49 protein-coding genes (2 of these 49 cut by a window edge) are annotated in these 56,453 nt (G+C 70.4%); 16 read left to right on the forward strand and 33 right to left on the reverse strand.

Going from position 1 to position 56,453, the window contains the following annotated elements:
- Together ACGFNU_RS29345 and ACGFNU_RS29350 are read left to right on the forward strand one after the other, a co-directional pair.
- Positions 1–186 carry the 3' portion of a long-chain fatty acid--CoA ligase gene (locus tag ACGFNU_RS29345; protein WP_392598706.1) on the forward strand. Its footprint begins 1,284 nt before the window's first position, so only the last 186 of its 1,470 coding nucleotides appear in the window; its start codon lies beyond the left edge, outside the window; its stop codon occupies positions 184–186.
- Positions 187–196: 10 nt separating this feature from the next.
- Positions 197–646 carry a MaoC family dehydratase gene (locus ACGFNU_RS29350; protein WP_392598708.1) on the forward strand — a complete coding sequence of 150 codons (450 nt, stop codon included), beginning with the start codon at positions 197–199 and terminating at the stop codon, positions 644–646.
- Here the strand turns inward: ACGFNU_RS29350 and ACGFNU_RS29355 are convergent, their stop codons facing one another.
- Complete coding sequence (locus tag ACGFNU_RS29355) at positions 647–1,051, reverse strand: nuclear transport factor 2 family protein (RefSeq protein ID WP_392598710.1); 405 nt, start codon at positions 1,049–1,051, stop codon at positions 647–649. It abuts the gene before it with no gap.
- An 82-nt stretch (positions 1,052–1,133) separates the two neighbouring features.
- Here ACGFNU_RS29355 and ACGFNU_RS29360 point away from each other — a divergent pair, with 82 nt between their 5' ends.
- Complete coding sequence (locus ACGFNU_RS29360) at positions 1,134–1,658, forward strand: TetR/AcrR family transcriptional regulator (protein WP_392598712.1); 525 nt, start codon at positions 1,134–1,136, stop codon at positions 1,656–1,658.
- 351 nt (positions 1,659–2,009) lie between these two features.
- On the opposite strand, the gene ACGFNU_RS29365 is transcribed toward ACGFNU_RS29360, so the two are convergent.
- The 22 genes from ACGFNU_RS29365 to ACGFNU_RS29470 all read right to left on the reverse strand — a co-directional run bounded on the left by ACGFNU_RS29365 (position 2,010) and on the right by ACGFNU_RS29470 (position 26,191).
- Positions 2,010–3,020 (reverse strand): DUF4192 domain-containing protein, encoded by a 1,011-nt coding sequence (locus ACGFNU_RS29365; protein WP_392598714.1) that lies wholly within the window; start codon positions 3,018–3,020, stop codon positions 2,010–2,012.
- Between the two features lie 60 nt (positions 3,021–3,080).
- Positions 3,081–4,289, reverse strand: coding sequence for a helix-turn-helix domain-containing protein (locus ACGFNU_RS29370; RefSeq protein WP_392598716.1), 1,209 nt, complete (start codon positions 4,287–4,289; stop codon positions 3,081–3,083).
- Positions 4,290–4,558: 269 nt separating this feature from the next.
- The gene (locus ACGFNU_RS29375; protein ID WP_392598718.1) at positions 4,559–5,575 is read right to left on the reverse strand and encodes an alpha/beta hydrolase family esterase; all 1,017 of its coding nucleotides are present in this window, start codon (positions 5,573–5,575) and stop codon (positions 4,559–4,561) included.
- Between the two features lie 80 nt (positions 5,576–5,655).
- Positions 5,656–6,183: a hypothetical protein gene (locus ACGFNU_RS29380; RefSeq protein ID WP_392598720.1), complete on the reverse strand. Its 528-nt coding sequence runs from the start codon at positions 6,181–6,183 to the stop codon at positions 5,656–5,658.
- Between the two features lie 15 nt (positions 6,184–6,198).
- Positions 6,199–6,786: a hypothetical protein gene (locus ACGFNU_RS29385; protein ID WP_392598722.1), complete on the reverse strand. Its 588-nt coding sequence runs from the start codon at positions 6,784–6,786 to the stop codon at positions 6,199–6,201.
- Positions 6,787–6,807: 21 nt separating this feature from the next.
- Positions 6,808–7,293: a hypothetical protein gene (locus tag ACGFNU_RS29390; RefSeq protein WP_392598724.1), complete on the reverse strand. Its 486-nt coding sequence runs from the start codon at positions 7,291–7,293 to the stop codon at positions 6,808–6,810.
- A gap of 8 nt (positions 7,294–7,301) precedes the next feature.
- Positions 7,302–7,796 carry a hypothetical protein gene (locus ACGFNU_RS29395; protein WP_392598726.1) on the reverse strand — a complete coding sequence of 165 codons (495 nt, stop codon included), beginning with the start codon at positions 7,794–7,796 and terminating at the stop codon, positions 7,302–7,304.
- Positions 7,793–9,040, reverse strand: a complete 1,248-nt coding sequence (locus ACGFNU_RS29400) for an MlaD family protein (protein ID WP_392598728.1) — start codon at positions 9,038–9,040, stop codon at positions 7,793–7,795. Before ACGFNU_RS29400 ends, ACGFNU_RS29395 begins: the two co-directional genes overlap by 4 nt.
- Positions 9,040–10,146, reverse strand: a complete 1,107-nt coding sequence (locus tag ACGFNU_RS29405; protein WP_392598730.1) for an MCE family protein — start codon at positions 10,144–10,146, stop codon at positions 9,040–9,042. The genes ACGFNU_RS29400 and ACGFNU_RS29405 overlap by 1 nt, the downstream gene beginning before the upstream one ends.
- Complete coding sequence (locus ACGFNU_RS29410; RefSeq protein WP_392598732.1) at positions 10,146–11,195, reverse strand: MCE family protein; 1,050 nt, start codon at positions 11,193–11,195, stop codon at positions 10,146–10,148. The genes ACGFNU_RS29405 and ACGFNU_RS29410 overlap by 1 nt, the downstream gene beginning before the upstream one ends.
- A complete protein-coding gene (locus ACGFNU_RS29415; protein ID WP_392598734.1) occupies positions 11,195–12,253 on the reverse strand; it encodes an MCE family protein in 1,059 nt (352 codons plus the stop codon). Before ACGFNU_RS29415 ends, ACGFNU_RS29410 begins: the two co-directional genes overlap by 1 nt.
- Positions 12,250–13,299, reverse strand: a complete 1,050-nt coding sequence (locus ACGFNU_RS29420; protein ID WP_392598736.1) for an MCE family protein — start codon at positions 13,297–13,299, stop codon at positions 12,250–12,252. Before ACGFNU_RS29420 ends, ACGFNU_RS29415 begins: the two co-directional genes overlap by 4 nt.
- Positions 13,296–14,561, reverse strand: a complete 1,266-nt coding sequence (locus ACGFNU_RS29425; RefSeq protein ID WP_392598738.1) for an MCE family protein — start codon at positions 14,559–14,561, stop codon at positions 13,296–13,298. Before ACGFNU_RS29425 ends, ACGFNU_RS29420 begins: the two co-directional genes overlap by 4 nt.
- On the reverse strand, positions 14,558–15,403 hold the full coding sequence (locus tag ACGFNU_RS29430) for an MlaE family ABC transporter permease (RefSeq protein ID WP_392598740.1): 846 nt from the start codon (positions 15,401–15,403) through the stop codon (positions 14,558–14,560). The genes ACGFNU_RS29425 and ACGFNU_RS29430 overlap by 4 nt, the downstream gene beginning before the upstream one ends.
- A gap of 3 nt (positions 15,404–15,406) precedes the next feature.
- On the reverse strand, positions 15,407–16,156 hold the full coding sequence (locus tag ACGFNU_RS29435) for an MlaE family ABC transporter permease (RefSeq protein WP_392598822.1): 750 nt from the start codon (positions 16,154–16,156) through the stop codon (positions 15,407–15,409).
- A gap of 52 nt (positions 16,157–16,208) precedes the next feature.
- Positions 16,209–16,733: a hypothetical protein gene (locus ACGFNU_RS29440; RefSeq protein ID WP_392598742.1), complete on the reverse strand. Its 525-nt coding sequence runs from the start codon at positions 16,731–16,733 to the stop codon at positions 16,209–16,211.
- Between the two features lie 117 nt (positions 16,734–16,850).
- Complete coding sequence (locus tag ACGFNU_RS29445; RefSeq protein ID WP_392598744.1) at positions 16,851–20,438, reverse strand: fibronectin type III domain-containing protein; 3,588 nt, start codon at positions 20,436–20,438, stop codon at positions 16,851–16,853.
- Positions 20,439–20,621: 183 nt separating this feature from the next.
- Positions 20,622–21,878 (reverse strand): DUF6801 domain-containing protein, encoded by a 1,257-nt coding sequence (locus ACGFNU_RS29450; RefSeq protein ID WP_392598746.1) that lies wholly within the window; start codon positions 21,876–21,878, stop codon positions 20,622–20,624.
- Positions 21,879–22,096: 218 nt separating this feature from the next.
- A complete protein-coding gene (locus tag ACGFNU_RS29455; protein WP_392598748.1) occupies positions 22,097–22,585 on the reverse strand; it encodes a hypothetical protein in 489 nt (162 codons plus the stop codon).
- A gap of 70 nt (positions 22,586–22,655) precedes the next feature.
- The gene (locus ACGFNU_RS29460; protein ID WP_392598750.1) at positions 22,656–24,515 is read right to left on the reverse strand and encodes a DUF6801 domain-containing protein; all 1,860 of its coding nucleotides are present in this window, start codon (positions 24,513–24,515) and stop codon (positions 22,656–22,658) included.
- 212 nt (positions 24,516–24,727) lie between these two features.
- Complete coding sequence (locus tag ACGFNU_RS29465; RefSeq protein ID WP_392598752.1) at positions 24,728–25,204, reverse strand: hypothetical protein; 477 nt, start codon at positions 25,202–25,204, stop codon at positions 24,728–24,730.
- Positions 25,205–25,213: 9 nt separating this feature from the next.
- Positions 25,214–26,191, reverse strand: a complete 978-nt coding sequence (locus ACGFNU_RS29470; protein WP_392598754.1) for a DJ-1/PfpI family protein — start codon at positions 26,189–26,191, stop codon at positions 25,214–25,216.
- Positions 26,192–26,286: 95 nt separating this feature from the next.
- Between ACGFNU_RS29470 and ACGFNU_RS29475 the strand changes: the two genes are divergently transcribed.
- Complete coding sequence (locus ACGFNU_RS29475; RefSeq protein WP_392598756.1) at positions 26,287–27,327, forward strand: saccharopine dehydrogenase family protein; 1,041 nt, start codon at positions 26,287–26,289, stop codon at positions 27,325–27,327.
- Between the two features lie 4 nt (positions 27,328–27,331).
- Here ACGFNU_RS29475 and ACGFNU_RS29480 read toward each other — a convergent pair whose 3' ends face one another.
- The 3 genes from ACGFNU_RS29480 to ACGFNU_RS29490 form a co-directional block, all read right to left on the reverse strand.
- Complete coding sequence (locus ACGFNU_RS29480) at positions 27,332–28,288, reverse strand: alpha/beta hydrolase (RefSeq protein ID WP_392598758.1); 957 nt, start codon at positions 28,286–28,288, stop codon at positions 27,332–27,334.
- Between the two features lie 87 nt (positions 28,289–28,375).
- Positions 28,376–28,765, reverse strand: coding sequence for a hypothetical protein (locus tag ACGFNU_RS29485; RefSeq protein WP_392598760.1), 390 nt, complete (start codon positions 28,763–28,765; stop codon positions 28,376–28,378).
- 128 nt (positions 28,766–28,893) lie between these two features.
- The gene (locus tag ACGFNU_RS29490) at positions 28,894–30,042 is read right to left on the reverse strand and encodes a hypothetical protein (protein WP_392598762.1); all 1,149 of its coding nucleotides are present in this window, start codon (positions 30,040–30,042) and stop codon (positions 28,894–28,896) included.
- 314 nt (positions 30,043–30,356) lie between these two features.
- On the opposite strand from ACGFNU_RS29490, the gene ACGFNU_RS29495 reads away from it, so the two are divergent.
- A complete protein-coding gene (locus ACGFNU_RS29495) occupies positions 30,357–31,601 on the forward strand; it encodes a helix-turn-helix domain-containing protein (RefSeq protein ID WP_392598764.1) in 1,245 nt (414 codons plus the stop codon).
- 160 nt (positions 31,602–31,761) lie between these two features.
- On the opposite strand, the gene ACGFNU_RS29500 is transcribed toward ACGFNU_RS29495, so the two are convergent.
- Complete coding sequence (locus ACGFNU_RS29500; protein WP_392598766.1) at positions 31,762–32,781, reverse strand: alpha/beta hydrolase; 1,020 nt, start codon at positions 32,779–32,781, stop codon at positions 31,762–31,764.
- 623 nt (positions 32,782–33,404) lie between these two features.
- Here ACGFNU_RS29500 and ACGFNU_RS29505 point away from each other — a divergent pair.
- Positions 33,405–34,613, forward strand: a complete 1,209-nt coding sequence (locus ACGFNU_RS29505; protein ID WP_392598768.1) for a helix-turn-helix domain-containing protein — start codon at positions 33,405–33,407, stop codon at positions 34,611–34,613.
- A gap of 175 nt (positions 34,614–34,788) precedes the next feature.
- Positions 34,789–35,787, forward strand: a complete 999-nt coding sequence (locus ACGFNU_RS29510) for a hypothetical protein (RefSeq protein ID WP_392598770.1) — start codon at positions 34,789–34,791, stop codon at positions 35,785–35,787.
- Here ACGFNU_RS29510 and ACGFNU_RS29515 read toward each other — a convergent pair.
- Positions 35,739–37,364 carry a sulfatase gene (locus tag ACGFNU_RS29515; protein ID WP_392598772.1) on the reverse strand — a complete coding sequence of 542 codons (1,626 nt, stop codon included), beginning with the start codon at positions 37,362–37,364 and terminating at the stop codon, positions 35,739–35,741. The two genes, ACGFNU_RS29510 and ACGFNU_RS29515, sit on opposite strands and share 49 nt — an antisense overlap.
- Before the next feature lie 260 nt (positions 37,365–37,624).
- Here ACGFNU_RS29515 and ACGFNU_RS29520 point away from each other — a divergent pair, with 260 nt between their 5' ends.
- From ACGFNU_RS29520 to ACGFNU_RS29530, 3 genes are all read left to right on the forward strand, one after another.
- Positions 37,625–39,742: an ATP-dependent DNA helicase gene (locus ACGFNU_RS29520; RefSeq protein WP_392598824.1), complete on the forward strand. Its 2,118-nt coding sequence runs from the start codon at positions 37,625–37,627 to the stop codon at positions 39,740–39,742.
- A 77-nt stretch (positions 39,743–39,819) separates the two neighbouring features.
- Entirely contained in the window at positions 39,820–41,475 is a 1,656-nt protein-coding gene (locus ACGFNU_RS29525) for an alkaline phosphatase D family protein (RefSeq protein ID WP_392598774.1), read from the forward strand.
- Between the two features lie 163 nt (positions 41,476–41,638).
- The gene (locus ACGFNU_RS29530; protein WP_392598776.1) at positions 41,639–42,598 is read left to right on the forward strand and encodes an SGNH/GDSL hydrolase family protein; all 960 of its coding nucleotides are present in this window, start codon (positions 41,639–41,641) and stop codon (positions 42,596–42,598) included.
- Positions 42,599–42,665: 67 nt separating this feature from the next.
- Here the strand turns inward: ACGFNU_RS29530 and ACGFNU_RS29535 are convergent, their stop codons facing one another.
- The 3 genes from ACGFNU_RS29535 to ACGFNU_RS29545 all read right to left on the reverse strand — a co-directional run bounded on the left by ACGFNU_RS29535 (position 42,666) and on the right by ACGFNU_RS29545 (position 47,321).
- Complete coding sequence (locus tag ACGFNU_RS29535) at positions 42,666–43,880, reverse strand: pyridoxal phosphate-dependent aminotransferase (RefSeq protein ID WP_392598778.1); 1,215 nt, start codon at positions 43,878–43,880, stop codon at positions 42,666–42,668.
- Between the two features lie 115 nt (positions 43,881–43,995).
- A complete protein-coding gene (locus tag ACGFNU_RS29540; protein WP_392598780.1) occupies positions 43,996–46,503 on the reverse strand; it encodes an ABC transporter permease in 2,508 nt (835 codons plus the stop codon).
- Complete coding sequence (locus ACGFNU_RS29545) at positions 46,500–47,321, reverse strand: ABC transporter ATP-binding protein (RefSeq protein WP_392598782.1); 822 nt, start codon at positions 47,319–47,321, stop codon at positions 46,500–46,502. Before ACGFNU_RS29545 ends, ACGFNU_RS29540 begins: the two co-directional genes overlap by 4 nt.
- A gap of 258 nt (positions 47,322–47,579) precedes the next feature.
- Between ACGFNU_RS29545 and ACGFNU_RS29550 the strand changes: the two genes are divergently transcribed.
- The 3 genes from ACGFNU_RS29550 (at position 47,580) to ACGFNU_RS29560 (ending at position 50,407) form a co-directional block, all read left to right on the forward strand.
- Positions 47,580–48,233 carry a TetR/AcrR family transcriptional regulator gene (locus ACGFNU_RS29550; RefSeq protein WP_392598784.1) on the forward strand — a complete coding sequence of 218 codons (654 nt, stop codon included), beginning with the start codon at positions 47,580–47,582 and terminating at the stop codon, positions 48,231–48,233.
- An 87-nt stretch (positions 48,234–48,320) separates the two neighbouring features.
- Positions 48,321–49,316 carry a diiron oxygenase gene (locus ACGFNU_RS29555; RefSeq protein WP_392598786.1) on the forward strand — a complete coding sequence of 332 codons (996 nt, stop codon included), beginning with the start codon at positions 48,321–48,323 and terminating at the stop codon, positions 49,314–49,316.
- Positions 49,317–49,588: 272 nt separating this feature from the next.
- Positions 49,589–50,407 (forward strand): SDR family NAD(P)-dependent oxidoreductase, encoded by an 819-nt coding sequence (locus ACGFNU_RS29560; protein ID WP_392598787.1) that lies wholly within the window; start codon positions 49,589–49,591, stop codon positions 50,405–50,407.
- Here the strand turns inward: ACGFNU_RS29560 and ACGFNU_RS29565 are convergent.
- Complete coding sequence (locus ACGFNU_RS29565) at positions 50,367–51,530, reverse strand: PP2C family protein-serine/threonine phosphatase (RefSeq protein WP_392598789.1); 1,164 nt, start codon at positions 51,528–51,530, stop codon at positions 50,367–50,369. The two genes, ACGFNU_RS29560 and ACGFNU_RS29565, sit on opposite strands and share 41 nt — an antisense overlap.
- A gap of 214 nt (positions 51,531–51,744) precedes the next feature.
- Positions 51,745–53,412 carry a cytochrome c oxidase subunit I gene (gene ctaD / locus ACGFNU_RS29570; protein WP_392598791.1) on the reverse strand — a complete coding sequence of 556 codons (1,668 nt, stop codon included), beginning with the start codon at positions 53,410–53,412 and terminating at the stop codon, positions 51,745–51,747.
- A 143-nt stretch (positions 53,413–53,555) separates the two neighbouring features.
- Here ctaD and ACGFNU_RS29575 point away from each other — a divergent pair, with 143 nt between their 5' ends.
- The 3 genes from ACGFNU_RS29575 to ACGFNU_RS29585 form a co-directional block, all read left to right on the forward strand.
- Positions 53,556–54,059: a DUF523 domain-containing protein gene (locus tag ACGFNU_RS29575; protein ID WP_392598793.1), complete on the forward strand. Its 504-nt coding sequence runs from the start codon at positions 53,556–53,558 to the stop codon at positions 54,057–54,059.
- Between the two features lie 100 nt (positions 54,060–54,159).
- Positions 54,160–55,062: a hypothetical protein gene (locus ACGFNU_RS29580; RefSeq protein ID WP_392598795.1), complete on the forward strand. Its 903-nt coding sequence runs from the start codon at positions 54,160–54,162 to the stop codon at positions 55,060–55,062.
- Positions 55,063–55,137: 75 nt separating this feature from the next.
- Positions 55,138–56,453 carry the 5' portion of a potassium channel family protein gene (locus ACGFNU_RS29585; RefSeq protein ID WP_392598797.1) on the forward strand. Its footprint extends 403 nt past the window's final position, so only the first 1,316 of its 1,719 coding nucleotides appear in the window; the start codon lies at positions 55,138–55,140; its stop codon lies off the right edge, out of view.

Genomic DNA, 56,453 nt, shown 5'->3' on the forward strand with positions numbered 1-56,453 from the left:
GGCGAGGTCGGCCGCGCCGTGATCGTGGCCGACGCGCCCCTGACCGAGAAGGACGTCCTGGCCGCCCTCGCCGGCCGCCTCGCCAAGTACAAGATCCCCAAATCAGTCGTCTTCACCGACACGCTCCCGCGCAACGCCGCGGGCAAGCTCCTCAAGGCCCGCCTGCGCGACGCCTTCGGCACCTGAAGGGACCCCCATGAACGTGCACATCGACGACCTGCCCGGCCTGGTCGGCAAGGAGTTCGGCCCCGGCGAGTGGCTGGAGGTGACCCAGGAGCAGATCAACACCTTCGCGGACGCCACCGACGACCACCAGTGGATCCATGTGGACGTCGAACGGGCCAAGGAAGGACCGTTCAAGGCGCCCATCGCCCACGGGATGCTGACGCTCTCGCTCTTCATTCCTTTGCACAGCGCGCTGCTGGACGTCGACGGGGTGACGACCAAGGTGAACTACGGGTTCAACAAGGTGCGCTTCCCTGCCCCGGTGCCCGCCGGTTCGCGCGTCCGTCTCACCACGCGGGTGGTCTCCGTCGACGAGGTGGCGGGAAACGGCGTGCAGATCACGGTCGACGGAACGATCGAGGTCGAAGGCGGCACCAAGCCCGTGTGCGTCCTGCAGAGCGTCTCCCGCTTCTACCGCTGATCAAGAGGCGTCCGCCTGGGGGATCTGAGCGAGCGCCTGGAAGTCGTGGTAGTCACGGGTCGAGACGATCTTGCCGTCGCGCACCCGGACCACCTGAACATTGGCCGACATGAAGGTGTGGCCAGTGGTGGTGATGCGGGTCTCGTAGTCCCACTCCGCGATGATCACTTCCGGATCGGCCGTCTCGTGGACGACGACGTTGTGCGCCGTCAGCTCGAACGGCCGCCGCGAAGCGACCTCGACCCGTGCCCGGACGCCCTCGCTTCCGATCATCTTCTTGGGGTGCGGCGGGTGGGCCATGGGCCACTCGACCACGACGTCGTCGGCGTAGAGGTCGGCCAGCTCGTGCCAGCGCCCCTCGGTGAAGCAGGCCAGCAACCGCCCGAAAACCTCGCGCGCGTCCATGAGAGCCCCTCACGGTAGAATCCGGAGTGATTACTCCGATTAACATACGGAGTGAACACTCCGCTTGTCAACGAGGGAGCCGATGCGCGCCGACGCCGCCCGTAACCGCACCAAGATCCTCGAGATGGCCGAGGCCGTCTTCGCCGAGCTCGGCACCTCGGCCTCCACCGAGGAGATCGCCCGCCGCGCCGGCGTCGGGATCGGCACGGTCTTCCGCCACTTCCCGACCAAGGAGTCCCTGTTCGAGGCGGTGCTCGCCGAGCTGATACGCGGCCTCGCCCAAGAGGCGGACGCCATGCTGGCCTCCGACGACCCGGGCGCCGCCTTCTTCACGTTCTTCACGGGCGTGGTCAAGCGTTCACCGGCCAAGAACGCCGTCCTCCAGGCCCTGGCCGACGCAGGGATCGCCACCACCACCGACCCGGCCACCTCCACCCGTCTCCGCACCGCCCTGGGAACCCTCCTCGACCGCGCCCAGCAGGCCGGCGCCGTCCGTCAGGACATCGGCGTGCCCGAGGTCATGGCCCTCCTCATCGCCGCCTCCCGAGCCGTCGAAGACGCCCCGAAGTCCCTGGAAGTAATCACCACCGGCCTACGCCCAACCTGACCCGCGGTCGCCCCGGGCGCTGGGGGGGCGGCCCGGGGCGGCTGGGCTGGACCGGGGCGTGGGCGACAAGGGGGATCTCGTGGAACACCTACGCCCGGGTTGGTCCAGCCCGTGGCTTCACACCTGGCGGCCTCCTTTCCGAGCAGTGGTCATGTCGTGGACGAGCGGGGTGGTCTGCTGTTTCTGTGGTCGGCCTCCTCTCTGCTGACTGTCGCCCCTGCTCCTGGCAAGCCTCCGGGTCGTATCTGTGTCGCGCACATGCGCTCGACCGGGGCCTGGCCTGATGCCCACGCGGGGCGACGAGATGGGCGGGGTCGTGGGGTCGGCGTGGTCGCCGGCGTGGGTGGGGTGTTAAGGCTTGCGGGAGTCGTAGGCGGCGGCCAGGGCTTCGGGGGTCATGGTCATGGCCTTGTTCAGGTCGGACGGCGGGATGCCCGCCTCTATGACGGCGCGGAGCAGTTGGGCCAGGGAGTAGGCCGGGTCGGCGTCCTGGGCTCGGTCCAGGGCGAGGTTGGCCAGGCCGCCGTCGCCGGCGGCGTAGGCGGCCAGGGCCAGGAGGCAGGCGGGGGCGGCTGCGTAGGGCTCTTCGACGCGGCGGAGGATGGCGCGCCAGAAGTCGATGTCGCGTTGGGGGTCGTGCGTGTCGATGCGGATCCAGGCCTCGTCGCGTACGCGCATGCTGGTGAGGGTCACGCCCAGCCACGCCACGTCGTCGTCGGCCGGGTGGGGTGTCAGGGCGCTCAGGATGGCCAGGCCGCTGGCGGACAGGCGGGACTGGATCTCGGCGGGAGTGAGGCCCTCGCGCGTCCAGGACAGGAAGCGTTGCTCGGCTCTGTCGGTGGCCGCGCGCATTGCGGTGCGGGGCTCTCCCTGGAGAGGGGCGAGCGTGCGGGCCAACGCGGCTCGATCTGGGAGGGCCACGTGGCCGGAGAAGGTGGCTTGGGCCGCGATGGCGGTGGTGGAGCTGTCGTAGGGCTGGCCCAGAATCGGGCAGCAGGTGTCGTCCACGCAGGTCAGGGACCACCAGCGGCCGGAATGTATGCGTAAGGCCTCGGCCACCCGCAGCCTGTGGGCGGTCAGGGTCTCCCAGGCCGTCGCCACGGCGGGGGTTACCTCGTCGGGGGTGCCGTAGCCGAGTAGGAGGGCCTGGCGGAAGGCGTTCTGGGAGAGGCGTGCGGCGACGTGTTCAGCGGCCGCCCTGGAGTCGCATCGGGGTAGGTCGATCCGCATCGCGCAGGTGTCGTGCGGGCCGTCGTACGCGATCACCACCAGGCTCTCGGTGGGGTGGTAGCCCAGCAGGTAGGGCACGGTGGCGATCGCGTCCTCGGGTGAACGGATCACCAGCGGTGTCGTCGTCTTCATGCGGATGACGATGGCAGCCGGTGACGTGGAGTGATACTGGAATCACGTTCTGTGGATAACTCATTCGGCGGCCGCTGCGGGCACCGTCTCTCGCGTGCGGACGCCCCCGAGTTTGGCGTGCAGGATCATCTCCAGTTCGAGGCCGCGGCGGGGGTCGAAGAGTTCGGCGCCGAAGAGCTGCTCCAGGCGCCGCAGCCGGTAGCGGACCGTCTGCGGGTGGACGTGCATCTGATTGCCCGCCTCGGTCGCGTTGAACTTGTTCTCCAGGAGGGACAGCAGCGTCTCCGAGAGGCGCTCGGCCTGGACGGGCGAGATCGAACGGAGGGGCGCCAAGCGGGAGGCCGCCGCGTGCTCGATGAGCTCCTCGGCGCGGAAGATCGTGAGGGTGGGGACGTGGTCCATGCATCGGACCACCTCGTCGCCGGGGATGATCCCGCGCCGGACCAGGGCCTGGGCTTCGCGCGCCCACCGCAGCGACTTAGCGGTCTCGGTGACCTGCACGGTGGGCCCCACGACGACGGTCCAGTCGCGCAGCAGCGGCTCCAGGAGACGGAGGCGGCCCGGCCCTTCGGGGTCCGGGAGGACGAGGAGGGGTGGGGAGGCCGGGTCGAAGAGGACGTCGGGCGGCAGGGACGGCGAGTGGCAGTCCGCCACGCCGCGCGGGTACAGCGTCACGGCGGCGACCGTGCGGGGCACGCGCCATTCGGCCGTACGCGCCGCGTCCTTGATCACGTCTTCGGGCACGGGCGGCTCGGCGAGCAGGAGGTTGAGCAGGCGGGTACGGCGGCGGTGCAGGGCCTCGGCGGTGCCCGCGAACTCCATCTCGTATCCCTGGGTGACGAGCGCGGCGACGGCGTCCATGTAGCTGAACTGCGCGTCGGCGATCAGCCCCAGCGTCACCCGGTCGATGTCGAGCGTGTCGGCGAGGGCGGTGATGGAACGCCAGGCGGAGCGGGCGGTCTGGCACAACAGGCGGTGCATCTCGTCGAGATCCTGGCCGTCGCCCGCCATCTCCCGGCCGAGCTCGATGTAGCTGGGGGCGATGCGTTCCCAGGCCGCGTGCGGGTCCTCGACCAGCGCGTAGAAATCCTCCAGCCCCTGGACGATCCGTTCCCGGACCTTGCCGGCCCGCCGCGCCGCGGCCGGCAGCAGGGTGAGCGACTCCTGGAGGAGCGGCTCGACCGTCCGTGCGGCGTGGGGACGCATGCGCCGCGCGAGATGTCGGGGAATGGCTTCGAACGGGCTGACGTCCAGCTGGACTTGCGTCATCGTCACGGCTCCCTGCAACGACCGAACACTGTGATACGCCGAGTCCCACAAGGATGGCCGACGCGTCACCTCGATGATTGTCAGGTTCGTGCGAGCTTTCCGGTGCCGATTGTGACCCGTGTTGACACCTGAGGACGTCCGCCCAGGTGAGGAGGTTGCTTGCAGATGAAGCTGGAGCTTCTGAGGCGCGTGGGGAGAGACCGGCAGATGGCCGTCCTCCCGCACGCGCTACAGGCGACGGTGCCTTGCAGGATTTCCAGTCCCAGAATTCATTGTTTGGCTGCGGCAGATGATCGAGGGTGTGCCGCGAAGAAGGACCACAACATCTCAGTGCCGTCGACGCCGGCGGTCTTGGTGGGCACCGGCCATTCGTGGCCGCCGCCGGTCACCGTGCACAACGCGACTTCAGTGCGGGATCGCCCAGTGGTCTTGCAACGCGTCGCCGCTTTGGCGAAGTAGTCGAAAGCCAGCGCGGGCAGACCGGCCAGGCGCCGCCATATGTCGACCACTGTCTGTACGGGGAGGAACGGCTCCTTGACGTCGAAATCCAGGTTGCCGCCGCCGTTGTACGGAACGGAGAAGTCTGACGTGCCGTGGAATGCGAGCAGCGACACCTTCGGGCGGGACGGACACGCCGTGGCGAGCGCGCCGGAGACCACGCCAATGGCGGCCACACGGTTGGGACGTTCACACACGTACTTGTAGGCCAGCCCGCCACCGTTGGAGAAACCCGTCAGGTAGATCCGCCTGGGATCGGCCAGCTTCTCCTTGACGAGGGTGGTGATGAGCTGGTCGATGAACGCGACGTCGTCCACCTGCGCGAGGCGGGCGAACCAGCAGCAGCCACCGGCGTTCCACGTGCGCAGGAACCCGTCGGGATACGCCACGACGAAGCCGTGCCGCTCGGACACGGCGTCCAGGCCGCTCTGGTTCTGGATGTACTTGCTGTCGTCCAGACCGCCGTGCAGGGCGATCACGAGCGGCGGCGGCTTCGCGGCCCTGCGGTGCTGCGGCACGTGCAGCAGGTACGTGCGCTCCCATTTCTCTTTCACCAGCCAGTTGAACGAGGGCATGGTGATCGTGCGCGCATGAGTGCCGGGCTTGACCGGTGTCGAGGACGCCGCGGGCGGGGCGGGCCTCACGGGCGACCGGGACGCCCCGGACGCGCCGGACGCGCCAGGCGCCTTGAGCGCTGCGGGCGCTGCGGCCGTTGCGGGCAGGGGGTGGGCGCTGGTGGCCAGGCACAGGGCCACCATCATCAGCGCCGCCCGCATGATGATTTTCATGGTGACGATCTTGCGATGGGCGCCGCCAACGCCGCTACGCACACCAGGAGTGGAAAAAGTCCGCCGTTTGTGTATTCGAGCTAAGGATTCGGTGTCGTCCCACCGGTGAACGTATCGATGTTGGAGATGCGCCATTTGCCGGACCGCCATACCGCGTCCACCGCCAGCATGGCGCCGGCATACGAGCTTTTGCCGTCCGACCCGCGCGTGCTGCGCTGGTCCGCGAATACCAGAAGCCTGGCACGGTCACCCTGCAACATCTTCACTGCACTGTCGGTGACAGTAGTCGTGAGGACGAGTTTCTGCTCCGGCGCTGATTTGCGTACGAGCCCGAACATCACCTCGTACTGTTGCACGGCTTTGCCTACGAGCAGTTCTTTGGCCGCACGCTCTGTTTTGGCGATGTCGGTGTGGTTGTACGAGAACACCGTGTTGACGACGTCGTTCACCGAGCCCTTGATCTCGCTGGTCCTGGCGTTATCGGTGAGAGCCACGTTCCTCGTCGCGGGGGTCTCGCGCAGATCGTTCGCCTGCTGGTGGGACCAGATGGCGAAGCCGCCGAGCAGGACCGTCGCCGTTCCAAGAACGGCCGGCAACCGGATGAGCATGCCGAGCGAGCCTTTCTAGGAGTTCCCGACGGGTGCCGGACCCAGCGCGCTGACCTTCCAGCCTGCCGAGGTCCTGGTCAGCTCCGCGATGTGACGGTCCTTCTTGGTGACGGGCGCCCCTGCCGGGGGCGTCACGACGATCTCGACCGCCACGATGATCCGGGCCTTGCCCGCGTGCGCGTCCAGCTCGGTGAGCGCGCCTTCGAGGATCCGCGCCTTGGTGACCGTCCTGGCCTTCTGGGTCTGCTGCTCGAACGTGGCGCGTCCCTGCACGATGTCCTGGTACATCTTGCCGGTCGTGGAGTCCTGCCACCTCTTCAGGCTCGCGTCGAGCGTCCGGTAGTCCAGCGTGTTGAGGTTCTGGACCGCCTGCTCTCCGCTCTGCAGGACCTCGTCCCGCAGCTTGGAGTACGCCAGCGAGTCATCGTTCCGGGCCGAATACCAACCCCAGCCCGTCCAGGCCGCCGCAAGGGTCGCGATCGCCACCAGCACGATCGCCGCCACCCGTACCGGGTCTCGCCCGCTTCCGGCGGTTTCCACATCCTTCTCGGTGCTGGCAGGGGGTTCTTCTTTCAGAACGCTCACCTCGGCTTTGTCGGCCATCGGTGTCACCTCCTCGCGGAGTTAGCGGGACCTGAGCTCGGTGATGCGCCATAGGCCGTCTCTGAGTTCGGCAGTGACGGAAAGCTGGGCGGCGGCAGTGGTACCGCTGGGTCTGCCGTTGCGTGTGGTCACCTGGTCCAGGAAGACAAGGAGTTGTGCCTTGTCGGTGGTGAGGCTGACCAGACCCGCTCGGACGACCCGGGTCTTGAGGGCGAGGCGGTCGACGGGGGCTTGCCGCTTCACCTGGACGAAGAGGCGGCGGTATTCGCCGGCGGCGCGACCGGAGAGGGACTCGGTCGCGGCTCGTTCCGCGGTGGCGGTGTCCTCAGAGCTGTAGGTGAAGATGCGCGTGAGGGCGTTGCTCACGTCGCCGATGGCCTTGGTCGTGGCGTCGGCGTCGGTGAGGGCGCGGTTGGGCGACTCTTCTCCGCCGGGGCCGCGCAGGCAGAGAAGGACGGCGGCGGCAAGGACCATGACCACCGCTGCAACAAGACGGATCCAGGGCATGGTCCTCCTCAGCTCGCACTGACCGGGATCGCGGTGAGCGACTTGAGCTTCCAGCCGGCGGGCGTGCGTGTCAGTCCCGCCTCGTATCTTTTGCGCTGGGTGGTGGGCTGACCGGCCTGGGGTGTGAGCCGGACCTGCACGGTCGCGATGAGCTGGGCGGTGCCTGACCGTACGTCCAGGGAGAGCACCGCGGCGTCGTCGACCGTGGCGACCGCGGTCGTCCGGGCCGCGACGATCTTCTGCCTGCTCGCCGCCGACTCCCGCTCGAGCTGGTCGTGCAGGGGGCCGGTCGACGAGCTGAGCCATTGGCGCAGGCCGGCGTCGCTCTGGTTCCAGTCCATGCTGTTGAGCGCCGCGACCTGCCGCTTGCCCGTGGCGAGAACGAGGTCGCGGTCCTTGCCCAGGTCGTGGGTCTCCGAGCCGCGGGACTCATAGAACGACCAGCCCGACCAGCCGAGGAGGACCAGGGCGGCGACGATCAGGAGGCTGCCGACGCGCGTCATTCCCGGTCTCCGTTCAGGCCGAGAAGCCCGCCGAGGTCCGTGGAGGTGGACGTCAGGGCGGGCAGGCCGAGCGCTCCGGGGAGTGCCGAGCCGGCCGTGCCCATGACGGAGTTCGGCCGGGCCGGGGCTGGTACGCCTCCTCGCGGGGCGTTCGCGGCGCCGCGCACGTTGACTCCGCTGGCGGCGGGCATCGTGCAGCGGGCGGCGGTGTTGAGAGCCGGCCCGGACGAGAGGTCGAGGCCGTTGCGGTACTTCGTCGCGCCGTAGCCCTGGGTGCACGGGAGAGGCTGGAAGAACGTGGTCACCATGCCGAAGTTGAGCGTGTCCTTCCGGATCATCGAGTTCCCCGCGGCGACCGCCTTGGGCACCTTGACCAGCAGCTCCTCCATCCCGTTCACCCGCGTGAGCAGAATGTCGGAGGTGGTGAGCAGGTTGGCGATGACAACGCTGAGGTTGGGGTCGAGGTCGCGGACGAGCCCGGCGAACTGCTGCGACGCGCCGGGGGCGGCGGCGACGAGCTTGCGGAAGTCGGTGTCGGAGTCGCGCAGCTGCCTGGCGAGCAGCCGGGCGCTGTGACCGAACGCCTTGAGCGAGGCGGCCTCCTCGTTCTGGGTGCGCATGACCACCTCGCCGTCGACGATCAGGCGCGTGGTCGGCTCGACGTGCGCGTTCGCCTCGCGGGTGAAGGCGCCCCCGTTATCAAGGAGCGTCTGCAGGTTCTGGCTCTGCCCGTTGAACGCCGCGCCCAGCTCGTCGACCAGCGTCCGGTAATCATCGAGCGGCACCGATCCGGCCAGGTCGCTGACGCTTCTCAGCAGGTCGGTGACCGGGGCGGGCGTGCGGGTGGAGGCACGCTCGATCCGGGCGCCCGCCGCCAGGTAGGGGCCGGTCGCGACCTCCGGTCGCAGGTCGATGTACTGCTCACCGACGGCCGACCGGTTGGCGACCAGGGCCGCGCTCCGCTGCGGGATCCTGGGCGCCGACTTCTTGATGCGCAGCTCGGCCACGACCCCGTCACCGGTGAGGCGGATCGGCCCGACCCGGCCCACCGAAACGCCGCGATACGTGACGTCCGCGTACTGCAGCAGCCCACCGGCCTCGGCGAGCTCGACGTTCACCACGTAGTAGTCGCGGTAACCGACATAGCTGCCGAGGTCGGCGTAACGAATGCCGACGAACGAGAGCGTGGCGACGGCCAGAAGGAGGAATGCCCAGACCTTGATGCGCGTGACAGGCGTGACCATCACCCCTCCCCTCCCCCAGTGACAGTCGGTGGCAGCGGTAGCGGAGGGGCATCCTGCCCGGCAGATGCGCCTGCCTGTGTGCCGGAGGGTGTGTCGGTTGGGTTGGTGGAGGGGTTTGGCTTGATTGGCGGGATGATGGGGGGTGTTCCTGGGGCGGCTGTGATCGTGAGGTAGACGTTCAGGTAGTCGCCCTTGATGGCGGGCATTACCGCGTCGGTGAACGGATAGGTCAGCAGCGCCTGGAGCGAGCGGGGCAGATCGGTGCCGGAGTCCGCCAGCTCGCGCAGGGTCGGCTCCAGCGCCTTGAGATCGGCGACCATGTCGTCCTTGCTCTTGTCGATGGTCGTGACCGCGACGCCCGACAGCCGGTCGAGCGCTTCGAGCATGCCGACCAGCGCGCCGCGTTGCCGCTCCAGGACCTTCAGGCCGGGGCCCAGGTCATCCAGGACGGTGGCGATCTGGCCGCGGCGGCCGTTGAGGGTGGCGGAGAGACGGTTGAGGCCGTCCAAGGCGTCGGTGATGCCCTTCCGGTTGCCGTCGAGTGTGGAGGTCAGCTTGGTGACCTGCTGCAACATCGATCTGATCTGCGGCTCGTTGCCGTTCATCGCGTTGTTGAGCTCGGACGTGATGGTCTTGATCTGGTTGAGCCCGCCGCCGTTCAGCAGCAGTGAGAGGGCGCCGAAGACCTCTTCGATCTCCGGATTCCGGTTGGTGCGGGAAGTGGGGATCGTGGTGCCGTCGGTGAGCCTGCCCACAGGCCCGGTTGAGGGTGGTGTCAGCGCCACGTATTTCTCGCCTAGCAGGCTCGACTGCCGGAGTTGCGCGTAGGCGTTGGCGGGCAGCCTGACGTCGCCGTTGATGAGCAGCGTGACCTCGGCCGTCCAGCCACCGCGCGGCAGCGAGACCTTGCTGACCCGGCCCACCGCCACGTCGTTCACCTTCACCGCCGACTGCGGCACGAGGTTCAGGACGTTCGTGAACTGCGCCTTCACCTTGTACGGGTGGCTTCCGACGTCGGCGCCGCCGGGGAGCGGGATGTCCTGCACCCTGCTGCATCCCGTCAAGGCCAGGGCGATCGTGATGGCCGTCGCCGTCCTCGTCCGCATCAGCCGTTGCCTCCGTTCACCGCCGGGAGCGGGAGCGGCGGGTCGCCCATGCTCAGCTCGTTGAGGTTGCCGCGCCCCATGAGGGTCTGGCGGGCCGGGTCGTAGGCGTTGAGGACGTTCATCACGTTGAGCGGCTGCACGTCGAGCGCCTCCGCCAGTGATCTGCGCTGGTCGACGAGCACCTGCGTGATCGACGCCAGTTTGTCCACGTTCGACTTGATCAAGGCTCGGTTGTCCTGGATGAACGTCTTGACCTTGCCGAGGGCGTCGGCCAGCTGGCGGAGTGCGGCGGCGAGGTTTTCCCGGTCGTCGGCTAGGAAACCTGTGACGTCGGCAAGTTGTCGTTCGGCGAGACGGACCTGGTTGTCGTTCGCCCGCAGCATGGACGTGAACTTCTGCAGGTTCCTGATCGTGGCGAAGAGGTCCTTGTCCGACCCGTTCAACGTCCTGGCGGCCTTGCCGAGCTGCTCGATCGTCTTGCCCGTGGCCTCGCCGTTGCCCTGGAAGTTGCGCGCGCCGGTGCGCAGGGCGTTGGAGAGGGCTCCGTTCTTGTTGAGCCCGTTGGGCCCGAGGTCGGCGGCGAGCTTCTTGACCGTCCCGTACAGCGTGTCGATCTCCACGGGCGTGCCGGTGCGTTCGACCGGGATGACGGCGTCAGCGGTGAGCCGCTCGCCGCCCGTGTACGCGGGGGTGAGCTGGACGTAGCGGTCGGCGACGACGCTCGGCGCGATCACGAGGGCGCCCGCGTTCGCCGGGATCGGGGCCGCCTCGTCCACTTTGAGGGTGACCTTGACCCGTGAGGGTTCCGGTTTGACCGACTCGATCGTGCCGACCTTCACGCCGAGGACGCGCACGTCCGAGCCGGCGTACACGCCGACGGCCTGGGTGAAGTACGCGGTGATCCTGGTCGCGGGGCGGCCCGTGAGCACGGCCAGCATGACGGCGCCCAGCACGACCGCCATGGTGGCGGCGATCAGCGCCAGGAGGACGAGCCGCAGCCGCCGATAGCGTGCGCGGCGCCGGTCGGGCAGGATGATGGTCTGCTGCATCAGCGGCCTCGCTTGGGGGGCTGGCACCCGGACTTCGGCGGCGTGCCGGGCGGCAGGTAGCTCTCGGGGACGACGCCGCACAGGTAGCCGTCCATCCATCGCCCGTTGCCGAGCGAGTTGCCGACCAGGCGGGTGTACGGACCGGCGATGGACAGCGCCCGGTCGAGGTCGGACTTGTTGCGTTCGAGCAGCGCCGCGACCTCTTCGAGGGAACGCAGCGCGGGCGCGAGTCGCCTCTGGTTGTCGTCGACAAGGCCGGAGAGTTCGGTGGACAACTTCTGCGTCCCGATCAGCAGCCCGTGAATGGCGTCGCGGCGGCGGCGCAGCTCGGCGAGGAGCAGGTTGCCGTCGCGAAGCAGCGACTCGACCTGCGTGTTCTGGCTCGCCAAAGTGCCGGAGAACTGGTTGGCCCCCGCGAGCAGCCGCTTGAGCTCGGTGTCCCGGGAGGAGATCACCTTGGAGAGCGCGGTGACGCCGTCCAGGGCCTTGCGCATGGCGGGCGGGGTGTTGGCGAACGTCGCCGACAACGTCTGGAGGCTCTCCCCCAGCTTCGCCGAGTCGAGGTTGACCAGCGAGGTGCTCAGGTCGTCGAACGCGGCCGTCACGTCGTAGGGCGACATCGTGCGGCTGATCGGGATGCGGACGTCGGGGTCCTGCGGACCGGTGCCAAGGGGATCCACGGCCAGGTATTTGTCGCCGAGCACGGTCTTGATCGAGATCGCGGCCGTGCTGGCATTGCCGACCCAGGTGTCCTTCACCCGGAACGTGACCTTGACCTTCCCTCGGTCCAGTCTGACTCCGGTGACCTTGCCGACCTTCACGCCGGCGACCCGCGCCTCGTTGCCCGGACGCAGCCCGGCCGCCTCGCTGAAGTCGGCCGAGTAGTCCGTGCCGCCCCCGATGACCGGAAGGTCGGCGGCACGGAAGGCGACGGTGCCCATCAGGATGAACATGACCATGCCGACGATGAAGACGGTGATCGGATTCCACTCGCGCACCGGCCTGAACAGCGGCCGCCGCCTGCGCTTCGAGGCGGCGCCGCCCTTGCCCGCGCTCATGGCTTGCACCTCGGCGTGCTCTCTCGGGTGATCGGGATGCCGGTCGGCGGCGGGCGCCGCGCGTCCGGGAACTGCTGGTAGGTGGCGCCGCTCAGCTTGGCCTCGCAGAGGTAGAGGTTCATCCAGGAGCCGTACGAGCCGAGGCGGCCGATGGCGTTCATCTTCACGGGCAGCGTGTTCAGGAACTTCTCGACGGTGTCCGACTCGTCCGCCAGGTTCTGCGACAGGCGGCCCAGCTGCGCGACGTCCTTCTTCAGCGGCGCGCGTCCGGCCTCCAGCAGGCCCGCGGTACTCCTGGCGAGGTCGTCGAGGGCACCGACGGCCTCACCGATCGGCTTGCGGTCGGCGGCCAGCCCGGAGACGAGGCGTTGCAGCGTGCCGACGAGGTCGACCACCCGGTCGGTGCGGCCGTTCAGGGTGTCGAGCAGGCCGTTGAGGTTGCCGACGACCTGGTCGATGACCTGGTCCTTGGCGGCGACCGTGCTGGTGAGCGAGCCGATGGTCGACAGGAGCGTCTCCATGGTCCCGCCCTCGCCCTGGAACACCTGGATGATCGACTCGGCCAGCTTGTTGACGTCGTTCGGCGACAGCGCCTGCATCAGCGGCCGGAAGCCGTTGAAGAGCTGCGTCAGGTCGAGCGCCGGCCTGGTGCGTTCGAGCGGGATCGTCCCGCCGGGCCGGAGGGCGCCGGTCGCCCCGGCGCCGCGCTCGATCTCGACGTACCGCTGGCCGACGAGGTTGACGTACTTGATGGTGGCGGTGGCCGAGGCGGGGATCTCGCGGTCGCGTTCGACCGAGAACCTCACCTTGGCGACGCGCCGGTCCGTCACGCCGACCTTGTCGACCCGCCCGATCTGCACTCCCGCGACGCGCACACTGTCGCCCTTGCGCAGCCCGGACGCGTCGGTGAAACGCGCCGTGTACGAACGGGTCGCGCCGACGTCGGTCTGCGCGATGCTCACCGCGAGGACGGCGGTGGCCAGGCCGGTGAACACCACGAACAGCAGCGACTTGATGAGCGGCCGTGCCATGCTCCGGCTCTTCATCGGAGGGTCACCTCCCTACCGCGATAGATCGGGCCGACCAGCACGCTGCTCCAGTCGGGCAGGGCACCTGGCACGTCGTTCAGCCCGGGGGCGAGCAGTTCGTTGATGAGGCGGTTCTCCGCCGGGGAGTTGGGCAGCCCGAGCCCGCCTCGGCTGATCTTGGCGGTGGCGGCGGTGGCGGCGGTGCCGGAGTACGGGACGGGGTAGCAGTCGGGCCCGCCCTTGTCCTTGTAGACCGGCTTGTCCCTGCCCGGCCGGTACGCGCCCTTGGAACGCATCGTCGTGACGTTCACGTGCAGGCCGGGTTGCCCGGTGCCCTTGCCGAGGACCCGGTCCATCATCGGGATGAAGTCGTTCACCATGCGCAGCGTGCAGGGCAGCTCGGGCGAGTACTTCGCGAGCAGCCGCAGGCTGGGCTTGCTGTGCGCGGAGAGCCGGATGATGTTCTGGGAGTTCTCGCGCAGGAAGTCGGTCAGGTCCTGCGATGCGGCGGTGACCGACGAGTAGACCGTGCTCAGGCCCGCCTGCCGGTCGACCAGCGTGCGGCTGGTGTACGTGGCGTCGTAGAGCGCCTGGATGATCTCCGGGTCGGCCTCGCTGTAGTGGCGGCTCAGCCTCGCCAGCTCGATGATGTCCCGGTTGAGGGCCGGCAGCTTCGGATTCATCTTCCGCAGGTAGGCGTCGAGCTCGACCATGGTCCGGCCGAGCTGCGTGCCCCGCCCGTCCAGGGCCTGCGCGATCGCGCTGAGCGTGGTCGACAGCTTGGCGGGCTCGACGGCGGTCAGCAGCGGCATCATGTCGTCCAGGACCTGCTGCAGTTCGATCGAGTTGGACGAGCGATCCTGGCTGATCACGCTGCCCGCGACCAGGCGCTGCGGGCTCGGCCGCGCGGGCGGGATCAACGCCACGTACCGCTGCCCGAAGAGCGTTGTCGGCAGCATCTGCGCCGACACGTTCGCGGGCAGCATCCTCACCTTGTCTGGATGAATCGCCAGCTTGAGCGTCGCGCCGGAGCCGCTCGCGCGGATCTCGCGCACCTCGCCGACCGTGACCCCGCGCAGCTTGACGTCGGCGTACCGGTGCAGCGAGTTGCCGGTGGCGGCGGTGTGCAGCGTCACCATCGAGACCGTGGTGAACCTCTTGTCGTACACCGCCATCGACAGCGCGACCAGAAGCGCCGGAACCAGGAGGAAGACGACCCCGGCCAGTCGCCGCCGGACCATGTCGCCGGCCTCGGTGCGCCGTCTGGTCCCCTTGCTCATCCGGCCACCTTCACCGTCGTCGTGGTCCCCCAGATCGCCAGGCTCATGAAGAAGTCGGTAACGCCGATCAGCAGGATCGACGTGCGGACGGCCTTGCCGACCGCCTGCCCCACGCCCGCCGGGCCGCCGGCCGCCCGGAAGCCGTAGTAGCAGTGCGAGATGATCACCATCACGCTGAAGACGAAGACCTTGAGGAACGAGAGCAGCACGTCCAGCGGCGACAGGAACAGCCCGAAGTAGTGGTCGTAGGTGCCGGCCGACTGCCCGTTGAACATCACCGTGACCAGCCGCGCCGAGAGGTACGAGCTGACCAGGCCGATCCCGTACAGCGGGATGATCGCCACCGTCCCGGCCACGATCCGCGTCGTCACCAGGTAGGGCAGGCTCGGGATGCCCATGACCTCGAGCGCGTCGACCTCCTCGTTGATGCGCATCGCGCCGAGCTGGGCGGTGAAGCCCGCGCCGACCGTCGCGCTCAGCGCCAGCCCCGAGACCAGCGGCGCGATCTCCCGCGTGTTGGCGTACGCGGAGGCGAAGCCGGTGAACGCCGCCGAACCGATCTGCTGCAGCGCCGAGTAGCCCTGCATGCCGACGACGACGCCCGTGGCGAGCGTCATCGCGATCATCACGCCGAGCGTGCCGCCGATGACGCCGAGCCCGCCGCTGCCGAACGCCACCTCGGCGAGCAGCCGCTGCACCTCCTTGAGGTAGCGGCGGATCGCGCGCGGCGTCCACAGCAGCGCCTTGGTGTAGAAGATGAGCTGGTCGCCGGGCTGATCGAGGAACCTGAACATGCGGCCGGGCCGCCGCAGCGTCCTGCGGCCGGGGATCGGGAGACCCATCGGTCATCCTCCCTTCGGTGGGACGACCTGCAGGTAGATCGCGGTGAGGATCATGTTGACGACGAAGAGCACGAGGAACGCGTAGACCACGGACTGGTTGACCGCGTCCCCGACGCCCTTCGGGCCCTTGCCGGGGTTGAGGCCGAGGTAGGACGCCACCACCCCGGCGATGAAGCCGAAGATCAGTGCCTTGACCTGGCCGACGTAGAGGTCGGGCAGCTGCGCCAGCGCGGAGAAGCTCGCCAGATAGGCGCCGGGCGTCCCGTCCTGCATGAAGACGTTGAAGAAGTAGCCCGCGCTGACCCCGACGACCGAGACCAGCCCGTTCAGCAGGAACGCGACGGCCATGCAGGCGACGACCCGCGGCACGACCAGCCGCTCGATCGGCGAGACGCCGAGCACCATCATCGCGTCGATCTCCTCCCGGATCGTCCGCGAGCCCATGTCCGCGCACATCGCCGACCCGGCCACGCCCGACACGAGCAGCGCCACCACCATCGGGCTGGCCTGCTGGATGATGACCAGCACGCTCGCCGCGCCGGTGAAGCTCTCCGCGCCGAGCTGCTGGATCAGCGACCCCACCTGCAACGAGGTCACCGCCCCGAACGGGATCGACACGATCGACGCCGGCAGGATCGTCACGCTCGCGATGAACCAGAACTGCTCCACGAACTCGCGGAACTGGAACCGGGTGCGGAACAGCAGCCCGATCACCGTGGCGCCGAGCTGGAACAGCTGCCCGACCGTCCGCATCGCGGTGACCGGGAAGGCGAGGGCCTTGTCGATCTGAGTCACGGCCAGGTCCTCAGACCCCGACGCCGTTGCACTGCGGCGTCTCGCCGAACGCCGCGTTGAGGTCCGCGTTGGCCCGCAGTTCCTTCGCCGGTCCCTGGTACGCGCCGAACCCGCTCATCTTCGCGCTGTAGGAACTGAGCGTCCTGGTCAGCGACTTCATGTCCGTGACCTTGGCCTTCTCCAGGCTGGCCGAGACGGTGGTCAGCTCGGTGCGGACCTGGCTCAGGTTCGCCAGGGCGGTTCTGTACGCCGTGTCCCCGACCGGGGGCGAACCCGCCGAACTGAGGCTCGTCGCTTGGGCGGAGAGCTGGCTGTTCATGTCCCCGAGGAAGGTCAGGATGGCCGTGCGTGATTTCTTGGCGCTTCTCGGATCAAGGGACGGCGCCTGAACCTTCTTGGTGTTCCGCTTGACGCCGTCGCACACCTTGGCCGCCCAGGCGACCTTCGGGTCCGGCTTGTCGTCATCGCCGCAACCGGCCATCGGGAGGGCCACCGCACACGCCAGCGCGATCCCGCCGATCATGCGTAGCACCACGTTCTTCTCCTTACACACGTTCGACACACACGTTCGCGACAGACACGTTCGCGGCGGGAGGCCCCGCCACCGCCGCCCGCGGCGGCGGTGGCGGGGGCTCCCTCTATCGGCTGGATGTCACTTCTTGACGGGTTTGGCCGCCTTAGTCGCCTTGACGGCCTTGGTGGCCTTCAGGTCGACGGTGTTCCCAGGTCCGGCGACGAGCGCGCTGATGATCTGGGTGAGCGGGCCGCATCCCGTGAGGGCGGGCAGGGTGTAGGTGCCCTTGAGCGTTCCGCCGGTGCCGACGTTCCAGTCGGTGGCCTTCAGCGGGATGGTGGCCGCGGACGCCGTCTGGCAGGTGGCCCCGCCCCCGACCTCCATGCCGAACACCTTGACCGACGGGACCTTGACGATCGTCTTGGTCTCGGTGGTCAGGGTCGCCCCGGACAGGGTTCCCGTCGTCTTGCCCTGCGGGGCGAAGGCGACGTTGGCCGTGGCCGGGATGAACCCGAAGATCGAGAAGCTGCCGGTGGTCGGGTTCAGCGTCAGATCGGCGCTGACCTTTCCGCCGTCGGTCACGGTGGTGACCGCGCCGTTCACCGTGACCTTGCCGTTGGCGCCCTTGATCGCGGACGACCCGGCGAGGGCGTAGGTGTTGCCGCCGGTGGGCGGCTCGACCTTGGCCGTGACCGGCGGCGTGCTCCGGCCCGACTCGTTGCCGGCCTTGTCGGCCGCCGCGACCTCGAAGGTGTAGGTGCCGGCCGCGAGACCGGACAGCACCTTCTTCGCCTCGGTGATCACGCCGGGCACCTTCTGGCCGTTCTGGTACAGGACGTATCCGGCCAGGCCGGAGCCGCCGTCCTCGTCCTTGGACGCGGCCCAGGTCAGGGTGACGGTGCTGCCCGCCACCGCGGCCTTGACGTCCGCCGGGACGGACGGCGCCATCGTGTCGGGCTTCGCCGGGGTCTTGACGCTGACCTCGGCCGGCGTACCGGTACCGAAGCCGTTCACGCCGACGACCGAGATCTTGTAGTCGGTCAGCGGGCTGAGGCCCTTGATGGTGTACGTGGTCGCCGTCGTCTCGGCGGAGCCCGCCGCGCCCCAGCCGAGCTTGTACTTGTCGGCGCGCTCGGCGGCGTTCCACTTCACCGTCACCGAGTCGAAGGTGCTGCCGGTCACCTGGAGGCCGGTGATGCCGCCGGGCTTCTGGTCGGGCGCGGGGTCGGTCTTGACCGGGCCCACGGTGCCGGCGCCGCCGGTGCCGACGTTGTTCACGCCGGCCACCGAGAAGGTGTAGTCGGTCTCGGGGGTCAGCCCATCGATCGTGACCGTGGTCGCACCACCGGTGACGTCCTTGGTCTGGCCGCCGTAGGTCACCTTGTACGAGGTGGCGCGGGCGGCGGCGTCCCACTTGAGCGACACGCTGTTGTGCGTCTTGCCCGTCACGGTCAGGCCGGTCAGGTCCGCGGGCTTCTGCTCGGGCACCGGGTTGGTCTTCGCGTTGACGGTGGCGGCCCCGCCCGTGCCGGCCGAGTTCACCCCGGTCACCGAGAACGTGTAGTCGGTCTCAGGCGTCAGGCCGTCGACGGTGAGCTCGGTGGCGCCACCGGCGACCTCCCTGGTCTGGTCGCCGTAGGTGACCGTGTACTTGTCCGCGCGGGCGGCCGCGTTCCACTTGAGCGAGACGCTGTTGTGCGTCTTGCCGGTGACTTCGAGGCCGGTCACGTCGGCCGGCTTGGTGACCGGCTCGGGGTCGGTCTTCTGCGCGACCGTCGCCGCCCCGCCCGTGCCGGCGGAGTTCACACCGGTCACGGAGAAGGAGTAGTCGGTCGCCGGGGTCAGCCCGTCGATGGTCGTCTCGGTGGCGCCGCCGGTGACCTCCTTGGTGTTGCCCGCGTACGACACCGTGTACGAGGTCGCGCGGGCGGCCGCGTTCCACTTCAGCGACACCGAGTTGTGCGACTTCGCGGTCACTTCGAGGCCGGTCACGTCGGCCGGCTTGGTGACCGGCTCCGGGTCGGTCTTCTGCGCGACCGTCGCGGCCGCACCGGTGCCGGCGGCGTTCTTGCCGGCGACGGAGAAGGAGTAGTCGGTGCTCGGGGACAGACCGGTGATCGTCGCGGAGGTCTCCGCGACCTCCCTGGTCTGGCCGCCGTACGTCACGGTGTACGAGGTCGCGCCGGACGCGGCGTTCCACTTCAGCGACACCGACTCGTGCGTCTTGCCGGTGACCTCGAGGCCCGTGACGGCTCCCGGCTTCGCCGCGACCGTCGACGCCTTGATCTCCGCGGCGGGGGACGCCCCCGCGGTGTTCACGGCCACGACCTTGAGCGTGTACTCCTTGCCCGCCTCAAGGCCGGTCACCGTGTACTTGGTGTCGGTGACGTTCTCCGCCACCTTGGTGTCGCCGTTGTAGACCGTGTAGCTGGTCGCGCCCTGCGACGCGTTCCACTTCAGCGGGATGGCGCTCTCGGTCGCCTGGCCGTCGACCGCCAGGCCGGTGGGCGCGGCGGGAACCACCGGGCCGCCACCGTCACCGATCTTGAAGGTGCTGATGACGTTGTTCTGGCCGGCGACCTGCGTGCAGGTACGGGTGAACGTGCCGAGGTCCGGGTGCGGCGACCCGTCCGCGAGGCGCGGCGTCATCGTCAGGTCGATGTTCCCCACGGAGAGCGAACCGTCGCCCGCCTTGGAGAAGACCAGCTGGGGCGCCGCGCCGTCGGCCGGGATGACCAGCGGCTGGTAGGGCGGTCCCGGCGGGATGTCGGTCTTGCCGATGGGCAGCTTCACCCGGGCGAGGAGGCCCGTGGCGGCCGTGATCTCCGGGACCTTGAGGGTGGAGAAGGCCAGCGCCGAGCCCTCGATCGACTTCACCGGCGGGTCGAGCGTCAGCAGGCCCTCAGTCGTCTCCGGGTCGGTGGTGCTGATCGACTTGATCCGGATCGGCGGCGCGTAGGTAGTGAGCGGGATCTGCGCCGGGTAGTCGATCGAGGCCTTGACCGTGAGGGGGTGCCGGCCGATCAGCGGGTACGGGCAGGTGTAGTTGAGCGTGATCTCGTTGATCCGCGGGTCGTAGGTCTTGGTGCCCGGCTCGGTGCCCTGCGCCGTCGGGCGGTCGACCTTGACGGGCGGCATCGTGCCGCTGGGGTCGCCGCTCTCGGTGACCTCGAACTGCGACAGGACGTTGGCCTGCCCGGGCTTCTGGTAGCACGTGACGTTCAGGGTGCCCAGCGCCGTCGGGTTGCCGGCCTTGTCCTTGGGGGTCACCGTCAGCACGATGTTGCCGACGTTGATCTGGGCCCAGCCGGGGCTGTCGAACGTGAGCGACGGGGTCTGCCCCGTGGCCTTCACCGAGAACGGCCCGGACTCGGGGATGGCGGTCTTCTCCAGCGCGACGGTCGTGTTCGCGCCGACGCCGTTGGGCAAGTCGGGGGTGTACACGCGCGCCTGCGCCACGGCCGATCCCTCGATCGTGGCGGCGTTCATCGTGTAGAGGCCCTCGGTGGTGTCGGCCCCGATCGTGGTGTTCGCGTTGACGACGAACCGCGGTACCGCCTCGCCGACCTTGACCGACTTCGGGATGTCGGACGTGATGTCGGCGGTGATGTCCTTCATGCCGATGAGCGGGTAGGCACACCGGAAGCCGAGCGACAGCGAGACCGGCTCCGCCGATGCGGAACCCGTCCCCGCCACGCCCACCAGGCCGGACACGGCCATGGTCATGGCGGCCAGGACCGCGGTGGTCCTGACCCTCGTGGGCCTGACTCTCGTGGGTCTGACTCTCCTGAACGATCTCTTGCGTTTCACCTGCTGCCCTTCGTTTGTGGAACAGGTCGGGCCGCCCCCGGCGCCGGACGCGCCGGCCGCCGGGGGTCTGCCCTGGTCAGGGGGTTGCGGGGCCGGAGGTCAGGCCTTCGGAGTGAGGTCCAGGTCGATCGTGTTGCCGGTGCCCGCGGCGAAGAGGCTGAGGATGCCCTCGAGCGCGCCGCAGTCCTTGATCGGGGCGATCTTGTAGTCGGCGGTGCCGAGCTTGCCGCCGGCCTTGGGGTTGAAGAACTGCCCGGCGGGCGAGGTCAGTTTGATCACGGAGGGCTCGCTGGTCTTGCAGTTCGCGCCGCCGCCGATCGGGATGGCGCCGAACACCAGGAAGTTCGGCATCTTGATGTTCATCGTCGAGGTGGTGGCGATCTCGCCGCCGGCGTAGGTGCCGACCGTCTTGCCGATCTGCTCGAAGTCGACCTCGGCGGTGACGGGCAGGAAGCCCAGGATGTTCATCTGGCCCGAGGTCTTGCCGAGGAACAGGTCGCCGTTGATCGCGCCGGTCGCGCCGTCCACGTCGACGCCGATGGTGCCCTTGAGCGGCACCGTCCCGTTGGCGTTCTTGATCAGCGACTTGCCGCCGAGGGTGAAGCCGTACTTGAGGACGCCCGGCGCGACGGGGGCGGCGGTGTAGGGGAAGTACGACGGCGGCGTCAGGGGCGGCGGCAGCGTCTGGTCGCCCTCGACGATCTCGGCCTGGACGACCGTCGGGTCCTGCCCGGCGTCCTGCGTGCACGCGGCCTTGAACGTGCCCAGCGCGGCCGGGGAGCCGTCCTTCTTCTTCAGCAGGATGGTGAAGTCCATCGCGCCGAGCTTGGCGACGACCGGGCCGGCCTCGTCGAACGTCAGCGCCGGGGCCTCGCCGTAGCCCTTGAGCTGGAACGATCCGCTCGCGGGGATGGACGCGGGCTGGATCGCGTTCTTGATGTTGACGTTGAGGCCGTTCGGGAAGCCCGGGCCGGTGATGGCGGCCTTGGCGTCCGCGGCGCCCTCGATGGTGGCCCCGTCCACGGCGCCCAGTCCGCTGGTGGTGTCCGCGCCCAGCGTGGCGGTGAAGGTCACCTGGATCTTGCCGCTGCTCTGGCCGACGCCGAGCTTGGCGGGCACGTTGGTCTCGATGTCGACCTTGACCTGGCGCTTCCCGATGAGCGGGTAGTTGCAGGTGTAGGTGAGGGACTTCGCCGCCGCCGCGGCCGAGGAGCCCGCCGCGGCCGAGGGGGCCGCCGCGGCGGCGGGGGCCGCGGCGGCCGTCCCGGCCCCCAGGGCGCCGGCGAGACCGACGGCGACACCGGTGGCGGTGCCCAGCGCGATTCCGGTCCTGAGCCGTGCTGATTTCTTTTTCACTCGTACCTCTCAGAATGATGTGGGGTGGTGCACATCACAGACGTTTCGGGAACGAAAACTACTCCCCGGTAGCGAAATGGTCATCAGACGAGCGTGACAAAGTTTTCGAAAGGACGCTCACTCGATCCCAAATCCGAAATCGGGGTTTCCGAAGGCTCCGGGAGCGAAATCATTCACTCCCGGAGTGTTTTTCGGAATTGTTTATCGGTGGCTGATGATCAGCCGGTGCCGCTCTGCTGGCAGGCCCTCAGCGCCGCCGCCACCTTGGGGTCGTCGACCTTGGGGATGAACGGCTCCCCCGCGGCCGGGACGGTCGCGCCCCTCTTCTTCATGCAGGTCCGGAGAGCCTCGACCTTGGCCCGGACGGTGGGGTCGGAGCCCATGAGCATCTGCGCCGCGCACTTCTGGGCCGACTCCTGTTCCTTCGGCGACAGGCTCGCGCCCGGACTCGGAAGCCCGCCCAGCCCCGCCTTCCGAAGACACTCGGTGAGCTTTCGCTTGGCCTCCGCGGCGCGCCTCTCAGCCGCGGCCGCCGTCGTCGGAACGCCGCCTCCCGCGCTCGTGGCAGGCGTCGGGGAGGCCGCCGCGGAAGTCCCCGGAGGAGTGGCCGAGTCCGAGGTGCCGCCGTCGTCACCGCCGCATGCGGCGCCGGACAGCAGCACACCGGAGACGGCGATGATGCCGAACGATCTCATCCACGCTTTCACAGAATTTCTCCCTTGCGCGTCGCCGAGCACAAGAAGCGGCGAATCGTCATGAGGCCCAGGGCGCACTCCGTCAGCGTTCGGGCTGGACGGGGAGGCACTCGGCCGTCTGCTTCTTGCAGATGGGGCCTTGCCTGATCTTGATGAGGTTGCCGCCGCCGGCGATCGCCCCGGTGAAGAGCGGATCGAGATCCTCGCCCACACCGCATCCCGCGAAGGGAGGGATCGTGGTCGTCCCGGTCAGCAGGCCGCCTTCGAGGATGTCCTTGTAGTCCGCCGGCGTGGCGGTCAGCGTGATCCGCATCGGTTTCGCGGTGGCGCACCGGGCGCCGACGTCGACCGGGGCGCCGTTGGCCGTCGCGCCGTAGACGCGGACCCGCATGGTCGCCGACGCCTTGATGGCGTAGCCGCCGTCCCGGTACTCGCCCTCCAGCGAGCCCGCGCCGATCTGCCGCAACTCCATCGTCGCGGTGGTGGGCATGAAACCGAAGGTCAGGAAGGTGGTCCGGGACCGGAGCGGCCGGACGAACCTGAACCTCGCCTTGACGTACTTCTCCTCGACGGTCTTGAACGCGACATTGGCGAAGGCCGGGTCCTGCTTCGGGTCGTTGACGATCGCGGCGCCGTCGAGCTTGGTGACGTTGTTGTAGCCCGCCATGTACACGCAGCCGCGCGACGCCAGGTCGGGCGGCGCGTCCGGGTAGTCGCCGCATCCCTGGGGTGCGCCCTTGAGCGTGCGGACCGTGACCGGCTCGCTGGACGCCGACACGTTGCCCGCCGCGTCCCTCGCACGCACCGTGAACGTGTACGACGTCAGCGGCGCGAGCCCCTCGACCCATCCTTCGGGTTCGCCGGTGCCGGGGAAGGAGGCGGTGAGCTTGCCGCCGTTGTAGATGTCGTAGAAGGCGACGCCCACGTCGTCGGTGGACGCGCCCCACTTCAGCCGCACCCAGACGCCCCCGACATGGGTGGCCGTGGGGTCTCCGGGCGTGGTCGGCGGCACCCGTTCCGGCACGTCCGGCCCGAGCTGGACGGTCACCGGATCGCTGGCCTCGGACTCGTTGCCGTAGAAGTCGCGCCCGACAACGCTGAACGTATGTGCCGAGTTCGGCGTGAGGCCGCTGATGGTGACGGTGGTCTCCGGGCCGTAGGTGCTGAGCACCTTCTTAGTCCCGTCGTAGATGTTGTAGCCGCTCACACCGACGTCGTCCGTCGAAGCCCCCCACTTCAACATCGCGGTGGTGCCCGTCAGCGCGGTCGCACCCGGCCTCCCGGGCTTGGAGGGTGGCTGCGTGTCGGAGGCGACGATGGCGAACTCGGCGAGAAGATCGCTGCCGGACGTGCGCTTGCAGGGGACTTCGAGCCCGTCCTTGAAGTCGGTGGGACTGCCGTCCGCCTTCCTGAGGATGGGGTAGAGCACCAGTTCCCTGAGGACGAGCTTGCCCGCCCCGGGCTCGTCGAACGACAGCCCGACGGTCGAGCCCGTCGCCGGGACCTTGAACGAGCCGGCCGGTGGGATGCCCGATTTGGCGATCTCCGCCCGGGGGGCGACCGAGACGCCGTTCGGGTATTCGGGCGTCACCGCGGCCGCCCGTGCGAGGGCGGTGCCCGACAACGTGGCCGCGTCCAGGGTCCGCAGGCCGTTGGTCGTCTTCGCGTTGAGGGTCGCGACGGTCTCGAAGACGATCCGCGGTACGGGCCGTTCGCCGACGACCGCGACCTTCGGCACATTGGTCTTGATCGTGACGTCCAGGTCCTGCGGCCCGATGAGGGGGAACTCGCACCGGAACCGCATCGTCACCCCGTCCGGCGCGGCCCGCGCCGGAGCCGGGCCGGACAGCGCGGTGAGGCCGAGCAGGCCGCAGCCGAGCCCCGCCGCGGCGACCAGGCCCACCAGGGCCCGGCGCCGTCCCGAGATGATCCTGACGTTCATCGCCGCCTCTCGTGCAGTACCGGGGACTGCCGGCCAAGACTAGAGAGGCGATTAACCGCGGCGTAATACCAAGCTCCACATCCACACCACATTTGGCATCAGATGAGTAAGCCGCCCGACGGCCTTACTCATCGCCTGCTATCCGGTGTGACGCTTCCCGGCGACAAAATCAACGCCGGAACTTATCACTCGATGACGAACACCGATTTCAATTACTTGACCACGTGAAATTCTGGATGGACGTTCCACGCCGTCATCGCGGCGGCATCAAGGAAGACCGCCCCGCCGACATCGACGCACCGGCCCGCGGCGGCCAGCTGCCCGAGCAACTCCGCGGAGGGCGGTTCGGAGAACTCGACGAACACCCAACCCTCGACCCGACGCGCCACACGCTGGGCCATGCGGGCCAGGGCGGGGCGGCCGGAACGGTCGTTGACGAAGATGTGGAAGACGACGTCGGAGCTCATCGTCACCCCGGCCGCCCGCTCAAGGCTCTGGAGCTGCTCTGGCTCGGTTTCCGCGTCCGGCGCCTGGACTCCATAGCCGTATGGCAGGCCGTCGGCGGAGTACCAGGAGCCCGGATCCGACGCCGACCGGGCCAGGCCTTCGGCGACCATCTCCGCCACCGCGATCGGCTCGACACGCTCAGCGGCGTACGGGCTCAGGACGCTCAACGCTGTGCCGCCCATGACGCGGTATCAGCTCGCGATGCGGGTCGCGCCGGTGCGTTCGTGGAACGTGCGGCGGTAGACGGTGGGCGACACTCCGACCATCTGGGCGAAATGCGCCCGCAGGCTGGCCGCGCCGCCGAAGCCGCAGGTGTCGGCGATCCATCCGATCGGCCGGTCGCTCGTCTCCAGGAACTGCTGGGCCCGGCGCACCCGCTGCTGGAGCAGCCAGCGCAGCGGCGGCATCCCGAGCGTGGCGCCGAACCGGCGCTCGACGGTGCGCACGCTGACGTTGGCCCGGGCGGCGAGGTCGGCGGTGGACAGCGGCAGGTGCAGATGCTCGCCGGCCCAGTCGAGCAGAGCGGGCAGCCAGTCGTCGCGGACCACGGGCGAGGCCGGGCGGTGGTACTGGACCTGCCCGCCGTCCCGGTGCGGCGGGGTGACCAGGCGGCGGGCCAGCTCGGCGGCCACCGCGGCGCCGTGGTCGATCCGCACCAGGTGCAGGCAGGCGTCGATGCCGGCCACCGTGCCCGCGGAGGTGATCACGTTGGCGTCCTCCACGTACAGCACGGAGGGGTCGACGCGGACGGCGGAATGGCGGCGGCTCAGCTCGTCCGCGTGCAGCCAGTGGGTGGTGGCCCGGCGCCCGTCGAGCACCCCCGCGGCGGCCAGGACGAAGGCGCCGGAGCAGATCGACAGGATCCGGATCCCGCGCCGGTACGCCTCCCGGACGACGTCGACCAGCTCGGCGGGCGGGTCGTCGTGCACGTTCTCGCAGGCCGGGACGACGAGGGTGTCGGTCGAGTCCAGGTCCCACCCACCGGGGTCCGGCGCGAGGGTGAACCCCGGGCTCAGCCGGACCGGCGCGTCCCCGACAGGGACGACCGAGAACCGGTACCAGGGATCGGCCAGGTGCGGGCGGTCGACGCCGAAGACCTGGCACGGGACGGCCGCTTCGAAGATCGGCATGTCGTCGGTCACGGCCATGACGACGCGATGGGGGCGCATGACGCGAACCTAGCGCAGGTTGACGCCCCGGGCGGTGTCCGCCCGCGGCGGCTTCCAGCAGGATGAACGCAGTTCGCACGGCTGAAGGAGACCTGATGACGAAGACCCACGACCGCCCCGCCAACCCGGTGATCGCGGTGTACGGCGCCTACGGGCACACCGCGCGGTTCGTGACGGCGGAGTTGCTGGAGCGCGGCTGGACGCCGGTGCTGTCCGGGCGGGACGCGGCGAAGCTGGAGGCCGCCGCCGCGGAGCACCCCGGCGTGGAGTGGAGGGTCGCCACGGTCGACGACGCCGGCTCGCTCGACCGCGCGATCGACGGCGCGGCGGCGGTGATCAATGCCGCCGGGCCGTTCGAGGACACCGCGCCGCCGCTGATCGAGGCCGCGCTGCGCGCCCGGATCCACTACCTGGACCTGACCGCGGAGACATTGGTCGCGATCGACACCTTCGACACCTACCGGGACGATCCGCGGGTGAAGGAGGCGGGCATCGTGGTGGCGCCGGTGATGGCGTTCTACGGCGCGCTGGGCGATCTGCTCGCCACCGCCGCGATGGGCGACTGGCCGGCGGCCGACGAGATCTCGATCGCGGTGGCCCTGGACAGCTGGCAGCCGACCCGGGGCACCGTGCTGGCCGGACGGCGCCGGGCCGGACGGCGGGTGGTCTTCTCCGACCATCGGCTGAGCGTGCTCGCGGGCGACGAGCCGGCTCCGGAGGGCACCTGGACGTTCCCCGCTCCGTTCGGGACCCAGGACGTCATCGGGGAGTTCTCCACCACCGATGTGATCACCATCTCCCGGCACCTGGACACCGAGCGGATCAGCACCTTCGTGAACGCCGCCCCGCTGAAAGACCTCATGGATCCGGAGACTCAAGGCCCGCAGGCGGCCGACGACAGCGGCCGGTCGGCCCAGGTCTTCGTGGTCGAGACGGTCGTCCGCAAGGGCGGCGAGGAACGGCGGGCGGCGGCGCGCGGCCGCGACATCTACGCCTTCACCGCGCCGATCGTGGTGGAGGCCGTCGAGCGGATCCTGGCCGGCCGGGGCCGGGCCACCGGAGTCGTCACCGCCGGGGAGATCTTCGACGCCGGGGACTTCCTGCGGTCCCTGCCGCTGGACGAGCTGTCACTGTGACGGATCAGGCGGCGGCGTGCTCCGGGGCGGTGGTCTCGCGGACGAACGAGGCCACCTCGTCGATGGCCTGCATGCCCTCGGGGATGACGCCGGCGAAGGCCGGGAAGACGTGGATCTGATCCTCCCAGATCTGAAGGCGGTGCGGGACGCCGGCCGCGGCCAGGCGCTCGGCCATGAGCTCGGCGTCCCAGCGGAGGCCCTCGCGGGAGCCCACGATGATGAGGACGGGCGGGAGGTTCTGGAGCGCCCGGTCGCAGGGGGACGGAAGGGGATCGCCGTCCGTCCCGGCGAGAAGAAGGCGTTTCAGGGCCTTGAGGCGGTGCACCGGGATATAGGTGTCGGTCTTGGTGTGCGGGTAGCTCGCCCGGCCTTCGTGGTCCAGGTCGGCCAACGGTGAGAGGGCCGCGATCCCGGCGGGAGCGGGCAGGCCGGACTTGAGCGCGTCCAGAGCGGTGGTGAACGCCAGGAAAGCGCCCGCGGAGTCGCCGGAGATGACGATGTTCCGGGGGTCGTGACCCTGGTCGAGGAGCCAGCGGTACGAGGCGAGGGCGTCGGCCATGGAGGTGGCCAGCGGCGCGTTCGGAAGCTGGCGATAGGCGACGGAGAACGCGTTCGCGTCCGACCGTTCGGCGATGCGCTCGATCAGCTTGCGGTGCGTGCGGAGCCCGCAGCAGAAGAACCCGCCGCCGTGCAGGTAGAGGATGACCCGGCCGCGATCGGTGACACCGGCCGGGCGGATCCATTCGCCGTGGAAGCCGTCGAGGCCGACCCGTTCGATCCCGGTGTCACGGGCCGGGCGCATGAGCAGCGGCGCACCGAGGTCCAGGACTGCGGCCAGCCGGAGCATGGACGTGGTGAGCGGGCTGTAGCGGAAGATCGGCCTGACGACGTACCTCATGAACGCCGAGAAGCGGCGCGCCTGCTTGCTGCAACCTGGACGTTCCTCGATGACGGGCTCCATGAGCAGCACTCTCCTTTTGCCCCCGGGTGAAGTGCCCCGACCCTATGCAGCACCTTTCCGGCAAAGCTGCTCATCTCACGCCAAAACTCAGCCCTCGTCCCCACGCGGAACGCGCAAGGACGAAGTCAGGTCGCAGTAGCCGGCGGGCGGGTCGCCGACCACGATCCAGCCGACGACCAGCAGGAGGACGAAAACGGCGCCGAGCACCGTGATCGAGGCGCCCAGGATCGGCCCGAAGCGCGAGTCGCGGAACGCCGCGCGGGCGGCGACGGCCAGCCCGGCGATCGCGGCCGCCACCATCGGCATGACGAGCAGCGCGGTGACGCTCAGCAGGCTGAGCGCGAACCGGCCCCCGGGCTCCAGTTCGGAGCGGCAGGCCGACCACGATTCCGCCAGCTTCCCGATGGTGACCACGGCCGCCAGAAGCCCGGCGCACGCGCCGGCGACGATGAACCCGGCCGTTCCTGCCCGTCCCATGGACCGATCCTGATCGGCGATCCCCGATCAGGGACCGGCCTTCACCGGACCACCACAAGGTCTCCACATATGCCGCATATGCCGCATATGCCCATCACCTCCGCGCTAGACGGACACATCGGGGAGGCTTAGGTGAGCCGTTCGAGAACCGGGTCGTAGCCCTCCCCCTCCCAGCCGACCGACCAGATCGAGCCGGTCCCCGGAATCCGCACGAGGTCGCTGACATCGACCGAGATCTCCCGCGCGGGGCCCTGCGCGGTGGTCCACGCCGTGCCGTCCCAGTGCAGGTAGGACGTGCGGGCGGCGCCGCCCGCGGCGGGGATCCACACACCCGAACGTCCATCGAAGGCGAGCGAGCCGAAGTAGGGGAAGAACCTTGCCGCGCTGTTCCAGGGCACGCTGGTCACCTTGGTCCAGGCGGTGCCGTCCCAACGCCACAGCCAGTGCGAACCCATGGAGCCGGTGTAGGCCCACACGCTGTTACGTGAGACCGGCAGAATCGTCGCCGCCTCGAAGGTCGCCGCCTCGGGGAAGTCGTAGCGTTGCCAGGCGCGGCCGTTCCAGCGCAGGGTGAACGCCAGGCCGGTCTCCCGCACCCCTCCGATCAGCCAGACGTCCCATGGCGCGCGGGCCGCGACCGAGGCGAGCTTGCCGCGTTCGGGCACCTCGACCTGGCGGCGCACCCATTGGCCGCCCTGGAACCGCAGCACCACGGGCTCCTGCTCGGCGGCCAGCGATCCGCCGATCGCCCAGGCCGTGCCGCCCGGCTCGGCCGCCACACGGGGGATGCCCACGCCGAACATGAGCTGCGCGTTGGCGGACCCGGACGCGGGTTGTGCGGCCGTGGGGAAGGGCACTTGCTTCCAGGCGACGCCGTTCCAGTGGAGCGAGAGGGGCGCGGCGTCCTGGAGGCCGAGTCCGACGATCCAGGCAGCGCGCGGCCCGGCGGCGGCCACGTCCATGTACCAGTTCCATTGGAGCGGGGGCGCGGGCACGGTCCGCCACTGGCGCCCGTTCCAGTGCAGCACGTTCACCACGTCCCGCTGGTTCCAGCCGTACTGGCCCACGGCGAACGCGGTCCGCGGGCCCGGCGCGGCCACCGCCCACAGCTGCGGGGTGGCTTCGGGCGGAAGCGTCGCCGGGACCCAACCGGCCGTGGCCGGTGCCCGTCCCGCAGCCGACGCCGTCCCCACCAGGTCGCCGCCGATCAGCCCGGCACCCGCCGCGAGCCCCATGCCGATCATGCTCCGCCGGGACACCGCTCGTGCTCGTTCCATCGGCCCCTCCTTGATCGTTCTGACGTTGCCAGCAAATACTGGCACTGTCGGAACGGCCCGGGAAGCCGTGCGCGATGGCCACATCCGGCATTCACCGGACAGGCGCGAAAAAGGGGCCCTCGGAACGCGGGCTTGTCCGCCGCTGACAATCCACGCCGGAGAGTTGTCCGATGTGGAGCACAAGACGATTCCGCGCGGGCCGTCGGTCACGCGCTATTAACCTGCGTGAGCATTTTCCGGCGGGAGCGTGCATTCGACATAGAGAGAAAGTGCTCATCGCGCGACAGACTTCGGGTGTCCTACGGAGGTGTCGCATGACTGAAACTCTCGAGCCGGGATTCCTGGAGGACCCGACCCTGCCCCTCCCCCCGCGCCTGGCGCCGATCCTGCGGCCGGAACTGCCCAGCCTGGCCGAGGAGATCGTCGCCGAGATCCGGCGGAGCATCCCGGAGTACGCGGGACCCATAGACGGCCCGTTCGGCCACGTGCTGCGGCTCGGCGTGCAGGAGGGCCTGGCCACGTTCGTCGACCGGATCGCGGTCCCGCCCGGCGCCGCCGCGAAGAACGGCATCGAGAACGTCTGCCGCAAGCTCGGCAGGATCGAGGCGCACGAGGGCCGGAGCATGGACTCCCTGCAGGCGGCGTTCCGGACCGGCGGGCAGGTGGCGTGGCGGCGGCTGATGAAGGTCGCGCCCCGGCACGAGCTGTCCTCGTCGGTCATGTCGCGGCTGGCGGACGCGGTGTTCGCCTACCTCGACGAGCTGGTGGCGCTGTCGTTGCACGGATACGCCGAGGCCAAGACGCATCCGGCCGGGGCGATGGACGGGCGGCGCCGGCGGCTGCTCCAGCTGATCCTGGAGGACTCGGCCGGGAACGCGATGGTCATCACCGAGCTGGCCGAGGCGCTCCGGTGGAAGATCCCCGAGCGGGTGACGCTCGTCGCGACCGGGCCGGGGGTGCGGTGCGCGCCCGCCGCGCTGGACGAGGACGTGCTGCTCGACCTGGCGGGCCCCGAGCCGTACCTGCTGATCCCTGGTCCGCTGACCATGGCGCGCAAGGCCATGGTGCGGGCGGCGATCCCGGGCCGGCGGCTCGCCGCCGGGCTCACCGTCCAGCCGGTGCGCGCGGCCGACTCGCTCCGGTGGGCGCGCAGGGCGCTCGACCTCGCCGACGGCGGGATCATCGACGACGGACCGGTGGTGGCGTGCGAGGACCATCTCGTGACGCTGTGGCTGCTGTCGGACCCCGAGCTGATCGACCAGATCGCGCGGCGGGAGCTGGCGAGCCTGGACGGCATGACGCCCGGCCAGCGGGAGCGGATCACCGAGACGCTGCAGGCGTGGCTGGTGACGCGGGGCACGGCCGCCGAGATCGGCCGGCATCTCTACATCCACCCGCAGACGGTCCGCTACCGGATGCGGCGGATCGAGCAGAGCCTCGGCGAGCGGCTCAAGGACCCCGAGGCGCGCTTCGGCATCGAGGCCGTGCTCCGCGCGACGGCGCTGCGCGGCCGCGCCGACCCGGCCACCGGCCAGAGATCAGGCGACCGCTCCGCCTGATCCCCGCCAGGGTGAGAACCCGCCCGCCGCACGCGGTGGGCGGCTTCGCCCTGCCGTCACACGCCCTGCCGTCACGCCGCGGCGTGCGGGCTTCGCCCTGCCGTCACGCGCCCTGCCGTCGCACGCCCTGCCGGTCACGTCTCGGCGTGTGGCTGGTTGGTCAGATCCGCTGCCCGTTGATCGCCTGCATGACGGCCGGCCACGAGGTCTTCATCTCGCGGTCCCAGTACTTCCACTGGTGCCAGCCGTCGCCGTACAGGTTCGCGGTGACGGGGATGCCGAGCGCCCTGAGCCTGGTGACGAAGGCGGACGAGGTGAGGCCGGTCAGCTGCTCGCTGACACCGCCGACCAGCCGCGCCCTGATGGCCTCGGGCAGGGTCATGTCGGTGGGGTCGAGCGGGCCGCGGTTGCCGGTGGTGCCGGACGAGACGTAGAGGCCCGTCCCGCGCAGTTTGTCGGCCAGGTCGTAGGGGTTGTTGGCCCGCCAGTTCGCCCCGTGCAGCACCGGGATGCCCCAGATCCGGAACGCGTCCCCGACGCCCGCGTTGAGCAGCAGGAGCTGGGTGTCGATCCCCGGCATCGTGATGTGCAGCAGGCCGCTGTAGGAGGCGGCGTACTTGAACAGGCCGGGATGCCGCGCCGCCATCGTGATCGCGCCGAGCCCGCCGGAGGAGATGCCGATGGCCGCGCGGCGGTCGCCGCCCCGCAGGTTGCGCTCGATGAGCTGGCGCAGCTCGTCGGTGTGGAACGTCTCCCACGCCGGCGCCCCGAAGGCGCCGTAGTTGTACCAGTTGGTGAAGCCCGCCTGGCCGGGGTCCGGCATCACGAGGAGGGCGTCCCACTGCGCGGCCACGTTCTCGATGTCGGTGCGGTCCATCCAGGTGGCCTGGTTGTCCTCGCTGTCACCGCCGCCGAGAGCGAACACCACAGGCCACGTGCGCGCGGCGTCACGCTGCCAGCCCTGGGGCACGCGCACACGGACCTTCACCGTCTGCGCCACCGCCGGGGACTGGACGGTCAGGTCGACCGTGGACGAGTCCAGCCACGTCTCACCGGTGATCTGCGCGCCGTCGTCGGCCGGGACCGCCGCGGCCACTCGCGGGGCCGCGGACGCGGACGCGGGGAGCGCCGCCGGTACCAGGCCGACGCCCAGGAGGAGCGCGGTCAGGGCTCTCGTCACGGCCGACCTTCGCGACTTCGTTGTACGCATCCCTCGGCGTCCCTCCGTGCCGTCCATCATGATCACGACGGGGAGAAAGGTACCGGAAATGAGCAGATCGGACTACTCATATGAAGCAGTAATTTGCCCGAAGGTCGTGGGTCGAATGATGAATGGTGGCACGTCCGGCGGCGCCCGGTCCGTGCCACCATCGATCCTCACCGTAGCCAGCCGGTGACGGCCGGGAAAAGTCATCCGGTGACTCACTCTGCGCAATTCCTGCTCACCGAGTGATACTCACTCGCCGATCAAGTGCACCCGGCGGTTTATCAACGGATGCGCGAGCCCGTTTCGCGCAACGCCCGCACGCCGAATCGATCACCGCTGCTTTTATGTACGCCGGTGCACATTTCCGAGTCCCTGTTTGGCAGCGGTTTAGTACAGCGCGGCGGCGAACTCCTCTAGCTTTCAGAAGGTCCTGGACCACGACTGGAACGGTGCGCAGGGGTCCCCGCTCGGCGCGTCCCGCCCACCGTCGTGGTCTCGTGCTACCGCCGGCGTGACGGCCGGACCGGTCCCGATGGCGGCCCCGCCCGGGAACGGTCCGCGAGGTCCGACGGCGGCGGTGACGGAGGTGTGTCCCGATGACGCAGACTCTCGAGCCGGGGGCGCTGGAAGATCCCGCGTTCCCGGTCCCCCGCGGGCTGGCCGCGCTGATGCGACCGGAGCTGCCCACCCTGACCGAGGAGATCATCACCGAGATCCGGCGCGCCATCCCCGAGTACGCCCGGCCCCTGGACGGCGTGTACGGCCAGACGCTGCGGGCGACCGTGGAACGGCATCTCGCCGCGTTCGTCGACCAGATCGCCGACCCGGCCACCGTCCGGGCGTCACACGAGGAGGCCTGCCGCAAGCTCGGCCGGCTGGAGGCGCACGAGGGGCGGAGCCTGGACTGCCTGCAGGCCGCGTTCCGGATCAGCGGCCAGGTCGCCTGGCGCCGGATCATGAAGGCGGCGCCGCGCTTCGACGTCTCCGCCGCCGTGATGTCGGGGCTGGCCGACACCGTGTTCGCCTACATGGACCGGCTCGCCGCGCTCGCCCTCGACGGCTACGTGCGGGCCAAGCAGAGCCCGGTCGCGATCGTGGACGAACGGCGCCGCCGCCTGCTGCGCCTCGTCCTCGAAGGCCCGTCGGTCTCCCGGGCCGCGATCCGTGACCTGGCGGAGACGGCAGGCTGGACGGTGCCGGACGAGGTGGTGCTGGTCGCGACCCAGCCCAGCGCGCGCCACGTCCGGGCGACGCTCGACGGCGACGTCCTCGTGGACTTCGAGTCGGCGAGCCCGCACATGCTGCTGCCGGGCCCGCTGACCCCGGGCCGCCTCGCCATGCTCCGCGCGGCCCTCCCCGACCACCGGGCGGCCGTCGGCCTCACCGTTCCGCTGTCCCGCGCGTCCGACTCCCTGCGCTGGGCCCGGCAGGCCCTCGCCCTGGCGCGGCGCGGCGTCCTCGACGACGGGCCGCTGACCCTGTGCGAGGACCACCTCGTCAGCCTCTGGCTGCTGTCGGACATCCCGCTGATCGAGCAGCTCGCGCGGCGCCGGCTCGCGGTCATGGACGACCTGACCCCGGCGCAGTACGAACGGCTCGTCGAGACGCTCCGCGTGTGGCTGGTGACCCGCGGAACGGCGGCCGAGATGGCCGGCCTGCTCCACGTCCATCCGCAGACGGTGCGCTACCGGATGCGCCAGCTCGAACGCACCCTCGGCGATCGCCTCCAGGACCCGGAGTCGCGGTTCGGCATCGAGGTCGTGCTCCGTGCGATGTATCTGCGCCGGCGCGCCACGGGAGTCTGAAATGCGCGCCCGGTGACAACACCGGGCGCGCACCACGACGGGCCGTGCGCAACGGGCAACAGACTCTTGCCGGGAGCCTTGCCCGCTTCGATGAACCGTGGTCCGATCCCTTTCACTTCCATTCTTGTCGGCCTCGGAGATGGGCGGGAAAGTGCGCGCGGAACGCTCGCTGAAAGTGGCCGGGTCCCTTCTCGCGGTCGGCGTCGGTACCGCGTCCGTCGTCGCCGTGACCGCGAGCCTGCCGGACTCGTCCGGGTCCTCCGCCGACTCCCCGATGGGGAACTTCGGCGAAGCGGATCCGACGCCCGGCACGCCGCCCGTCTCCGGAGAGCCGTCCGGATCGCCCACGTCCAGCGAGTCCCCGGACCCGACGCCGACGAAGGAGCCGTCGCCCACGCCGACGAAGACGTCCAAGCCCACCGACCCGCCCTCTTCTCCAAAGCCGCCCAAGCCAGAGAAGCCGTCGCCCGCGCCGAAGTTGTCGCTCGTCCTGTCGGTCTCCGCGGGCTCGGCGGTCCCGGGCGGCTCGCTGACCGCGACGCTCCAGGTGTCGTCGGCCCGCGCGGCGGCCACGGGCGCCGTGGTCCGGCTGACCGCCGCCGGCGCCTCGACCTCGCCGAGCTCGCAGGGCCTCGGAACGATCTCGGGCAGCCGGTCCGCGCTGTCGGTGGTGCGCGTCCCGGCGAACGCCCGGGCCGGGACGATCACGCTGGTGGCGACGGCCTCCGCGAGCCACGCGGCCACCACGACCGTGACCCGCACGATCTCCGTCACGGGCGGTCCGGCCCCCGCGACGCCGCCGCCCGGGGCCGGCGGGCAGAGCGTGCCGCCCGGCGTGCCGTCATTGCCGCCCGGTTCCACGACGGCGCCGACCGCGCCGGCCGCGCCGCCGCCGGGACCGCAGGTGGCGCTCCCTCCGATCGCCACACCGCAGATCGCGCTCGCGACCGGGACGCCGCTCGGACCTGCCGCGCTGCGCGGCAATTCCGCCCCTATCGACAGCGCGGAGAACATCACGGCCGTTCAGGCTGGCTGGCTGGCTGCCCTCCTGACGGTCGGCTGGCTTGTGATCCTCCGCCTGCGGCTGACACGCCGCAACAGCAGACGGGGCCGGGTGACGATCGTTCAGCGCCGGTCGGCCTTGCGACAGGAAGCGCCCGCGCACCTGCGGTAGCGCTCCAGCCACGCCGACAGCCGATGGAGCCGGGCACGGATGCGATCGGCCCTCGGCGATCGGCCCTTGCCGGCGAGAGCGGGATCCGCGACGAGATTGTGCAGCTGGTACGGGTCGGTGGCGAGGTCGAAGAGCTGACGTTCCCCGGTCGCGTACTCCACGTAGGTGTAGCGGCCGGTGCGCAACGCCGCGTATGTCGGCGGCAGCGGGCAGCCGCGGGCGTGCTTCACACGCGTGTCGCAGTCCGGCCCTTCCGGATGCTGTTTGGCCTTGCCCGCGAAGAACTCGACCAGCATCGCGCGGCGCCAGTGCCGCCGTTCGCGGCCGCGCAGCAGCGAGGTCAGCGGACGTCCTTCGGCGAACGGGGGGACGCGTGCCCCCGCGAGCCGGGCGAACGTCGGCGCGAGGTCGACGGTCCCCGCCAGGGCGGAGCTCGTGCCGCCCGCCGGGACGCCGGGACCGCGCACGAGCATCGGCACCCGGATGTCCTCCTCGAACGGCGTGGTCTTGCCGGGCTGCAGCCGGTGCTGGCCGAGATGGAACCCGTTGTCCGAGGTGAAGAAGATGTAGGTGTTCTGGAGCCGCCCGGTGTCGCGCAGGCTCTTCATCACCGCGCCGACCATGTCGTCCACCGACAGCATGGACCGCAGCCGATCACGGTGGATGGCGTCGATCCGCTTGATGTCCTTGGCACTCAGCTTGGGCTTGCCGCTGATCCAGCGCGGCTCCCCGAATCCTGGGGCGGCCTTCTCCGCGCCGGTCGTGCCGGTCGCGCCGTCGCCGGCCTCGTCGGTGAGGCCCGCCGTCCCGGTCCGCTTGACCGCACGGTTGAACGAGGGGGTGCGCGGCACCTTCGCCGTCGCGAACGCCCCCGCGTGCCGGGCCGCGGAGGCCGCGGGCAGGTGCGGAGCGACGGGCGCCAGGTAGAGGAAGAACGGCTTGGCCTTGGGCGTCTCGCGCACGAACGAGACGGCCTTGCTCGTGAGGACGTCGTCCAGGTGATCCTCGGGCGCGCTCCCGTACGGGACGAGAACGCCCCGCTCGACGAGCTGGTAATCGCGCTGCCGGTACATGCGGCGCGGTGCCGGGACGCGCCAGTCGTCCCAGCCCGGCGGGACGTACGTGGGGCTCGCGCCGTTCGGATAGCCGTTGAGGAACTTCCCGATGAGGCCCGTCCGGTATCCGGCCGAGCGCAGCCAGGTGCCGACCGTCGAACGGTCGAGTCCGCGGGCGTAGAACTCCGGGAAACCGCCGTTCGGCGGGTTGTTGGTGAGCACGCGGTGACTGTGCACGTACTGCGACCGCAGGATCGTCGACCGCGACGGGCAGCACCACGAGTCGGAGACGATGAAGTTCGTCAGGCTGGTGCCCTCGCGCCGGAGCCGGGCAAGGTTGGGGAAGAGGTTCAGCTCCGTGCGGTCGAGATCGTCGGCCAGCACCACGACGATGTTGGGCCGGGCCCCGCCGCCCGCCGCTCTCCTGGCCGCCGTTCCCTCGGCCGCCGCTCCCCCGGGCGGCGCGGACCGCGGCACGCCGGCCGCCGGGCCCCCGAGTGAGAGCACGAGCAGCGGCGCCATGAGCCCAGCGAGCCAGCGCCGCCGATGGCGGCGACGGTGGCGAACGGCACGGTTCAACATCCCTCCCCCTGCATCCCTCCCTCAGCATCACTACCTCCATCTTCTTCCCCGCGAGCCCGCCGACATCACGGTGAGTGACTTTCTTTAACCGCCGGTTGTCGCTGTCTGAGGTCGGACGCGGGAGTCCGCCCGGACCGGTAGCGTTGGCCGACGTGCCCGCCGCAGACCTGCTGACCGACAGCGACACCCAGATTCCGGACATGGCGACCCTGCTGGCCGCCGCCGTCGAAGCCATCGGAGGGGCGGAGCGCCCGGGCCAGGTACGCATGGCCGAGGCCGTCGAGCGGTCGATCCGCGCCAAGGAGCACCTCGCCGCGCAGGCGGGCACCGGCACCGGCAAGTCGCTCGCCTATCTCGTCCCGGCGATCCGGCACGCGGTCGACAAGGGCACCACCGTCGTGGTGTCGACGGCGACCATCGCGCTCCAGCGGCAGCTCGTCGACCGCGACCTGCCCCGGCTGGCCGAGACGCTCGGCCCGCTGCTCGGCAAGGAGCTGAAGTTCGCGATCCTCAAGGGACGCCGCAACTACCTGTGCCTGCACCGCGTGCAGACCGGCGTGCCCGACGATCCCGAGGACGGCGGCGCGAGCCTGTTCGACCCGCAGCAGCTCTCCGCCCTCGGGCGCCAGGTCAAGCGGCTGAACGAGTGGGCCGACGAGACCACCACCGGCGACCGCGACGAGCTGGTGCCCGGAGTGAGCGAGCAGGCCTGGCGCAACGTCGCCGTCAGCGCCAAGGAGTGCCTCGGCGCGACGCGCTGCCCGCAGGGCACCGAGTGCTTCGCCGAGCTGGCGCGGGCCGAGGCCGGCGAGGCGCACATCGTGGTCACCAACCACGCGCTCCTCGCCATCGACGCGCTGGAGGAGTTCCAGGTCCTGCCCGAGCACGACGTGGTGATCGTCGACGAGGCGCACGAGCTGGTCGACCGCGTCACCTCCGTCGCCACCGGCGATCTGAGTGCCGCCGCGGTCGAGACCGCCGCGCGCCGCTGCGGCCGCCTGATCGAAGAGGGCGTCGCCGACCGGCTCAAGGAGTCGGCCGAGGGGCTGAGCCTGCTGCTGGAGGAGATGCCCGCGGGCCGGATGGACGTGCTCTCCCAGGCGCTCGGCAACACCCTGGTGGTCGTCCGCGACGCCGCGCACGCCTGCCTCAGCGCCCTCGGGCCCGAGAAGAAGGACCAGGAGCCGGGCGACGCCGCCGCGCGCAAGGCCGCCCGGTCCGCGCTCGACGACCTGCACGACACGGCCGTCCGGTTGCTGGAGTCGTTCCAACCCGAGATCGCCGCGCGCCACGACGTGGTGTGGCTCGACAAGCCGTTCGTCCAGGACGGCCGCCCCAAGCGCCCGCCGACACTGCACGTCGCGCCGATCGGGGTCGGCGGCCTCCTGCGCACGACGCTCTTCGAGAAGCGCACCGCGATCCTCACCTCGGCGACGCTGACGCTCGGCGGATCGTTCGAGCCGCTCGCCCGCCAGTGGGGCCTGCCGCCCCTGGAGGCGCCCGCCGTGCCGGAGGCCCGGACCGCCGCCGAGGGCCTGGCCGCGACGGCCGACGACGAGACCGAGAAGAGCAAGAAGGACGACACGGAGCTCGTCTGGTCCGGCATCGACGTGGGCTCCCCGTTCGACCACCCCAAGGCCGGGATCCTGTACGTCGCGCGGCATCTCCCCCAGCCCGGCCGCGACGGCCTCGCCGACGCGTACCTCACCGAGATCACCGAGCTGATCGAGGCCGCCGGCGGCCGCACCCTGGGCCTCTTCTCGTCCATGCGGGCCGCCCGCCAGGCCGCCGACGAGCTGAAGGACCACCTCTCCCACCCGCTGCTCTGCCAGGGTGAGGACTCCACCTCCCTGCTGGTCAAGCAGTTCGCGGAGGACGAGCGGACCTGCCTGTTCGGCACGCTGTCGCTCTGGCAGGGCGTGGACGTGCCCGGCCCGTCACTGCAACTCGTGATCATGGACCGGATCCCGTTCCCCCGGCCCGACGACCCGGTCTCCTCGGCCCGGCAGCGGGCGGTCGCCGCGCGCGGTGGCAACGGGTTCATGGCGGTCGCGGCCACGCACGCCGCGCTCCTGCTCGCCCAGGGCTCCGGACGGCTGCTGCGCTCGATGGACGACCGCGGCGTGGTCGCCATCCTCGATCCGCGGCTCGCCACGGCCCGCTACGGCGGCTTCCTCAAGTCGTCGCTGCCGCCGTTCTGGGCCACCACGGACGCCGAGACCGTCCGCGGCGCGCTCCGCCGCCTCGACGCCGCCGCGGCCGCCCCCGCCGCGCCGGCCGGCGCGGAAACCAGCGAAGACGGCGACACCACACCCTGACCACACTCTGATCAGCCGATTCTCGTCCCCCCGGGCTTATGATCTTCGGCGATGCCCGCGCGTCCGGGAGGCATGGCATGACCCCATCTCGTCCGTTCCGCCGGCGCCGGTTCCTCGCCGGGACCGGCGCCGTGGCGGCGAGCGGGCTCATCGGCCCGGTGCTCCTGGATCCCGTCACGGGCGTCCGGGCCGGCGTCCGGACGGCCGCCGGCGGCCCCCTGCCCACCGGCCTCTTCACGCTCGGCGTCGCCTCGGGCGATCCGGAGCCGGACGGCGTCGTGCTGTGGACCCGGCTGGCCCCCAAGCCGGTCGAGGGCGGCGGCATGCCCGACCGGAACGTCGTCGTCCGGTGGGAGATCGCCGCCGACGAGCGGTTCCAGGACGTCCGCCGGGCGGGACGGGCCCTGGCGAGGCCGTCCCTCGGGCACTCGGTCCATGTCGAGGTGAGCGGGCTGTCACCCGACCGCGAGTACTTCTACCGCTTCCGCGCCGGCACCGAGATCTCACCCGCCGGGCGCACCCGCACGGCCCCGTCCTCGTACACCGACCCGCGGCGCCTGCGCTTCGCGTTCGCCTCATGCCAGAGCTGGCAGGACGGCTACTACACGGCGTACGAGCACCTCCTCAAGGAGGACGTGGCGTTCGTGGCGTTCCTGGGCGACTACATCTACGAGTCGCCGCCGTCCACCAGCGGCGTGCGCACCCATGAGGGCACGGACGAGCCGTCCACCCTCGGCCAGTACCGCGACCGCCACGCGCAGTACCGCACCGACCCGCAACTCCAGGCGGTCCACGCGCTCTGCCCCTGGATCGTCGCGCTCGACGACCACGAGGTCGACAACGACTGGGCCGGCGCGGTGCCGCAGGACCCGGCCAAGCAGCTGCCCGAGCAGTTCCACGACCGCCGGATCGCCGCGTTCCAGGCGTACTACGAGCACATGCCGCTCCGCCGCGGGTCGATGCCCCACAGGCTCGACATGCAGCTCTACCGCCGGTTCCACTTCGGCCGCCTGCTGTCGCTCCACGTCCTCGACACCCGGCAGTACCGCAGCGACCAGCCCGCCGACGAGCAGGGGGCGAGCGCCCCCGTGGCCACGATCACGGGCGCCGCGCAGGAACGCTGGCTCACCCGCGGCCTCACCCGCTCGGACGCGCGCTGGAACGTCCTCGCCAACCAGGTGATGATCGCCCAGAGCGACGAGGCGGCCGGTCCCGGGCACGCCTTCGGCGACTGGGACAACTGGGGCGGCTACCTCGTCCAGCGCGCGCGGCTCATGCGGCTCTTCGGCTCCGGCCGCGTCCGCAACCCGGTCGTGGTCACCGGCGACCGGCACGCCACCTGGGCCTCCGACCTCAAGCTCGACTTCGACGATCCCGCCTCGGCGACCGTCGGCGCCGAGATCGTGGGCACGTCGGTCTCGTCCGGCGGCGACACCGACCAGACCGCGTTCCACCGGCGCTGGGATCCGCTGCGGGCCGAGAACCCGCACTGGAAGTACTGGGACGGACGCCGGGGGTACGTGGTCTGCGACGTCGAGTCCGACCGCATGACCAGCAGGCTCCGCGTGGTCGACACCGTCCGCAGGCAGACGGGCGCGACCATCAAGACCGCCGCCGAGTTCGTGGTCGAGGCCGGCAAGCCCGGCATCACGGTCACCGCCCACGACACGCCGCCGGCCTCACGGACCATGCATCTCCGCTCGCAGGCGCCCGACAACGACCAGCCGCTGTAGGCCGCACCATCCCAATCGGACTGACACTGACAAAGCCGACACTGGCAATCGGACCAATATTGACATTCTTCGCAAACACGTCTTGTTAACCACAAGAACGGCGTTCACACTCACATCGGCGCCGCAAGAGCGATCGCTTCCGTTCCCCCTACGGAGGTGTCCCGTGGGTCCGAACCCACCCCGTCGTCCGACCCCACGCCGTCGTCCGATCCCGCCCCGCCGCCTGGCCGTCTCCCACCTGGTCACCCGCCACCTGAACCCCCGCCACCGTCTCACCCCGGTCCTCGCCGCCACCGCGCTCGCGGCCGGCCTGGTCACGATCCCCGCCACCGCCGAGGCCCGGACCGCCGCCGCTCCCCCCGTTCCCGCCCGGATGGCCTCGCTGGGCGACTCCATCACGCGCGGCTTCAACGCCTGCGGCTGGTACTCCGACTGCCCGAGCCGGTCCTGGTCGACCGGCTCCACCAGCTCGGTGAACAGCCACTACCTGCGGTTGCGCGCCCAGAACAGCGCGCTCACCGCCTACAACGACGCCCGCTCCGGCGCGAAGATCGCCGACCTGAACGGCCAGGCCCAGACGGCCGTGTCGCAGCAGGCCGGCTACGTCACGATCCTCATGGGCGCCAACGACGCCTGCACGTCGTCGGAGTCCTCCATGACCTCGGTCGCCGACTACGAGACCCGGTTCCGCGGTGCGATGAGCACGCTGAAGACCGGTATGCCCAGCGCGCTCGTGTTCGTCGCGAGCGTCCCCGACATCAAGCGCCTCTGGGAGGTCGGCCGCACCAGCGCCGCCGCCCGCACCGCGTGGTCGGCGTTCGGCATCTGCCAGTCGATGCTGGCCAACCCGACCTCCACCGCCGCGGCCGACACGGCCCGGCGCGACCGCGTCCGCCAGCGCGTCATCGCCTTCAACCAGGTGCTGTCCACCGTGTGCGCCGAGTACGGGGCGAACTGCCGCTTCGACGGCGACGCGCTCTTCTCCTACCCGTTCACCCTCTCTCAGGTGAGCGGCTGGGACTACTTCCACCCCAACACCAGCGGCCAGACGGTCCTGGCCCAGGAGAGCTGGGTGCGGAGCTTCTGGGCGTCGGCCCTGGTCTCCCGCGAGGCCGCCGCCTGACCGGTCGCACGCTTGAGCTGGTGCGGGCGGGGCCCGGCGGCCCCGCCCGCACACGTTTCGGCGGGCCTCAGCGACGGCGGGAGTGGAGGAAGTCGGCCATGCGGCCGATCGCCTCTTCCAGCTCGTCGGCGTGCTGGAGCGTGACCACGCGGAAGTGGTCGGTGTCGGGCCAGTTGAAGCCGGTGCCCTGCACGACGAGGATCTTCTGCTCTTCCAGGAGGTCGAGGGCGAACCGCATGTCGTCCACGATCGGGTACATCTCGGGGTCCAGGCGCGGGAAGACGTAGAGGGCGCCCTTGGGCTTGACGCAGCTCACGCCCGGAATGTCGTTGAGGAGCTTCCAGGCGCGGTCGCGCTGCTCGCCCAGCCGCCCGGTGGGAAGCACCAGGTCGTCGATGGTCTGGTGGCCGCCGAGGGCGGCCTGGATCGCGTGCTGGCCGGGGACGTTCGGGCAGAGCCGCATGTTGGCGAGGATGTCGAGGCCCTCGATGTACGACTCGGCGTGCTCCTTGGAGCCGGAAAGGATCACCCAGCCCGAGCGGAAGCCCGCGACGCGGTAGTTCTTGGAGAGGCCGCCGAAGGTCAGGCAGAGCAGGTCGGGCGCGAGGGAGGCGATCGACGTGTGCGTCGCGCCGTCGTACAGGATCCGGTCGTAGATCTCGTCCGCGAAGATGATCAGGTTGCGGCGCCGGGCGACCTCGACGAGCTGCTCCAGCACGGCGCGGGGGTAGACGGCACCGGTGGGGTTGTTCGGGTTGATGAGGACGAGCGCGCGGGTGCGGTCGGTGATCTTCGACTCGATGTCGGAGCGGCTCGGAGCCCAGCCGGCCTGCTCGTCGCACAGGTAGTGGACGGGGGTACCGCCGCCCAGGCAGGTCGCCGCCGTCCACAGCGGGTAGTCCGGGGCCGGGATCAGGACCTCGTCGCCGTCGTTGAGCAGCGCCTGGAGGGTCATCACGATCAGCTCGGAGACGCCGTTGCCCAGATAGACGTCCTCGACGTCCAAGCCCATGAGGCCGTGCTCGTTCTCGTACCGCTGCACCACCGCGCGGCGGGCGGACAGGATCCCCTTGGAGTCGCTGTAGCCGTGCGCCTCCGGCAGATTGCGGATCATGTCCTGAAGGAGCTCGGGCGGGGCCTCGAAGCCGAACGGGGCCGGGTTGCCGATGTGCAGCTTCAGGATCCGCTGCCCCTCGGCCTCCAGCTCCTTGGCCCGCTTGAGCACCGGCCCGCGGATGTCGTAACAGACATTGGTGAGCTTCGACGACTGGTTCACCTGCATGAAACAAATCTAGTCCTGCCCGCCGGCCCTCGTCGGGCCGAGGCCTCCGCCGGCCCGTGGCACCCCTGGAACTCAAGGGGACGCCACGGGCCGGCGAGGTCGCGCGGAGCCGTCCTCACGGACCGGCGATGGCGGTGAGGGCGGCCAGCCGGGAGGCGCGGCGGGCCGGGCGGACGGCCGCCAGAGCGCCGGCGAGGGCGCACACAACGGCGATGATCGTCATGGGCACGAGCTGGGCGGTGAACGGGTCGCCCAGCGCCCGGGTCAGCGCCCAGCCGAGGAGGACCCCGAGGCCGATGCCGCCGGCCGTGCCGAAGAGGGCGACGATCACCGACTCCCAGCGCACCATCGAGCGCACCTGGGACCGGGTGGCGCCGACCGCGCGCAGCAGGCCGAGCTCGCGAGTCCGTTCGTGGACCGACAGCGCCAGCGTGTTGGCGATGCCCAGCAGCGCGATGATGATCGCCAGGGCCAGCATCGCGTAGACGATGCTGAGGAAGGCGTCCATCTGCTCGGTCTGGCTGTCGACGTAGGCGTCCCGGTCCTGCACCTTGGGCGCGCCGTACGGCTTGACGACCGCCTCGATCGCCCGCTGGGCGTCGGCCGCCGAGACCCCGGGCTTGAGCTCGACGAACGTGGCCCGGTCGAGCGGCTGGCGGTTGTGCGCGCTCCACGCCGTGCGCGGCAGCACGTAGTCGCCCGCGACGTCGTCGTTCCGGTAGATCGCACCCACCGTGAACGGCTGCCTTGAGCCGTCCGCGAACGTCACCGGGACCGTGGAGCCGATCGTCCACTTGTGGTCGTCGGCCGCGTCCTTCGACACCGCGAAGGTGTCGGCGGTCGCGAGGCTTCCGGCCGCCACGTCCAGCGCCAGCACCTTGCCGAGCCGCGCCGGGTCCGCGATCCGGACATCGGCGTTGTCGGTGCCGACGCGGACGGCGCCCTGGCCGAGCCCCGCCGCGTTCGCCACCTGCGGCAGCTTGGCGACCTCGTCGGACACCTTCGAGCTGAAGCCGCCCTGGTCGTTCGAGCCGGCGTTGACCACGAGCGCGCCGTGGAACGACCCGGCCACCCCGTCCTCGACCGACGCGCGCAGCGACCCGGTGAAGACCGTCATCAGCGTGACGACGCCGACCCCGACCATGAGCGCGGTCGCCGCACCGGCCGTCCGGCGCGGGCTGCGCGTCGCGTTGTCGCGGGCGAGCGTGCCCGGCACGCCGCGCCAGCGGGCCGCGGGACCGCCGATGATCGAGGCGGCCGGCCGGGCGGCCACGGGGCCGAGCACGACCATCACGATCAGGCACATCACCGCGCCCGCGCCCGCCATCGCCAGCGACCCGGTGAGCGCGCCCCAGACGACGCCGCCCACGGCGACCGCGGCCAGTACCGCCCCGATGATGGTCCGCGACTCCGACGGGCCCGGGCGTTCGGCCGCGACCTCGCGCAGCGCGGCCAGCGGCGGCACCTTCGCGGCCCGCAGCGCCGGTCCGAGCGCCGACAGCAGCGTGACGGCCAGGCCGACGGGCACCGCGATCAGCACCGTGCCGAGGCCGATCACCAGCCCCTTCGCGGGCGGTCCCATGCCGACGGCGGCGAAGAGCGACTGCAGCAGCGCCGCGCAGCCGAGGCCGCCCGCCAGCCCGGCCGCCGTCGCGATCGCGCCGATCGCCAGCGCCTCGGCGGCGACCAGCGTGAGGATCTGGCGGCGGGAGGCGCCGACCGCGCGCAGCAGCGCCGACTCGCGGGTGCGCTGGGCGACCGTGATGGCGAACGTGTTGTGGATGCTGAACGCGGCCACCAGCAGCGCGACGCCGCCGAACGCCGCGAGGGCGGTCCGGAAGATCCCGAGGAACTGCCCGACCCGGTCGCGGTCCTGCGCCGCCAGCTCGTCACCGGTGACGGCCTCGGCGCCCGGCGGCAGGACGGGGCGGATGCGCTCGGCGAGCGTCTCCTGCGAGACGCCCGGCGCGGCGCGGATCGTCACGGCGGTCACCTTGTCGGCGCCCTTGGTCACGTGCTCGCGCATGCCTTCGAGCGTGAACGCGGTGAAGGACGTGCCGCCGAAGCCGTCGTCCTCGCCGAACTTGCTGATGCCGACCACGGTCACCGGCACCCGCTGCGGGGTGAGCACCGCGGTCCGGTCGCCGACCTTCAGCTTTCCCTTGTCGGCGGTGCCACGGTTGATCACGACCTCGTCCGGGGTGCGCGGCGCGCGCCCCTCGACGATCCGATACGGGTTGAGCTTGGGATCGGTGATCCAGTTGCCCGCCACAAGGGGGCCCTGGGATTCGATCACCTTGCCGTCCACGGTCAGCGGCTGGCCCGAACCCTGCATGACCGGCTCGGCCACCGCGACACCCGCGACGCCGCGGACCCGGTCGACCGCCGAGCCGTCGATCTCGCCGCGCAGCTGGCCCGGCATGTCGGTGACGGTGGTCGCGTTGCGGACGGTGACGTCGGTGCCGGCGTACGCGTTGGCGAAGAACCGGTCGATGTTGCCGGCCAGCGTGTCTCCCAGGACGAGCGTCCCGGTGAGGAACGCCACCCCGAGGAACACCGCGACCAGCGAACCGGCCAGCCGGCGCCGGTGGCCCCACAGCTCCTTGACGACGAGCCCGGTCATGACGTGCCTCCGAGTTCACCCATGCGGTCGAGGACGCGGGCGGGGGTCGGGCCGGTCATGATGTCGACGACCTTTCCGTCCGCCAGGAAGATCACCGCGTCGGCGTGCGCCGCCGCGACCGGGTCGTGGGTGACCATGGTGACGGTCTGCCGCAGGTCGTCCACCGCCTCGCGCAGCAGCCCCAGCACCTCGGCGCCCGACCGGGAGTCGAGGTTGCCGGTGGGCTCGTCCGCGAAGATGATCTCCGGCCGGGTGGCCAGCGCCCGCGCCAGCGCGACCCGCTGCTGCTGACCGCCCGACAGCTCGGACGGGCGGTGCCCGAGCCGGTCGCCGAGCCCCAGCACCCGGACGATCGAGCCGAGCCACTCCTCGTCCGGGCGGGTGCCCGCGAGCGTCATCGGAAGCAGGATGTTCTCCCGCGCGGTGAGCGTCGGGATGAGGTTGAACGCCTGGAACACGAACCCGATCCGCTCCCGCCGCAGCCTCGTCAGCCGCCGGTCCGAGAGCGCGCCGAGCTCGTCGTCCCCCACGAACACCTGCCCGGACGTCGCGGCGTCGAGCCCGGCGACGCAGTGCATGAGCGTGGACTTGCCGGCCCCGGACGGCCCCATGATGGCGGTGAACCGGCCGCGCGGGAACTCCACGCTGACCCCGTCGAGCGCGCGCACCGCCGTGTCACCCGACCCGTACACCTTGGTCAGGTCGATCGTGCGAGCCCCGGCCGTGCCGGCCGCCGTCGTGCCGCCCGCGGCCGTCGTTCTGCCCGTCGACGTGCCGGCCTCGCGCACGGCGCGCCTTGCTTCCGCTGCGTTTCCCATAGCTGCGTTTCCCATGGCTGCGTTTCCCGTCGCTGCGCTTCCCAGTGCTGCCTTTGCCATGACGGGATCGTCGTCGCAGGGTTCCCGGGGCGTCGTCGGGTGAGGAGAGGCATCACCGCTGCGCCCCACGGAGCAGCGTCGCCCATGTCCCTACGCCCCCGGGCGCAGGGACGAGTCATTGACTCCGCGTCCAATTGTGATGCGCGCAACATACAAGCAGGCTTGCTTGCTTGTAAGTGCGCTCGTACCGTCGTAGTCGTGTCAGTGAGCAGCCGCCGGCGCCATTCGCGCAGGCACAGCGAGAGCAGCAGCCGCCGGACCCAGGAGGAACGGCGGTCGCGCACCCGGGCGCGCCTGCTGGAGGCCACCATGGAGTGCCTGGTCGATCTCGGCTGGGCCGGCACGTCCACCACCGAGGTCGCCCGCCGGGCCGGGGTCTCGCGGGGCGCCCAGCAGCATCATTACCCCACCAAGATGGAGCTGGTCGCCGCCTCGCTCGAGCACATGCTGGAGGCGCAGCGGCTGGCGTACGAGACCGCCTTCGCGATCCTGCCGCCCGAGCGCCGCAACGTCGAGGGCGCGCTCGACCTGCTCTGGGAGGTCTTCCGCGGCCGCCCGGCCAAGGCCCTGCTGGAACTGGCGGTCGCCGCCCGCACCGACGAGGAGCTCCGGCCGCTCTGCCGCGACCTCAACGAGCGCGTCCTGCAGGTCGTCCAGGAGACGTTCGAGCGGCTGTTCCCGAGCACGACACTGCCGGAGGACCTGGTGGGGACCATGCTGCGCGGCATCATCGCGATGTTCGTCGGCCTGTCGGTACAGAACGCCCTGGACGACGACACCGACGGCCACCAGGCCGCCGTGCTGGCCCAGGTCAAGAGCGTCGCCCGCCTGATCATCCCCGCGCCCGGCTGACCGCCCGTCCCGTCCCGTCACCCTCACCCCTCAGCCCTCGCCCCTCCCCCCAATCAGCCGTACGCATCACCTCAAGGGAGCCCCGACATGACGAAAGCCCCCGCAGAGCTCGCCGAGGAAGTGCGCGAGCAGGTCAGGGACAAGAAGTCCTATCTCGGCGTCATCGACCGCCTCAACAAGGCCTCGGTGGAGAAGCACTGGGAGGCCTACGCCGACATCCCGTGGGACGACCCCGACTTCCAGGTGAGGCAGGACGACCCGCGCTGGGTGCTCCCCCCGTTCGACCGGCTGGGCGAGACCGAGTGGTACAAGTCGCAGCCGCCGGAGATCCAGTCGCGGATCGGGCTGTGGCGCGTCGCCACCGCCATGAAGATCGGCCTGCAGTTCGAGAACCTGCTCAAGCGCGGCCTGCTCAACTACGCCTACCGGCTGCCGAACGGCCGGCCGGAGTTCCGGTACGTCTACCACGAGACGACCGAGGAATGTCATCACGGGATGATGTTCCAGGAGTTCGTCAACCGCACCGGGATGCCGATCAAGGGCATGCCGCGCGCCCTCAACCTGGTCGCCCAGGTGGCGCCGTGGATCCCGCTGGTCAACACCGAGCTGTTCTTCGTGTTCGTGCTCGGCGGCGAGGACCCGATCGACTACGTGCAGCGCAAGTCGCTCAAAGGCGGGCACATCAAGCATCCGCTCGAAGAGACCATCATGAGGATCCACATCGCGGAGGAGGCCCGGCACATCTCATTCGCCCGGCACTACCTCAAGCACCGGGTGCCGGGCATGAACCCCGTCCGGCGGCGGATCCTCGGCGTGGTCACCCCGATCATCCTCGGCGTGATGGCCCGGATCATGCTCTCCCCGCCCGGCCCGATGGTCCGCCACTTCGACATCCCCAAGGACGTCGTCCGCGAGGCGTACAAGAACCCCGAGGCCCAGGCGGAGATCTGCGCCTCGGTCGGCAAGATCCGTGACCTGATGGCCGAGCTCGGCCTGATCAACCGGCGCACCAGGCTGGTGTGGAAGGCCTTCGGCATCTGGGACACGCCCAGGGTCCGCGGCGCCGCCGCGAAGGCCGCCTAGCCATGGCCGTCACCCACGACCGGCACGGGCCGACGGCACGGGCTGATCGCGCGGGTTCTTTCGCGCTGAACTGCTAAGACGCGCGACGAAAAGCATCACACACGGACAATACGGCGTCCCTACCGACCAGTAGAATCACTCTATTAACTCCTGATCCAATTAAGGCCGGCCGGATCCTCCCACCCTTGCTCCGGGCCGGGGCCACTCCCCCTTCGCCCCGGCCCGGATCCTCCCCGCGGCGGGACCCCCGAACATCGAGCGGAGCCACATCCATGAGCATTGCGATCGTGACCGGAGGGGCCTCCGGCATCGGGCGTGCGATCGCCACGTCGCTGGTGAACCGCGGCGACACCGTGATCGTCGCCGACCTCAACGCGGCCGGCGCGGAGAAGGTCGCCGACCGGCTGGGCACCCTCGGCAGGGGCCGGGCGATCCCCGCCGCCCTCGACGTCACCGACGCCGAGGCCGTCGCCGACCTCTACAAGGGCGTGCACGCCGAGCACGGCCGGCTCGACCTGGTGTTCAACAACGCCGGGATCTCCATCGGCGGCGCGGCCGAGGAGCTCACCCTCGACCACTGGGACCGCGCCATCGACATCAACCTCAAGGGCGTGGTCCACGGTGTGCACGCCGCGTACCCGATCATGCTGGAGCAGGGGTCCGGCCACATCGTCAACACCGCCTCGCTCGCAGGTCTCGTGCCGATGCCGCTGGGCATCCCCTACACCGCCACCAAGCACGCCGTCGTGGGCCTGTCCCTCGGGCTGCGCGCCGAGGCCGCCGGCCGCGGCGTCAAGGTCAGCGTGGTCTGCCCGAGCTTCGTCGACACCCCGCTGCTCACCAACGTCAACCCGGACCTGCCGGAGACATCGTTGAGCGGCGACGCCAAGGACGACATCAAGAAGGCCTCGCCCCGCCTCTACACGGCCGAGAAGCTGGCCCGCGACATCATGCGCGGCGTCGGCAGGAACCAGGCCCTCATCGTGGCCCCGGCCCACGGCCGCGCCGCCTGGCGCGGCGTCCGGCTCAACCCGGGAGCGGCCGTGCGGGTCATCGAGTTCGCCGTCGGCCGCATTCGCGGTCAGTCGTGACCTCGGCGTTCCGGGCGGACGGCGGCGGGCCGGTCCGGACGAGGAGCAGCGCCGCGTCATCGTGGAGCCGCCCGCCGGCATGGGCGTGCAGATCGGCCACCAGCTTGGCGATCAGGCCGCCGGGGCGCTCGTCGTAGAACCTCCGCACCCTGTCGGCGAGCGGATAGAAACGGCCGTCGTCGTCCCTGGCCTCGGTCACTCCATCGGTGTAGAGCAGCAGCCGGTCGCCCTGGCGGAGCGGAATGGTCACGGAGGCAGCCTGGCAGCCGCCCAGGCCGACCAGGCCCAGCGGCGGCGCGGAGGGAACGGCGTCGACGAAGGAGACGCCGCCGCCGGACAGCAACAGCGGCGGCGGATGCCCGCAGGACACCAGCTCGGCGGTGCCGCCGTCCGGGCGGATCTCGACGAGCAGCGCGGTCACGAACTCCTCGCGGAGGTCGTGGGCCGCCAGGTACGCGTCGAGCCGTAACGCCATCCCGGTCAGCGACGTCTCGTTGTGCGCGAGCTCACGGAACGCCCCCAGCACGTCGGCGGCCTTCTCGACCGCGCCCAGGCCCTTGCCCATCGCGTCGCCGACGATGAGCCGGACCCCGTACGGCGTGGCGACCCCGTCGTAGAGGTCGCCGCCCACCTGCGCCTGCTCGGCGGCCGCGAGGTAGTGGCCCTCGGCGGCCAGCGGGCCGAGCCGCCGCGGCACCGGCCGCAGCACCGCGCGCTGCATGGCCGCGAGGACCGCGCGCAGGTCGGCCTGCGCGCAGTCGCTGCGCTGCTGGCGGCGGCACGCGATCCACATCATCGACGACGAGAGCAGGATGCCGGCGACGCTGGTGGCCACGATCACCGGCCGCGCCGGGGCGTGCTGGATCCCGAGCGGCACCGCGACCAGCAGCGCCGCCGCTCCGGCGAGGGCCGCGCAGCGCGGGCAGGTCGGCGACAGGACGGCCACCGGCGGCACGGCCACCAGCAGTGGCATGGCCGTGTACGTGCTGGGCAGCGCGAGATCCAGCGCGAGGATGCCGCCCAGCAGGATCAGCAGAATCGTCGCTGCGGGTACCGACTTCCCGCATTCGGACTGCGGCGTGTGTTCCTGCCAGGGCATGGATTTGGCCGTCCTCAAGGACATGTACCCCAGAGTGGACAGTGGCCGATTGTATCCGTCCGGCCACTCAAGGAGACGAATACTGGAAGATATGGGTTCTTGAGGCTTCGGACGGGCCGCGCCGCGGGGCCGCGGCCCGTCCGCCATGCGATGACTCTATTGCGGAGAGTGATCGACTTGTGGCGAACGTGTCGACCTGACCACTCTAGGTCGCCGCGTACCCATTCGCGGCGGACGGCTACCCCTCGGCGCCGGAGATGTGCTTGACCTCCTCGTCCGGAAGCCTCGGGTAGTGCAGGTCGAACGCCGGCCTCTCGGAGCGGATCCGGGGAATCGACGTGAAGTTGTGCCGGGGCGGCGGGCAGGACGTCGCCCATTCCAGGGAGTTGCCGAAGCCCCAGGGATCGTCGGCCTCGACTCGTGTGCCATGCCGTGCGGTCCGGTACACGTTGTAAAGGAAGAACAGGGTCGATACCCCGAGGATGAAGGCGCCCGCCGTGGACACCCTGTTGAGGGTGACGAATTCCGACGGGTAGTCGGCGTAACGCCGCGGCATGCCCTGCGCGCCGAGGATGTGCTGAACGAAGAACGTGGTGTGGAAACCGATGAACAGGAACCAGAAGTGGATCTTGCCCAGGGTGTCGTTCAGCATCTTCCCGGTCATCTTGGGCCACCAGAAATAGAAGCCCGCGAACATGGCGAAGACGACCGTGCCGAAGACCACGTAGTGGAAGTGGGCCACCACGAAGTAGGAGTCCTGCAGGTGGAAGTCCAGCGGTGGTGAGGCGAGGATGATCCCCGTCAGGCCGCCGAAGAGGAACGTCACGAGGAAGCCGACCGCGAACAGCATCGGCGACTCGAAGCTGAGTTTCCCTCGCCACATCGTCCCCACCCAGTTGAAGAACTTCACCCCCGTGGGCACCGCGATGAGGAACGTCATGAACGAGAAGAACGGCAGCAGCACCTGCCCGGTCGTGAACATGTGGTGCGCCCAGACCGCCATCGACAGGCCGGCGATGAGGATCGTCGCGCCGACCATCCCGAAGTAGCCGAACAGCGGTTTGCGGCTGAAGACCGGGATGACCTCGGTGATGATGCCGAAGAACGGCAGCGCGATGATGTAGACCTCGGGATGGCCGAAGAACCAGAACAGGTGCTGCCAGGTGAGCGCGCCGCCGACCGCCGGGTCGAAGACGTGCGAGCCGAGCCGCCGGTCCGACTCCAGCACCAGCAGCGCCGCCGCCAGGATCGGGAACGCCATCAGCACCAGCAGGCTGGTCAGCATGATGTTCCAGGTGAAGATCGGCATCCGGAACATCGTCATGCCCGGCGCGCGCATGCCGATGATCGTGGTGATGAAGTTGACCCCGCCCAGGATCGTGCCGAAGCCGGACAGCGCCAGCCCCATGATCCACAGATCCGCGCCGACGCCCGGCGACCGGATGTCGCTCGTCAACGGCGAGTAGGCGGTCCAGCCGAACGCGGCCGCGCCGCCCGGCGCGATGAACGAGGCGAAAACGATCAGCCCGCCCAGCAGGAACAGCCAGTAGCTGAGCATGTTGAGCCGCGGGAACGCCACGTCCGGCGACCCGATCTGCAGCGGCATCACCACGTTCGCGAAACCCACGAAGAGCGGCGTCGCGAACAGCAGCAGCATCACCGTGCCGTGGATGGTGAACATCTGGTTGAACTGCTCGTTGCTCACCAGCTGCGTGCCGGGCTCGCCCAGCTCGGCGCGGATGACCATCGCCATCAGCCCGGCCAGCAGGAAGAACACGAACGACGTGATCAGATACAGGTAGCCGATCACCTTGTGGTCGGTGGTGGTGAGCCAGGACACCAGGACGGAGCCCCGGGGACGCGGCCGCGGCGGCGCCTCCGGGAGCGGACGGCCGAGCAGGACCATGCCGGACTCCCTGCGGGACGGGTCCTTCGGGACGGGTCCTTCAACTATTCGCCAGCGCCCAGTGAGACGCAAGACACATTCCTGAACTCCGGCCCCCGCCGCCACATCCGGCCTCACACCAGGCCGGACATAGGCTGGAACATGTGGAAAGGATCCTGGTGAGCGCCTGCCTGCTGGGCCGGCCGGTGCGCTACGACGGCGCCGCCAAGCGCGTGGACGACGAGATCGTCGAGCGCTGGCGGGCCGAGGGCCGCCTCGTCCCCTTCTGCCCGGAGGTGTCCGGCGGGCTGCCCGTCCCGCGCCCGCCCGCGGAGATCGTCGGCGGTGGCGGGGGCGCGGCGGTTCTCGACGGCACCGCCACGGTGCGCACCGACGGCGGCGACGACGTGACCGAGCCGTTCGTCCGCGGCGCGCGCCTGGCGCTCGACGCCGCCCGCCGCGCCGGCGCGCGGATCGCCATCCTCAAGGAGGGCAGCCCGTCCTGCGGCACGATCCGTGTCTACGACGGCCGCTTCACCGGCACGTTCGTCCCGGACCAGGGCGTCACGACCGCCCTGCTGCGACGCGCGGGCATCCGCGTCTTCAGCGAGGAGCAGATCGAGGCCGCGGCCGCCCACCTGCGCGAGCTCGAATCGCCCCGCCCGTAGGGCGTGTCCCAAGGTCGGCGACCGGCTGTCAAGCCATGCCCCGGGGCCTTCCGGACCGTGAGATCAGGGCTACGCAAGGCTCACCCCCGGAGGCTTACGGTTGCGGATCAAACGGGCTTTCGAGTGGCTCTTCCGGTACATCGACGTCCTCGTCGCGCTCGCCCTGGCGATCGTGATCATCGGCCTCGATGTGCTCGGTGTCGCCTCCAGCAAGATCGTGGACAATGCCACCGTCGCCACCCTCGCCGTCGTCGCGATCGTCCTGCTGCGCGACCGGGTGCGGGGCGACGGGCGCGGCGCGGCCGTGCTGGCGTCGGTCGAGCGCGTCGACCGGCGGCTCGGCCGGCTGGAGCGGCGCGCGGTGGTCCGCGAGGTCACCGGCGACGAGTGCAGCGACGCGCTGGCGCACGCGCGCAAGGACGCGGCCCGCTGGTTCTTCAAGGGCTCGACCGGCACGTACGTCCGGGCCGTCACGCTGCCCGAGTGCGTCGAACGGTCCCGCCGCGCCCGCCGCTCGCTCAGGTTCCGCCTGGAGATCCTGGACCCCGCCGACGAGGGGCTGTGCCAGCGGTTCGTCGCGCTCCACCAGCGCCTGGCGACGAGTTCCGAAAGCGCCGAACGATCCTGGACGATGGACGGCACCCGGCGCGAGCTGTACGCGACCGTCCTCGCGGCCTGCTGGTACCAGCAGCGCTACGAGCTGCTCGACATCGACGTCCGCCTCTCCTCCACGTTCTCCCTCCTCCGCTACGAGCTGACCGAGAGCTGCCTCATCATCACCCAGCGCGGGCCGGAGTTCCCCGCCACCATCATCGACTGCGGGACGCCGACGTACGACTGCTGGGAGTCGGAACTGCACGTCAGCCTCAGCAGGCCCGCCGCCTCCCGCTGCACCGCGTCCGCGACATGCCGCTCAGCGAGGAGCCCACCCCCGACGAGATCCGCGCGCTGTTCCGCGCCCTGGACCTCGAACTCCCCGCCGAGTACGAGGAGCGGGACGTGATCAAGCTGGGCGAGATGAGCCTGGCGACCCCGAATCCGTACGAGTAGACGGCGGCGAATCCGTATCCTTCGGCGCATGTACGAGGACTGGTCCGGGCATGTGATCGTGTGGGGCCTGCGTGGTCTGGGCCTGCGCATCGTCGAGCAGTTGCGCGAGGCCGGTGAACGCGTCGTCGTCGTGGACGACGAGGGCATCGAGAGCGGCTGGGACGTCCCCCACATCACCGGCAAGGCCACCCCGGCCGCGACCCTGCGCGAGGCGGGGGTGGCGGGCGCGCTCGCGGTGATCTGCGTCGCGGGCGACGACCTGCGGAACCTGGAGATCGCCCTGATGGCCCGGGAGCTCCGCTCGGACCTGCGCGTGGTCACGCACATCCGCAACGCCGCCGTCGGCCGGGCGCTCGCCGAGGACGCGGGCCCCGGAGCCGTCCTCGACGTCGCGGCGCTGTCCGCGCCGTCCGTCGCCGAGGCGTGCCTGCGCGACACCACGCACGAACTCGACCTGGGCGGCACGGAATTCCTCGTCGCCGAAACCCGGGCGCTCCGGCCGGGAAAGCTCGGCGAGCTCTATGACGTCACCCCGCTGACACTCGCCAGAGGCGACGAGGTGCTGACCTGCCCCGGCCCGGACGAAGAGGTCCAGCCGGGCGACCAGATCACCCTCGTAGGCCGGCCCCAGGAGCTCACCGCACACAACGTCGACGTCACCGACACCGCGGAGGCCAAGCCGATCCGGCGCGGCTCCCTCCGGGAACGCATCCGCTGGGTCTCGGACGAGGCGGGCCCCGGCCTGCGCCGAGCGCTGTTCTCCCTCTGCCTCCTGGTCGCCCTGTCGACCGTCGTGCTCTGGCACGGATACATCGAGCCGGGCATGAGCCCGCTGGACGGCCTCTACTTCAGCATCGAGACCATCGCCACGGTCGGCTTCGGCGACTTCTCGTTCGCGAACCAGCCGACGTGGCTGCGGCTCTACGCCACCCTGCTGATGATGCTGGGCGTCACCAACACCGCCGTCCTCCTCGCCTACCTGACCGATCTGCTCATCAGCCGCCGCCTCGAACGCTCCTCGGGCCGGCGCCGCGCCGCCCGCATGTCCGGTCACGTCGTCATCGCGGGCCTCGGCACGGTCGGCGTCGCGGCGATGAACGCGCTGCACGCCCGCGGCCGCCGGATCGTCGTGATCGAACGCGACGACGAGAGCGCGTTCCTCGACCAGGCCCGCGCGCTCGACGTCCCGGTCATCTTCGGCGACGCCACGGTCCCCGCCACCCTGCACGCCGCGGGCATCTCCCGGGCCGCCGCGGTGGCGGTGCTGACGAGCGACGACATGGTCAACATAGAGACGGCCCTGGCGCTCCGGGACGTCCTGGGCGAACGCTGGCACGAGGTCCC

The sequence above is a fragment of the Spirillospora sp. NPDC048911 genome (assembly GCF_043198015.1).
Classification (GTDB): domain Bacteria; phylum Actinomycetota; class Actinomycetes; order Streptosporangiales; family Streptosporangiaceae; genus Spirillospora.

What these genes read in the sequence shown, in the direction of transcription:
- ACGFNU_RS29350 (WP_392598708.1), top strand. Translation starts at nt 197, where the DNA reads ATGAACGTGCACATCGACGACCTGCCCGGCCTGGTCGGCAAGGAGTTC.
- ACGFNU_RS29485 (WP_392598760.1), bottom strand. Translation starts at nt 28,765, where the DNA reads ATGGGACGGGCAGGAACGGCCGGGTTCATCGTCGCCGGCGCGTGCGCC.
- ACGFNU_RS29395 (WP_392598726.1), bottom strand. Translation starts at nt 7,796, where the DNA reads ATGACGCGCGTCGGCAGCCTCCTGATCGTCGCCGCCCTGGTCCTCCTC.
- ctaD (WP_392598791.1), bottom strand. Translation starts at nt 53,412, where the DNA reads ATGGTCCTGCTCGGCCGTCCGCTCCCGGAGGCGCCGCCGCGGCCGCGT.
- ACGFNU_RS29405 (WP_392598730.1), bottom strand. Translation starts at nt 10,146, where the DNA reads ATGCGGACGAGGACGGCGACGGCCATCACGATCGCCCTGGCCTTGACG.
- ACGFNU_RS29460 (WP_392598750.1), bottom strand. Translation starts at nt 24,515, where the DNA reads ATGAACGTCAGGATCATCTCGGGACGGCGCCGGGCCCTGGTGGGCCTG.
- ACGFNU_RS29360 (WP_392598712.1), top strand. Translation starts at nt 1,134, where the DNA reads ATGCGCGCCGACGCCGCCCGTAACCGCACCAAGATCCTCGAGATGGCC.
- ACGFNU_RS29475 (WP_392598756.1), top strand. Translation starts at nt 26,287, where the DNA reads ATGACGAAGACCCACGACCGCCCCGCCAACCCGGTGATCGCGGTGTAC.
- ACGFNU_RS29380 (WP_392598720.1), bottom strand. Translation starts at nt 6,183, where the DNA reads ATGCTCATCCGGTTGCCGGCCGTTCTTGGAACGGCGACGGTCCTGCTC.
- ACGFNU_RS29505 (WP_392598768.1), top strand. Translation starts at nt 33,405, where the DNA reads ATGACGCAGACTCTCGAGCCGGGGGCGCTGGAAGATCCCGCGTTCCCG.
- ACGFNU_RS29540 (WP_392598780.1), bottom strand. Translation starts at nt 46,503, where the DNA reads ATGACCGGGCTCGTCGTCAAGGAGCTGTGGGGCCACCGGCGCCGGCTG.
- ACGFNU_RS29555 (WP_392598786.1), top strand. Translation starts at nt 48,321, where the DNA reads ATGACGAAAGCCCCCGCAGAGCTCGCCGAGGAAGTGCGCGAGCAGGTC.
- ACGFNU_RS29565 (WP_392598789.1), bottom strand. Translation starts at nt 51,530, where the DNA reads ATGTCCTTGAGGACGGCCAAATCCATGCCCTGGCAGGAACACACGCCG.
- ACGFNU_RS29410 (WP_392598732.1), bottom strand. Translation starts at nt 11,195, where the DNA reads ATGCAGCAGACCATCATCCTGCCCGACCGGCGCCGCGCACGCTATCGG.
- ACGFNU_RS29370 (WP_392598716.1), bottom strand. Translation starts at nt 4,289, where the DNA reads ATGACGCAAGTCCAGCTGGACGTCAGCCCGTTCGAAGCCATTCCCCGA.
- ACGFNU_RS29375 (WP_392598718.1), bottom strand. Translation starts at nt 5,575, where the DNA reads ATGAAAATCATCATGCGGGCGGCGCTGATGATGGTGGCCCTGTGCCTG.
- ACGFNU_RS29390 (WP_392598724.1), bottom strand. Translation starts at nt 7,293, where the DNA reads ATGCCCTGGATCCGTCTTGTTGCAGCGGTGGTCATGGTCCTTGCCGCC.
- ACGFNU_RS29365 (WP_392598714.1), bottom strand. Translation starts at nt 3,020, where the DNA reads ATGAAGACGACGACACCGCTGGTGATCCGTTCACCCGAGGACGCGATC.
- ACGFNU_RS29400 (WP_392598728.1), bottom strand. Translation starts at nt 9,040, where the DNA reads ATGGTCACGCCTGTCACGCGCATCAAGGTCTGGGCATTCCTCCTTCTG.
- ACGFNU_RS29430 (WP_392598740.1), bottom strand. Translation starts at nt 15,403, where the DNA reads ATGGGTCTCCCGATCCCCGGCCGCAGGACGCTGCGGCGGCCCGGCCGC.
- ACGFNU_RS29425 (WP_392598738.1), bottom strand. Translation starts at nt 14,561, where the DNA reads ATGAGCAAGGGGACCAGACGGCGCACCGAGGCCGGCGACATGGTCCGG.
- ACGFNU_RS29490 (WP_392598762.1), bottom strand. Translation starts at nt 30,042, where the DNA reads ATGGAACGAGCACGAGCGGTGTCCCGGCGGAGCATGATCGGCATGGGG.
- ACGFNU_RS29495 (WP_392598764.1), top strand. Translation starts at nt 30,357, where the DNA reads ATGACTGAAACTCTCGAGCCGGGATTCCTGGAGGACCCGACCCTGCCC.
- ACGFNU_RS29435 (WP_392598822.1), bottom strand. Translation starts at nt 16,156, where the DNA reads ATGCGGACGGTCGGGCAGCTGTTCCAGCTCGGCGCCACGGTGATCGGG.
- ACGFNU_RS29420 (WP_392598736.1), bottom strand. Translation starts at nt 13,299, where the DNA reads ATGAAGAGCCGGAGCATGGCACGGCCGCTCATCAAGTCGCTGCTGTTC.
- ACGFNU_RS29445 (WP_392598744.1), bottom strand. Translation starts at nt 20,438, where the DNA reads ATGACCATGGCCGTGTCCGGCCTGGTGGGCGTGGCGGGGACGGGTTCC.
- ACGFNU_RS29385 (WP_392598722.1), bottom strand. Translation starts at nt 6,786, where the DNA reads ATGGCCGACAAAGCCGAGGTGAGCGTTCTGAAAGAAGAACCCCCTGCC.
- ACGFNU_RS29520 (WP_392598824.1), top strand. Translation starts at nt 37,625, where the DNA reads ATGGCGACCCTGCTGGCCGCCGCCGTCGAAGCCATCGGAGGGGCGGAG.
- ACGFNU_RS29470 (WP_392598754.1), bottom strand. Translation starts at nt 26,191, where the DNA reads ATGCGCCCCCATCGCGTCGTCATGGCCGTGACCGACGACATGCCGATC.
- ACGFNU_RS29415 (WP_392598734.1), bottom strand. Translation starts at nt 12,253, where the DNA reads ATGAGCGCGGGCAAGGGCGGCGCCGCCTCGAAGCGCAGGCGGCGGCCG.
- ACGFNU_RS29515 (WP_392598772.1), bottom strand. Translation starts at nt 37,364, where the DNA reads ATGGCGCCGCTGCTCGTGCTCTCACTCGGGGGCCCGGCGGCCGGCGTG.
- ACGFNU_RS29545 (WP_392598782.1), bottom strand. Translation starts at nt 47,321, where the DNA reads ATGGGAAACGCAGCGGAAGCAAGGCGCGCCGTGCGCGAGGCCGGCACG.
- ACGFNU_RS29560 (WP_392598787.1), top strand. Translation starts at nt 49,589, where the DNA reads ATGAGCATTGCGATCGTGACCGGAGGGGCCTCCGGCATCGGGCGTGCG.
- ACGFNU_RS29525 (WP_392598774.1), top strand. Translation starts at nt 39,820, where the DNA reads ATGACCCCATCTCGTCCGTTCCGCCGGCGCCGGTTCCTCGCCGGGACC.
- ACGFNU_RS29535 (WP_392598778.1), bottom strand. Translation starts at nt 43,880, where the DNA reads ATGCAGGTGAACCAGTCGTCGAAGCTCACCAATGTCTGTTACGACATC.
- ACGFNU_RS29480 (WP_392598758.1), bottom strand. Translation starts at nt 28,288, where the DNA reads ATGGAGCCCGTCATCGAGGAACGTCCAGGTTGCAGCAAGCAGGCGCGC.
- ACGFNU_RS29355 (WP_392598710.1), bottom strand. Translation starts at nt 1,051, where the DNA reads ATGGACGCGCGCGAGGTTTTCGGGCGGTTGCTGGCCTGCTTCACCGAG.
- ACGFNU_RS29465 (WP_392598752.1), bottom strand. Translation starts at nt 25,204, where the DNA reads ATGGGCGGCACAGCGTTGAGCGTCCTGAGCCCGTACGCCGCTGAGCGT.